The organism is Paenarthrobacter sp. NyZ202, assembly GCF_049860755.1.
In the GTDB taxonomy this organism is placed as follows: Bacteria; Actinomycetota; Actinomycetes; order Actinomycetales; family Micrococcaceae; genus Arthrobacter.
Genome location: NZ_CP187556.1, coordinates 1,193,663 through 1,249,950, shown reverse-complemented (window position 1 = coordinate 1,249,950; position 56,288 = coordinate 1,193,663). Strand labels below are relative to the sequence as shown.

The window sequence follows — 56,288 nt, the reverse complement described above, 5'->3', positions numbered from 1 at the left end:
CGGGCGAGACGCTGACCCATGCAATAAATTCGGATGAATGGGCGAGCCTTACCCATGAACAAATCCTTCTTGCCTTTCAACCCATCGTTGTTGCCATGGCCAACGTGCATCGCATCCGACCGCTCAAGGATCCCCACGGCGAAATCACGGGGCACAGGGACATTAAGCCCAGCAACACCTTCGTGCTTTTTCCTGAGGATCCAGGCTTTGGGCAGGCCTTTGATTCGCGTGCGGAACAGCTTCCCCGTGCAGAGGGCCTGCCGCTGCTCAGAGTTGGAGATCTGGGAAACCTGTACACCAAAAGTCTCGATCGGGAGGCTACATGGACAGCCCGCCCCATGAGAAGCCGCTATTGGACCGCCCCGGAAGTACTGCGCTATCAAAACGCTGCCGCAGACGTGGTGGCCCGCGATGTGTGGAGCCTTGGAGCCACATTGTTTTTCGCGCTCACGGGCAAACACCCCTGGTCGAGTGTGGAAACGTGGATGGGCAACAAGCAAGACATCGCTGACTTCGAGGTAGCCCTTGCGCTTGAAGTCCTACCGGACTCCGATGGTTTCGCGGACTTGGAAGCTACTGAGAGAGGAACTGCCATAGCGGTTTTGATCAGATCGTGCCTGACTACGGCGCCCGAGTCCCGACCGAGCATGCGGGATGTCATGCATGAAATTGATGAGATCACAGGAACCGCTTCTTCCGCGACCGAAGACCGGAAGCCCCTGCGCACAGCTGGCAGCGTCCCAGACAGTACCACCGGCAATGAACCTGCGAAGGAAGTCAGCGCTTCGATCATCCGGCCCCTGGCCCTTATTGGAATTGTCATCCTGTGCCTCGGCCTGGCTGGGTTGGCACTGACTACTTGGATGAAGTCGGGAACAAACGGCGGAAGCACCCCCGCAGCTTCGGTAACCGTAACGCCCAGTCAACCCGCCGGTCCAGAAACGCCAGCACCATTGGCGTCGCCCGAGATTGGCCGCGGTGGGTGGGGGCCGGGCCGAACAACGTATACGTCAGAAGTTCCGGCCGACCACGCTGTATTGAATTCCATCACAAACAGATACCCGCAGGACGCCACAATCGATGAGCGCTTGTTTTTATGGGTGGCAGGTGAAGACGGAAAAGACAGTTCATACAGCGTAGACGTGGCACCGGGCGATGAGATATCACTGGTTGGCTTTGTGGCCAACGATGCCGCAGACAACATCCGAGCATCAAAATCCCTGATTTCGAACCTTACTGCCGAACTCGGTCAGAAAGGGCGCGGCAGCCAATTGGGTCTATATGTCAGCCTCGAAGCCACTACACCCGGCGAGCCAAATGACCATTCTGAGGTTTGGGCCGGAGTCTCGGTGAGCAGCGCCACCCCCATTCAATTACAGTACGTACAGAATTCCTTTAGGGTGCAGAGTTCTTCGGGTACTTGGTCTGAAAACGGCGATGTTTTTGGTCGTGGAGAAAAGGTGAAGCTAGGGCTCAAAGGGCCAGATGGACTGCTGCCAGTCGGTTCAGGAGACGATGTTCTCTATTTGTACTTCAAGATGAAGGTCATACCCGATTCCGGACAGTGACACCGCTCTCAGGTTGGTGTCCGCACCATCAAGTGGAACCGCCATCACCTGCCGGCACCCAGGCGGGTCTGGAGGTCCAGCAAAAACTTAATGCCGACGTCCGAGAGCCGTTCACTGACCCGGTCCCAGCTTGGGCGCTCCCACAGTTCAATTCTGTGCAGGCCCCGGCTGACCTCGTGGTACAGGTGGCCTGCCCAACACGGAGGGGCGTCGCCCATGATTCTCAAGCCAGCATGGTGCAGCGCGGCTTCTATGACCTGGTCCATGAGTCCATATGGTGGCTCGTTGCCCGTCAATTCCCAGTGAACGATGAGTGGGAGGAGAACTGCGGCGGCGTCGTTGTCGGGAGTGGCTAGACGTGCCACCACGTAGTCCCATAGGCCAGCGGGGTCCCCCACAAGCTGACGGGCGGCAGGTGTCAGGAGAAGTTTGTCCTTGTACTTCCTGAGGAGCTTCCATTCTTGAAGCTGTTCACGCAGGTTTCGGATCGGCGCCGTACTGACCTCGACCCTGCCGGTTGAAACCCAGCCGTCATCCCAATTGAGCGCAGTCATGGCGTGCTTCACGAATGCAGGCTTGAGGTGGCCAGCGCTCGTCAAGGGCAGACCATCCGGCTCAGCTTCGCTTAAGAACCAGAGGATGGGCGCTAATGCGGTTACACGGTCTGCCTCGGTGACCTCGGACGGCCACAACCGTCGGGACAATCGCCGAAGGTCCTCGTTCACCGCGTGCAGGTCGAACGTCGTTGGGTCAAACGCGGACGCCCGTTCCTGGGTCACAAGTTCAAGCCAATCAAGTGCTTCCCTGTGCTCGGGATGCCGCTGATCCCCCACCACCCTGACCACGTTCGCGTACCCGAAGACGCCGCCGGAGTCCTCGATCGGACCACGCATAGCTCCATCAGTACACCTAACGGTCATTCCGTCGAGCTCAGCCGGTCCGACGACGTCGATCTCGTGCGTCCAGCTGTCGCCAAAGTCGTACTCGTACTCAAAAGGCGACCTGCCCGGAAGAGAAGGGTCGAACAGTTCAAGTAGCCCCACTTCAGCCGAAGACTCGGCACCGACCGGAGATTCGTCGTCGAGCACGGTGATGACCCGCCGCTTTCCATCAGGCCCCGTGCCATAGAAAACGTAAAGATGGGTGTTCTTCCAGCCGAAGGCCAGTTGGATCGCTTCATGCACCTCTGCAAGTGTGGCCGTCTGAGGAAGGACGAGTTGCCGCCAGATTTCCGGTTCGGCGTCTTGAAGGGAGATGCGCACCTCAAGGGCAGGGACTTCAACGGATGCAACCATATGGCACATTGTGCCAGTGCCCTCCAAGCCGGGACTATTCCTCACCACCTAGCCCCCGTCACACCACCACCTAGATCGGCCGCCACCACCACCTAGATTGACGCGCCATCGTCTGGGGAGGCCGTTGCCGCCACTTAGCCGGCGGTTGCACCGACGAAGATCCACCCATGGTGACCTTCTTCTATCCGCATGCCCTCCGGGTCCTCGGCTTAATCGTTATCGTGTGTTCGGCCGGGTCAGCGATCCTCCTTGCGGCAGCGGCACCACCCCGTGAACCATCAACCCTGGATATCCCCACGCTGAGGAACGTAGGTGTGGTTTTGCTCGGAGTCTTCGGCGTCGTGGGGCCGGTCAGCCTGCTGTTCCCGCGGCCCCGGGCGTTTCCTTTGATGAAAGCGGGGGCCTTTGCCTGCGCGGCATTCGCCAACGCCATGACTCTGAGTCCTTTGCTGGCAGTTCCCTTTCAGGACACGGCGTCGCTGGTGGCGGTTGGGTGCGGGCTCGCGCTGACCGTGGGCAGCCTCGTGGTGTACATGGAAGCGGTGCACAAGAAGCTCGCGGAGCGCCAGCGCTAACGCCGCCACCACCTAGGCCAAGCTCCGCCACCACTCAATTTCACCCCCACAACCACTCACATGGACCCGATCTGCCACCTAATTTCCCAAAGCCACCACCTAGACGCCGGATCCGGCGCATATTCTCACCCTGTGCCTTCGGGACGGGAACCCGTTGTCCGGCGGGATCCCCACCCGTCCCAGGCGTAGGAGGCACAGGCGCGGCTTCAGCCGATAACCCCCGGATGGGGCCGCGCCGCCTGCGCCGTTGATACCGCTTTGGATAAGCGTGCGTGTCCGCCCCTGTGCACCAGCACACCGTGGGTTAGCGTCTCTTCGGAACAACAGATTGGAAGAGTATGCACATCAGCGAAGAGCACCAGCCGATCCCTGAACTCGAAGGCCAGACGTCCATCAATGACTTCCTGGCGCCCACGCCGGCCATCACACCGGTCGAGCTGCGTGAACCGACCGACAGCGAGCTCGCCGCCTTCCTGTCAGCCAACACGGCATAGCGTCAGGAGCGCGTCCGCAGCCGCACCCAGCGGTACGCGATCCCCACGGCGAACATCGCCACACCCAGGCCCACGGACAACGGCGGCAGGGTGGCTACCAGCACTACACAGGCCACGGCACCGGCAAGCTGCAGCGCCTTCGGGTACCGGCGGTCCTCAGCGGGCTGGGTGAACGCCGCAATATTCGCCACCAGGTAATACAGCAGCACTCCAAATGACGAGAAGCCGATCGCGCCCCGCAGATCCGCCACAGCAATGATCAAACAGATCACCACACCGATGCTGACCTCAGCCCGGTGCGGAACCTTGTACTTGGGGTGAACGGCTGCGAGCGCATGCGGCAGGTCGTGCTCGCGGGCCATGGCCAGACTGGTCCGGCCCAGGCCGGCCACCAAGGCCAGAAGCGCGCCCAGCGACGCAACTGCCGCGCCGACCCGGACCACTGGCGCTGCCCATCCCAGCGAGCCATTCCCGACGGCGGCAGCCAACGGAGTCGGGTTGCCCGCCACACCGCCGGGGCCCAGGGCCGCGAGCAGCGTGACCGCAATGACGGCGTACAGAACCACGGTGATACCCAGCGCGATGGTGATGGCGCGAGGAATGGTCCTGCGAGGGTCCCGCACTTCTTCCCCCATGGTCGCGATCCGCGCATAGCCCGCAAACGCAAAGAACAGCAGCCCACCGGACTGAAGAACCCCGTACCAGCCCCCGGCCAGCAGACCTTCGCCCAGCACGTTGCCAAAGTCGGGACCGGAACCACCCCACACCGCCGCCAGCGAGACAACAAGGGCAGCCAGCACGGCGATCACCAGGATCCGGGTCAGGCCCGCGGTCCGTGTCACCCCGTGATAATTCACCGCTGTCAGAAGTACGACGGCGGCAATCGCCACCGGGCGCTCCCAGCCTTGGGGAGCTGCGTACGCGGCGAAGGTCATGGCCATGGCAGCGGCGCTGGCTGTCTTTCCGATGACGAATCCCCATCCGGCGAGGAACCCGGGCCAGGGCCCGAGGCGTTCGCGTCCGTACACGTAGGTTCCACCGGAGGTGGGATAGGCGGCCGCGAGCTGCGCCGATGAGGTCGCGTTGCAGAAGGCGACGAAAGCCGCAATCACCAGGCCAACCAAGAGTCCTGACCCTGCAGCCTGGGCTGCCGGTGTGAAGGCGGCGAACACCCCGGCCCCGATCATCGATCCCAGGCCGATGAGGGACGCGTCAAAAGTTCCTAGTCTTCTGGCCAACGCGGGTGACTGGTTCACAAGTGCCTTTCAGCATCAGGGGCCACGGCACTGCCGGGGAGTGCCGTGGCGGGGATGCTTCCAGCGTATCCAGTGTCACGTGGGCGGCAGTGAATTCCTGACGAGGATGAAGAGACTATTGCGCGACGTCGCTCCTGTTTTTCGCAAGGCGTTGGAAATGTGGTTTTCCACGGTCCTGGCACTGATGCCCAATTGTTCGGCGATTTCCACGTTGGAGCGGTATCCCGCCATCACGGCGATCTCGGTCTCCCGCTCTGTCAAGGGCACGGATTTCACCGTGCTGAAAGACAGCGGTTCGAACGCAGCGGGGAAGCTGGCCGCGAACTGGGACGATGCCTCCGCCAAGGCTTCCGCTGCCGTGGCGTCGCCTTCCAGGACGTGCCTTTTGAGGCCGCCCTGCAGCAACATGCCCACTTGGTACAGGTTGATGTCCGGTTCGTAGTGCTTCAGGAGAATGCCGAGTAGGTCATGGTCTCCTTCCACCACGGCGGTTGCGATGGCCAGGAATTGATCGTGGACGGTGATGTTGCTGTCCCTGAGGATCTTTTTCAGCAGGTCCAGCACCGGAAGACCCGGGCTGAGGCAGGTGCAGAGCAGCGAGGTCATCATGGCTTCAAGCACGTAGCCGCTTTTCAGCTGCCGTTTGATCAGCAGTCCTGCGCGGCGGTCGAAGCCCGCAGCGCGGGTGTTGCTTCCGGCGACCAGTACGTAAGCCCCCTTGCCCACGCCCGGCAACGGTCCGACGTCGGGCACTTCCGTTCGCGCTTGGGTGGCGATGGACAGCTCCGGCGCCGACGACGACGTGGCGTGCCGCAGGCCGGCGAGGCGAAGCATTGCGTCGTAGAGGATGTCCACCACAAAGCCGGGGCGGCCCATGGCGAAGACGCTGCTCATGAGGTACTCGGCTTCCTCGAAGTAGCCGCGGTAGAACAGTCCGTGGACCGCAATGTAGCTGCTGGTGACCACTCCGAACTGGTCCAGGTTCTTGCGGGCTTCGGCACGCCAGTCAAGTGCGAAAACCAGGGATTCGTCGATCCTGCCGGCGGCGAAGAGGGAGAATCCGTTGATGAAAGGGCGGAGGTGCGGGAAGGTCTCGTCGTCCTCGGCGTCCTTGATGGTGTCCAGGGCCGTCTCCGGGTTGAATCGGTAGAGGTGCATCAGGCCCTGGATCAAATGGCCGATTCCCGGGTTTTGGTCCACCCCGGTGTGGATGGGCGCCTCCGGCACGCGGCCGTGGGAGCCGCTGAGGAAGAGAATCGCAGCTTCTGCCCCCGCTTTCTGTCCCGGGTGCGCTTCACCGAAGTCCTTGAGGACCTCAACGGCGGCGTTCAGTCCCCGGCCGGCATTGATGGCGAGGAGGGCCTTCGTGATGGTGAGCAGCAGCAGGTCGGAGGGATCGGCGTCGTGCGTTGGCGTTTCTGTACAGACCCGCTGGGCGCGCTTTACATCGACGGGTGAGCCCCAATAGATGCGCAGCAGCGCCGCCGCGTTTGCAGCAGACTTGTTGGCCTCCCATCGCTCAAAGCGGGCACGTTCGCGGACCGCGCTGTGTTCGTGGAAGTGGCGGGCTGTGACGGCGTCGTCGCTGCTTCGTTCCCGGCGCAGCGCGGCAAGCACGCGGGAGAGGCTGTCCGATGTGGTGATGGTGTCCGTGGATTGGGGTGTGGAGTCCAGCACCCCGGCGATCCGGCTTCGCAGCAGGTGCCTGTCCCGCAAGGCTTTTTGGCCACGGAAGTAGTCCGCCATGACCGGTGGGCTGATGGCAGCAGTGGGTCCGTTATGGTGATCGTCCAGGACGGTGAGGAAACCCCTGCGTTCAAGGGTGTCCAGAACGTCCGGGGTGATGATCTTCTGGAGGATGTCCAGGCGCGCGGTGCCCAGGATGGCCATGATGTTCAGGCCTGTGAACTCCTCCGGGGTGAGTTCGGCCAGCAGGGCCTCTATGGTCCCGCGCAGATGATCGCTCCACAACGTGTCACTGGTCATCCGCCACAGCCCGCCGCGCTGGACCACCAGGTCGCTCAGGGATGCGGTCTCGGCAATCTTCACGATGAGCCGGGGGTTTCCGGCGGACTTGGTGAGGATCCGTGCTGTTGTGTCGGCGTCGGCTGGCCCGCCGAGTACTTGCGAGACGAGGGTGTGGACTTGCTCGTAGTGCAGGGGGTCCAGCTGGAGGACGGCTTCACGCCCGTGGTTGAGGACAGCAAGTTGGCCCCTGGAGAAGCTGAGCGTCTCGGGTGCCGTGGCAACCAAGGGGCTGCTGGAGCGGCTGCGGACAGCTTCCAGTACGGCCAGGGATTCGTTGTCGACAAAGTGGATGTCGTCCACCACCAGGACATGTTTGCCGATCATGGCGAGGTGGCTTGAAAGGACATCAGCCAAATCCAACACCCCGCTGCGGCCTGGCCGCAGGTCCAGTCCGAGGCTCTTGATGGCCGCGTAGGGGATGTTCCTGTGGGTACGGAGGCCGGCGATCGCGTGGACCACCGCCCCCGACTTCTCAAGGCTTGTGACAACGCTGCGCACTACCGTGCTTTTGCCGCTTCCGGGTACCCCAACAATGCGCACACCAATGCCTTGCGCAACATAGTCCAGGACGCGCTGGACCTCTGAATCGAACACCCGATCCAACCTTCTGCTTCTGTGCATGACCGTCATTCGGCTCACCTCGCAGGCTAGAACTTGGAGAGCGGACTAGGTGTTGAAAATGCCTTGCACAGGCCGGATTGCCCCAAACTAGGTGGTGATTTGGGCCAATCTAGGTGCTCCGAAAAATCGACTAGGTGGTGGCGGCGTGATGTGGGCTGGTTGTGGTGAGTGTTCGGGCAGATCATCAGTACCCCTTGCGTCATGGTCTCTTGCCATCAACGCTATGGGCTGCGGGAAGCGAATTACATGGGTGTAATTAGCTATGTGGATATGTGTTCTAGCTGCTAATGAAGCAGTAGTACTTATATTCGACTGGTACGACGAAAAGCAGGACCGGCCTCGCGGCCGATCCTGCTCGACGTCCACGGAGACCTTCTGGTTCTCCTCGAAGGAGCGGTAGCCCGGGGACTGGGGACCTGGGGCTCGAACAAGGGGTCCACCACACGCCTGTCTGAACCCTCATCCAGCGGTTGCTCCGGCACCTAAATCTAAAGATCGGGAGTAGGTGGTGAATATGCCTTGCACAGATGCTTTCGGGGTTAACTAGGTGGCGATTTCGGTAAAAATAGGTGCTGGCCAGCATCGTCTAGGTACTGCTGGCATTCGGAGATCGGTTAATAAGCGTTTCTGGTTTCACATTTCGGCTAAGCGAGCTGCCTTCCACACCTCAACTTGCCAAGTAGACTGATTTGACAAAGACAGTTATGGGGTTGAGAGTGTTCCTCAATCACGGAATCTGTGAACGGAAGATAATCCGGGCACAGTGAATGTGATCTATAGCGAGCAGCTAGTAGGTGCAATTCACCTTCAACCTGACGCCCTCTCGGACGTTGGGTATAAACCGGCCAAGAAGCCCGAGTCCTTCCTGCGATCATTTCCATTGGGGGAAAACGATCATGAAATATCGCTCCAGCATTGCAGTCGCTTTTCTTTCCGCGATCCTCGCCACAACGGCGATTCCCGCTCATGCCGCCGATGCGCCTGACAGTACACAGACTCTCAAGGACATCACCACACCGAAAACTGCATCGAGCACAGGTGCCCCGATGCAGTTGAGCCTGAAAAAAGGTGAGCCAACGTACTCAACTACGGCCGTCGGCTCTCGCCGCGCCAGCTTGTATTCCGGGAACTGGATGCTTTTCACGGAAGAGAACGTTGATTTCTACTACGACTGGAGGCAGGTAACGAGTAGCTACGGCTATCAACGCGTTGGTGCTTTCGTGTTCAACACAGTGCAGGCACTAGGAATCAATCGAAGTTACGCCAGCACCTGGCAGCACTCCTATCGGGCATTGACTGACGCAGGAGTAGGTACTCCAACCCCTTGGGGCAATGTCAATATCTACCACTCAACGGTGATCCAAAGTGCGAACGTTTACGGCGATGGTGCCTGGTACGCGTGGCAGGGCTAGCCGCACATCCCTAAACCCTTAGGGGCCAGTTGTCCGCAGCTGGCCCCTCATTGAAGAGGACTCATGCTACGCATCATCAATCTTTCCAAACGGTATGGGCGAAAGAAGATATTTTCCGACGCATCCTTGAGCATCCCTTCCACGGGCGTACACATAATGCGCGGAGAAAATGGATACGGTAAGACCACACTCTTCAAGTGCCTTGCCGGATTAGAGCAATATCAAGGAAGTATCCTTTGGCATAATGAATCGCTAAAGAATAATGTAACCGCCGTCTTTGATGATTCAACACTGCACGGTAGGCTCACAGGCTTTCAGAATCTGCGTGCCTTACTGGATGCCCCATCAAGTGTGGTTGAGGATGCTCCCGCGGTCAAGGAATTTCTAAACCGCGATCTGCTTGAGAAGCGTTCGGCAGGCTACTCTCTCGGCCAACGGAAGAAGATCAAGTTAGCAGCTGCTTTTGCATCCGGGAAACCTTGCATACTGCTGGATGAACCAGTATCCGGCCTGGATGTAGCCGGCCAAGACGGACTTCTGCGCCTGCTGGACCGCGCCTCGAATAAAGCATGCATCCTCATTTCTGCCCACGAAACCTCTTTCTACCGGGAAGTGACCTCGTCTGAGTTCACAATTCGGCACGGGAAGATCCGAATGGAACCAGATGAACCGCTTATCCAGGCGGATGATTTTGATGAATAGCCTGCTGCGTTCAATACGAACCGAACTGAGGTACCAGCACTGGGGCAGACTGGTTTTGCTTCCCATCGGCGGTCTCGCGTTGTCTCTCGTGTTTGCCTTCATTGGGAGCGTCAGCAACGTGGATGCGAGCATGGTTCGCCTTCAGACAACGGAGGCGCAAGCATCAGCCAATGGAGTGTCACTGACCCAGGCCCTGGCGCAGCCCATCAACCAGTCTCTCCTGGATGGTCAGACGCTGGTGGACAATCCACTTCGATATGACTACGAAAGGGCGTACTTCGCATTTCAAGCTTTCGAAGGAGCGAACGCAGTCGGTACCGGACTGGAGATGATCACCTTCTTAGTCATTCCGCTGCTCTTCTTCATATACGGGTGCGGAGTGGCGACCGACGACACTCGCCGTCGGATTCTGAAGGACCGGGTGGTGATGCAGGGCCCCAGGTCTTATATTGCGGCAAAAGTCGTTACCGTCGTAGCTGTTTCCTTGGCTGCAACCCTTATCGCTGCGACATTGAGCCTAACCGTGGCACCCATCCTTCGAGCTGCCTTCCTGGACTCAGTCCATCGCAACTTCCCCTACTCTGTAGCCGGCGCGGCCACTGGAAGCCCCGCGGCTCAAATCGCCTTCAGCACATCAGTTGCAATCCTGTTCGGGCTGCTTGGCCTGTTTGTCGGATTGGTGGTTAGAAGCATGCTGATACCGAGCTTGTCCGCCGGCGCACTTCTTATGGTGGCACCCTTCGCAGGGCCCTACGATCCGAGGAATGTACTTACTTCTGCCGGAGAGGGCATCTTCAACTACTGGGGTGGTTTCAGTCCCCGCCCGCCATATCCTGTCCACGTTGAGCTCGGTTTGGCCTTCATGGGTGGGGGCTTGGTCTTCGTTGCCCTGGTCTCCGTGCTCATCTGGTCACGAATGACAAAGTTTGTCTAATCGGGGTTGAGGTAGACAAAAGCAGGGCCGGTCAGCTCAGCTGACCGGCCCTGCTCTTGCGTCTATCCGAAGACTAGATAGCCTGGATGTTCACTGCCTGGGGACCCTTGGGGCCCTGCTCGACGTCGAAGGAAACCTTCTGGTTCTCTTCGAGGGAGCGGTAGCCCGAGGAGTTGATTGCGGAGTAGTGGGCGAAAACGTCCTGGCTGCCATCTTCCGGGGAGATGAAGCCGAAGCCCTTTTCAGCGTTAAACCACTTGACGGTACCTGTAGCCATAATTTCAGTCCTTACTGAAGGTGGAGATTGTTCCCGACTTTCGGGTCTCCGGTGTGGGGTGTTCTCCACCGTTACTTCAGAAGGTCGCGATCCGAAGTGGACCACGGGGACTGCCTGAACTACCAAATGCCAAACACAACAACACCGTCAAGTCTACAGACATCTGCGGGGATAGCTAGTGCCGGGGCGGATTTAATCCAGCGGATGTGGCAAAACTGTCGGGCCTCTGGCATAGCCTGTGAATCAGGCAACCACTTCCAAGCCGGTTGCAGCCCAGACGTCGAGGAACCCATGGACTACTACGCAATTGCTTCTCTGCGTGAGAACCACCCCGGGTGGTCGCTCCTCCGTGCTACGAACGCCCCGCTTGCGCTGCACTTTTTCATGACGGCGTTCACCGACGGCAACCAGCGCAATCTTCGAAGGCAGCAGCTCATCGATGCCCTGGATGACGTTCTCTTCGGGGTCCGGGAGACCTATGGCGAGGACAAATTTCCGCGCAACGCGTCGGAGTACTTGGACGAGTGGGCTGACCCGGAGCGCGCCTGGCTCCGGAAGTACTACGTTCAGGGGGAAGACGAACCCCATTATGATCTGATGCCCGCCACGGAAGACGTCATCCGGTGGGTTGAGGCCCTCAAAGGCCGCGACTTTGTGGCCACTCAGTCCCGGCTCACCAGCATCTTTGCCGTCCTCAAGGCCCTGGTCCAGCAGTCCGAAACGGATCCAGAGGTTCGTTTGGTCGAATTGCAGAGGCAGAGAGACCTGATTGACCGCGAGATGCAGCAAATCCGCGACGGCAACGTCAAAGTCATGAGCGGGCCGGAAGCCCTGGACCATTTCCAGCAGCTGACGTCCCTGGCCAGGGATCTCCTGTCCGATTTTCGCGAGGTAGAGCAGAACTTCCGTAAGCTGGACCGCCAGGTCCGCGAGCAGATCGCCACGTGGGACGGTAGCCAGGGCGAGCTCCTGGATTCCATCTTCGCCAACCAGCAGGACATCGGAAGTTCTTTGCAGGGCCGTACATTCCAAGGCTTCTGGGACTACCTCATGTCCCCCCACATGCGGAACGAGCTGGACGACCTTCTGCAGCGGGCCACCAGGATTGACGCCCTCGCACAGATGGACAACCTTCAGGCCATTACAAACCTCCATCAGGACTGGTTGCCCGCCGTTGAGCAAACGCAGAGCACAGTAAGGCAGCTGTCCCAGCAGATGCGCCGGCTCTTGGACGACAAGGTCTTCCTGGAGAACAAGCGCATCATGCAACTGCTCCGAAGCATCGAGGCGAGCGCCCTCGACTCCCGCGAGCAGCCGCCGTCGAACATTTTTATGGAGATTGACGCACCCACCGTGGCGGTGGCCCTGCCGTTCGAGCGGCCACTGTACGCGCCAGGCAGCCGGATTAGGGTGTTGGATGAGGTAACAGTGGCCGATGACGCAGCCGTGGATGCGAGCGCGCTGTTCAATCAGTTCCATGTTGACAAGGAACGGCTCAAAGCCAATGTCGAGGACGTTTTGGAGAGGACCGGCCAGGCAACGCTGGCTGACATCGCCGACTCCTACCCGCTGACCCTCGGACTTGCGGAGGTGGTGGCGTATTACCAGCTGGCCAGCGAGTCTGAATGGGCAACCATCAACCCTGATGTGACACAACGCCTGCAGTGGCAGACGGCAGACGGCGTCACTCGGGAAGCTACCGTAGACCAGCTCATTTTTGTGAGGCCAGCATGAACTTTGAGGCACCATCCACCCCCGAAGAACTGCCGTCGGTGGTCACCAAGCTGTTCAAAGGGGTGGTGTACGCGGAGTCGGACGAAAAGACGTGGCAGTCGCTTCTGGCGCTGACCTCGCACGTACGCGAGTACGTCGCTGTGCTCGGCTTGGACCTGATACTGGACGAGTCTGAGGGCTACGCGTTCCTCAGGTCACGGGAGGACCCTGAGAGCTCACTCCCCCGGCTCATTCAGCGGCGACAACTCACGTTCGACGTCAGTCTGCTCCTTGCGCTCTTCAGGAAGCGCCTCCTCGAATTCGATACGAACAGCAGCGAACTGCGCCTCATCATGACCGAGGAGGAGATTGCAGACATGGTTCTGTTGTTCCTGCCGGACTCCAGCAATGAGGTCCGGATCAAGGACCGGTTGGCTGCCAACATCAAGAAAGTGGTGGAGCTCGGTTTCCTCCGAAAGCTCAAGGGCGAAAGTACGGCGTACGAGGTCATGCGGATCCTGAAGGCCTATGTCGATGCGCAGTGGCTCGAAGAATTCGACGCTCGGCTCGCAGACTATCGTGACGAACTAACTGGAAGTAAATAGCCATGGACACAGAAGTTCAGGACAGTCTCTTCACGCTGGAGGAACCTCCCGTAGAAGCGAACGACGGCGGCCTGCCGCCCGGTTTTCGACTGCAGCGTTTGGAACTGCTCAACTGGGGCACCTTCCACGGCGGTGTACGGACCTTCCATCTGGAAGGCGCCAACAGCTTGCTCACCGGCGATATCGGTTCCGGGAAGTCCACAGTGGTGGACGCCATCACCACGTTGCTCCTCCCAGCCAACCGGATTGAGTACAACAAGGCAGCAGGGGCACAGAAGCGTGAGCGGAGCCTGATGTCCTACGTTCGGGGATACCACAAGAACACCCGGAGCACCGGCGGTGAATACTCCAAGCCCGTGGCATTGCGGGATCCAGGAACCCTCACCGTGGTGCTGGGCGTCTTCCACAACGCTGTGATGGGGAAGACAGTCACTCTGGGCATCACTCTATGGACCACACAGGAAGCCGGTCAGCCCACGCGTTTCTATTCCCTGGCGGAGCGGGAGCAAACCATCACCGAGGACTTTTCAAACTTCGGGCAAGAACCCGCCAAGTTGAAGAAGCGCCTCAAGGACGCCGGCGTTACAGTTCATGACTCTTTCGATCCCTACGCAGGAGCCTTCAAGCGCCACTTCGGAATCACCGGCAACCAAGCCATGGAGCTCTTTCACCGAACGGTCTCCATGAAACAGGTGGAGAACATTACGCACTTTGTCCGCACCAACATGTTGGAGGACGACGATGTGAACTCGCGGATCGCCAAGCTGATCAGCCACTTCGATGACCTCAAGAAGGCGCACGAAGCAGTGGTGAGGGCCAAGGACCAGATCGAATTGTTGAAGCCGATCCGTGCAGGTGCGGCCACCCACCGCAAGCTCAGCTCCGAGGAAGAGAGCGCCCGCGCCCAACGCGATCAGCTGCACGCCTGGTTCACCAGCCAGCAGCTCACCCTGAGTCTGGCCCACCAAGAAGAGCTGGAGCGGGCCGGCCAAAAACTCAGGGAAGACAGCACCCAGTTGGCTTCTGATCTCACCCGGCTCCGTCACGAGCTGTCCGTTATCCAGGAAGACATCCGCACCAGTGGCGGAGGCAGGCTTGCTGCCATCGACGCCGAAGCGTCCCAGCTCGAAGAAGCAGCCCAGCTGCAACGCAAGCGCTTCGAGCAATACTCAGCTGCCGCCGTCGAACTTCGACTGAACGTTCCCGAGGACAGGGTGCTGTTCGACGCGAACCGGAGTCGACTCGCCGAGATCGAAGAGAGCCTGGTGGCGCAGGCATCGGAGCTGCAGGATCGGCGCACGGCTTTCCATTCAGAGCTCAACGAGTTGGGCGTTCGGCGGGACTACTTGGACACCGAACTGAAAAGCCTCGGCTCCCGCACCACGTTGCTCGAAACGCCCCAGATAGACATGCGGCGTTCCATTTGTGCGGGTACAGGCATCGCCGAGTCCGCACTTCCCTACGCCGCAGAGTTGCTGCGGGTCCGCGAAGGCGAGTCCGTTTGGGAAGGCGCGGCCGAGCGCACACTGCGGGGCTTCGCATTGTCCCTCCTGGTGTCAGCAGAGCATTATGCCGCGGTGAGTTCGTGGGTGGACGCCAACGACCTCAAGGGCAAGCTGGTGTACCGGAAGGTGGGTGACTCGTACTCATCCCGCCCGGCCTCGCCAGGGACGCTGGGCGCCAAAATTTCCATCAAACAGGGAACACCCTTCCGCGATTTCCTGCTGGATGAGCTCAGCACGCGTTTCGATTACACGTGCTGCGACACCATGGACGACTTCCGCAGGTACCCCAAAGCTGTCACCGTCAACGGGCAGTTGAAGGGACCGCGGGGGCGGCATGAAAAGGACGACCGCAAAGGCCTCATGGACAGGCGCAACTTTGTGTTGGGTTGGGACAATCACGAGAAGATCGGTCGTATCCGCACAGAGCGTGATGACGTGGATGGCAAACACCGGAGCGTCCTGGCGGAGTTGGCCAAGGTGGACGCTGCCCTTGGATCTGCCCAGCGGCGGGGACAGCATCTGAACACCATCGGGTTCTTTACCGAGTTCCAGGAGATTAACTGGCAACTGTCTACGCGCAAGATCCAGGAACTGAAGGCAGAGAAGCTTGAGCTGCAAACCGCCAGCAGCGTGTTGCAACAACTGACAGCCAAAGAGTCGGAAGTCGAGGGGCGCATCGGCAAACTGCAGGACCGGTCCGATAAGGTCCGCGAACGGATCGGCGCGAATGGCAACGCGGCCCGAGACATCGCAGAGGCCATCGAGGCCTGCCGCCTCACCCTTGGTGAGCACCCGTTGACGGACGACGGCGACGTACTGGCTGCCGTCGCGAAGCTCACCGCCGAGGCTCTGGGCGAGCAAGCGTTGACGTACAAGAACACCGCGACGGCCGAGAGCAAGGTCCGATCTGGGCTGACCGCCACCATTGATGCCCTGACGAAGAGCATCGCGAGGGCCGAGACATCTACGGTCCGCCTCATGGCCGATTTCAGGCACGACTACCCGAACGAAACCACAGACATCGACGCCACGTTGGATGCCGCTGACGAGTTCAACAGGCTCCTTGAACAACTGGAACGCGATGACCTTCCGCGGTTTGAGGCGCGGTTCAAGGAGTCCTTGACGCAGAACACCATCCACGAGGTTGTGGCGTTCAACGCCTTCCTGGATGCGCGGCGGCAGAGCATCATAAGCAGGATCAGCGAGATCAATCGGTCTCTGGCGGAGATTGAGTACAACGCGGGCCGGCACATCCAGTTGGAGCACCAGAACTCCTCGGATCTGGACGTACGGCAGTTCGGCGTCGATCTGCGCGCCTGCTCCGAAGGAACCATCGGTGACGATGAGCAGTACTCCGAGCAAAAGTACCTGCAGGTGGAAAGGCTCATCGAACGATTCCGCGGCCGCGAAGGGTTCACGGCTTTGGATGAACGGTGGACTGCCAAGGTCACCGATGTGCGGAATTGGTTCACGTTCTCAGCGTCTGAGCGATGGACGGAAACCAGCGAGGAGTTCGAGCATTTCACTGACTCCGGAGGAAAGTCAGGCGGACAAAAGGAGAAGCTCGCCTACACGATCTTGGCCGCGGCGCTGGCATTCCAGTTTGGTTTAGCCGGCGTCAAGAGTACGCCGCGGGGCGTCGCGAAGGACCGGAGCTTCCGATTCGTGGTGATCGACGAGGCCTTCGGACGCGGGTCCGACGAGTCAGCCCGGTACGGCATGGAGCTGTTCCAACGCATGAAACTCCAACTTCTCATCGTGACACCCTTGCAGAAGATCAACGTCATCGAACCGTTTGTGGCACATGTGGGCTTCGTAGCCAATATCAACGGCAACGATTCGCAGCTCAGGAACATGACCATCACCGAGTACCGCGAGGAACGGGAACGGTATGCCGGCTAAGTCATCAGGTTGGACATCTCTTAGCGCCCTGCGGGCTTTGTCCGTTACTGCCTGGGACAGGGGCCAGCTGCTGCGGGAAACCCTTGAACCGTCTGGTGTCTACCCGCGGCGCCGGGTGTTGAAGCGACCTTCGGCTGCGGAGTTGCGGGACAACTACGCTGCTGCCAGGGATTGGGCGGCAGCATTGTTCTCCGCTGCAGGACCGTTCAGTTTGGAGACTGTAGACATCGGCCGCGCCACTATCGGTTCAAATCAGGTTCCCGCTGCAGCTGTGTTTGCTTCGGTTGAGGACGAGGTTGCTTTCGCAGGGAAGTCACGGGAGCTTCAGCGGTTCCTGTCCCTGGCCGATTCGTTGGCGGGATTGGATTCGTTGCTGCTTTCCTGGGCCGCGAAGCGACCAAAGCAGCTGCTGGATCTCGGTGACTCCGCGCTGGTTGCCGCCGGGGTGGCGCTGTGGCTCCAGAGCAATCCTTCGCCAGGGGTCTACGTCCGGCAGCTCAGCTTGCCGGGTGTGCACACCAAGTTCATCGAGGCGCACCGCAGGACCATCGACGAGATGTTGGAGGCGCTGGTGGGTTCGCAGGCGTCTGCAGAGGATCTGTCCCAACAGCCTTCCGACCTTGAGGTTTTGTTGGACGCGCGCCCGGCCCGAACCTCTGGCGCCCGTTTCGCTGAAAGGCATGGTTTCCTCCATCCGCCTGAGCAGGTTCGCTTCCGGGTTCTGGACCCATCGTTGGAAGTCCTGGGTGGCGCGCGGGACATCACGGTTACCGCTGAGGCGTTCGAGTCTCTCCGACTCCCAGTGACCAGGGTGATCATCACCGAGAACCTCGTCAACTTCCTTTCCCTCCCGGAACAGCCTGGAACATTGGCGATCTTTGGCAAGGGGTACGGCTTCTCTTCATTGCGCGACGCCTCATGGCTTCGGGACTGCGAAGTCCATTACTGGGGCGATCTTGATACGCACGGGTTCCGCATCCTCGACCAGCTCCGTTCAGTCCATCCCCACGTGGTGAGTGTGCTGATGGACGAAGAGACGCTGTTGGAACATCGCGAGTCCTGGAGCGAGGAGCCGGCACCATCGCGCGCCCTGCTTGGGCGCCTCACGCCTGACGAAGCACGAGTGTACGAGGGCTTGCAATCGGACTCGTACGGCAACCGCGTGCGGCTGGAACAGGAGCTGATCGGATGGGAGTGGGTGCAGGCTCGGCTGGGGAACGCAACCGTTCTACCGACGGCGAGTGATGGAATGTGTCAACTGTCCGTCCACTCCCTGCGCGGTCCAGTTTGAAGTCGAAGATGCCTCCAGACGAGTGGCGCTAACGGCGGCGACATGACGGACCGGCGTATCGGCCCCTACGCCGCATGGCCCCTATCTGACGTGCCACGCCCCGCCGTATGCTGCACCCATCCCCTACTCCCGGAGGAACATCGCATGCAGATGCCCAAGCCGTCAGAAGCCGACAAAGAGCGTTTCCGTTCCGTGGTTCCCGATCATCCTGACGTGGTGGTCAAACCAATGTTCGGCAACCTTGGAGCATTCGTGAACGGCAACATGTTCGCGGGGTTGTTTGGACCCACCATCGGCGTGAAGCTTTCCGAAAGCGACAAAGCCGAACTCGAAGCCAACCACCAGACGCAACACTTCGTTCCCGAGGAGCGCCCCATGGGCGGATACGTGGGCCTGCCGGAGGCCTGGAACGAAGATCCCGCCCAAGCGGAGCCTTGGGTGGCGAAAGCCTTTGCGTACGTTGCAACACTGCCGCCGAAGGCTGCCAAAGCTCCGAAATCCGCCAAGAAGCCGTAGCCTGTGGCCGTGTGAGTGCAATTTGGGGAGGTGCAGCGTCATTGCTCGGATGGGTCCTGCTGGGACACTTTGTCCAGGCTGACGTAGCAATCCGCACGACGGTCAGCGCCGGGGCTCCTCCGCTGACCGTCTTCGCTCTTCTCGCTCTCGTCCTGGCCGTGACGGTCCACATGGCCCATACGTTCCGAGCATTGCTTTGCGCCGTCGTCGCTCTGGTGGTCCGCACCAACGCGCCGTCAATGCGTGACGAGCCCCAACCGGGCTCACTGTCATTAGTCAGGTCTGTCCCCAAGGGCGGGACGGGACCACGCCCTCCTGGCTGGCTTCGCTGCCGCCCCAGGAGCCTCCGCGCAGCCCGGTGAAATCCGTCGCATAACCGCTGGAACACATCATCACGCTGCCTGTGCTGCTCCTCTTTGGGCGATCTCGTGACAGTTCTCTCGATGCCGCCACAAGGAGCTCCCCGCATGTCTCTCAATACCCTCTTGTCTTTGCTTCGCCCCCAACCCGGCCGATTCCGTTCGTGGCCGCTTCGTTTCCTGGTCCTGCGCTGGAGACTCACCCGCCGTTTCATTCTCCGAATTGCCACCCGAGCCGCACTGTTCGGCGGCTGGATCTGGTGTGCGGCCGCCTCCCTCGTTGGTTTGGAAACATTCGAGATCATCGTCGGCACGTTCGCCCTGGCCCCTGAGTTGCTCCCGCTTGTGATCCTGGGCCTCGCACTGGCGTGGTACTTCCGTGAACGAGTCAGGCGAGCTTCTAGGCGGGCCCGCGCACTTTGCCGCCTAAGGCGAATGAAGCAGGGTGCCAAGTCCACCGATTGAGCGACGCGAACGACGGCGGCACGGCAGCTTTGTCCGTCACGAACCTTGGGTGCGGCTCACGTAACTAGTCGGAGTACACGCAACGGGTTTGATGGGGGCGAAGACATATGGCTGGTGGGAAGTGCCTGAGGAGCATCTGGGAGCCGGATATCCTCCGCGACTTCGAGCTCCGTGTGATCCTGCAGATGTCTGGCTGTGAGGATGTCACCACGCGGCTTCTTGCCGGTGAACGCATGTCCTTGGCTGACAGGTCTCCTCTGGACCTGGCTAACTACATCGCGAGGCAGAAGGGGTTTATGCCGCTCTTCGTCCTTTCGGGTTCCGAGGTAGGCATCGCTGATGGTGGCGAGGAAGTGCTTCGCAGGTTCTTCAGATCCGAGGTGTGGGCGGGGCGGAATCCGAAGCAGACGCGACGAGCATGAGTATGCCGGTGGATGCTGCCCCTACGCCCTGTCCTGCATCCGCTCTGCGCCCAACCGTCTCTCCAACACCACCCATGCAACCGTGGCCGGGACCCCGACGAGCACCATAATCGATAGGCTCCAGAACCCATTGATCACGTGCGTGAGTTGAAGGACCAGAACCGTCAGCAAAACTACTTTGGCGGCTATGTTCAGAGCACGGAGCTTTGTCTTTGTAGTCATTTTCAAGATCGTCCCCCACGATATTTTCCAAGAAGCCTAGCGTCTCCCCTCACCGTGGCGCACCCTAAGGGAAACCGCAGAGCGCATTGGATCGTCGCAGACTTGTCCTTGGCATTGGACGAGGACTGGAGCGGCAAGAACCTGAACACGTTGGCCCAACAACTGGGCGGCACATACACGGAGGTCAACGGTTTCGACCCGTCGTTGGCATCGAGAGAAGTCGTGCCTCCCGGGATCAAGAGGTAGCCTGTCCCTCGCCAAACCGACAAAGAAGTGCTGTGATCGAGCTATGCCCTCCATGGTTGGACGAACAGCGCTGGTGACCGGCGCCGCGGGCGGCCTCGGCAAGGCCATTGCCACGGCATTGTCGCGAGAAGGAGCAACGGTAGTGGTGGTTGCCCGGTCGGAGGCCCGGGCCGGAGAGGTCATCCGGGATATTCGGGCTGTTGTCCCCCAAGCGTCGCTTGAGCCGCTCCCCTGCGATGTCTCGATCCAGGCCTCCGTTCGGGCCGCCGTCGAGATGTTCGAGTCGCGGCACCAGCAGCTCAACCTGTTGGTCAACGCGGCCGGCGTCTTCCGCAAGGAACGTACGGTGACCCCGGACGGGCTTGAGCTCACTTTCGCCACTAACGTGATGAGCTACTTTCTGCTCACCCGTTTGCTCGAGGATGCACTCAAACGCGGCAGCATCCAGCAGACCTCCAGGGTAGTGAACATCGCGTCCAAGTATTCCGGCGGTCCATCGGTCACCAAGATCGATTTCGACGATCTGCAGACCGCGAACGGCAAGTACAGCTACATCCGTGCCACCCCACCCACCATGCTCGCCCGGGTTCTCTTGACGCAGGAGTTCGCCGAGCGCCTCCGCGGGTCCAACGTGGTGGTGAACGCCGCGCACCCCGGCCTGGTGAAGAACACCCGGCTGCTGCTGGATATTGGCGGTCCCTTCCGCTTACTGACGAACGCCTTGGGTAAGCCCGCCGAGGAAGCTGCTGACACTCCCGTTTGGCTCGCCACCTCGCCCGAGACGGCGGGCGTCACCGGCAAACTGTGGGCCAAGCGTAAGCAGCTGCCCACTCCGGGCATGGGCTCAGACCCGGCCGCGCGGAAGCGGCTGTGGGAGGAATGTAGCCGGCTGGCAGCGCTCACTGCGGGCTGATTCTCGGCAACCTCAGAACCCATCCCCAAGTGAGGCCCCCGAGCGTACAATCCACGCCATGGGATCCGCCCCAGATACCGTGATCATCGGCGCCGGCCAAGCCGGTCTCGCCACCAGCTACTGGCTCACGCGGGCCGGCGTCGAACACCAACTCCTGGAACGGCGCGACTCCCTCGGCGGCGCCTACCAGGACCGCTGGGACGGATTCTACATGAACACCCCCAACTTCACGCTCGACCTCCCCGGCATGCCCTACACCGGCGACGAGCCCGAAGCCTTCCTCCCCCGCAACGCCATCGTGAACCTGCTCAGACGCTACGCCGAGGTCATCGACGCGCCTGTACATACCGGCGTCGACGTCACCCGACTGTCCGCCACAAAGGACGGCACCTTCAACCTGCAGACCTCGCTCGGCAGCATGCAAGCCAAGAAGGTCGTGCTCGCCACCGGCGCCTACCAGGTCCCCAAGCTCCCCGCCATGGCCGCCAGGCTGCCCAAGGAAATCACCCAGCTCCACACGCACGACTACCGCAACCCCCAGCAACTCCCCGATGGCGCCGTCCTCATCGTCGGCACGGGCCAGTCGGGCGGGCAGATCGCCGAGGAACTGCACGACGCCGGCCGCGAAGTCCACCTCGCCGTTTCCACCTGCCCCGAAGCGCCCCGCCGCTACCGCGGCTACGACATCCTCTACTGGCTTCTCGAAACCGGCAAACACGGCCCCGATGTCGGCATCAAAGCCCTCACCCGCGAGGCGCTCCCGTCCCCTGCCGCGCGCTTCGCGTGCAACCCGCTGCTCTCCGGCACCGACGGCGGCCACGACATCCACCTCCGCGAACTCGGCCGCCGCGGCATGCACCTGCACGGCCGCCTGGAAAACATCGACGACGGCGACATCACCTTCAGCGACGACCTCCCCGAACGCCTCACAACAGTCGAGCAAGGGTTCAACCAGCGCATGCGGAAGGCCATTGACGGCTACATCGCGGCGGCCGGGCTGGATCCTCCCGAGCAGGAGCCGGTTCCCGAGGACGACTGGCTTCCGTCGGAATCTGCTTCGTTGAACCTGGCCGATGCTGGGATCACTTCGGTGTTGTGGGCGACCGGATATGGGCTGGACTTCTCGTTCCTGGACATGCCTTTGCTGGATGAGTGGGGCTACCCGAAGCACACAGGGGGCGTCACCGAGCAGGCCGGGCTATATGCCGTGGGGCTTCCCTGGCTGACGCGCCACTACTCGTCCATCCTGGGCGGGGTGGGCTTGGATGCGGAATACGTGGCGGGAAAGATATCTAAAGAATAGGAATGGGCTCATGCCTCCTCCCGCCATCCCGTCGGTGATAGCGTCGGGTCATGGCAGAGGGGCCGTCATTCAGAACAACTTTGAGCCGCATCTACTGGACGAGACAGGCGCTGCGCTTGGCCCTCGTCACTGTGACAGCGTGGCTCCTGATCACCGGAATAGCGTCCTTGCAGAGTGCTGCTGCGAGCGTATTTTCTGGACTCAACTCGGCTGGGGGCCTCCTAGAATCGCTCGGCGGTGCCTTTCTGCAAGCTATCGCTGTGCCCGCCGGATGCATGATCGTCTTGGTCGCTGCGGCTTCCACAATCCAAGCCAGGGACATTCGTCGTCGCGATCCCATTCGACGCTTCAGTCGGCAACAGCGACGAACCGGCATGGCGCGTGCAAACGGACAATGCGAACTGGAGTCAGCCTTCGGCGGTCGCTGCTCCCGGCCTGCGGAACACGGAGACCACTACTACCCATGGTCCAAGGGAGGTGCGACTTCCCTGCGAAACTTCGCTGCAGCGTGCAGCCGTTGCAACCGCGCGAAAGGCGCGCGGCTCCCGACGCCGGGCCAGCAGGCGCGGCTTGAAAAACGCAGAAGAAGTTATGTGAACTCTGCGGAGATGGCGATGGTTGGGGAACGTCGAAGCCTGTAGCCCGGCTTCAGTCGCCACACGTTGTCCCATTACTCTCGCCCATCATGGGCGCAGCGTCCACGCTTACGCTTCCTTCAAGTCCAATTGAGGCGGCGGCCGACGGAATCCGCGCGTCAAGTACGCAAGGTAAGCCAGCCCAACAGCCGCCCACGCCAGACCGAAACCGAGCGACAGACCGCTCAGGCTCGTCCACAACCAGACCGTGAGCGCGAACCCAACAGCGGGCAGCACCAAGTTGTGAACGATGCCGCGGGCTCCGCGTTCCTTCTGGTCGAAGTAGTAGTGCTTGATCACCGCGAGGTTCACCACCGAGAAAGCAACGAGCGCGCCGAAGCTGATCAGCGACGAGATGGTCAACAGGTCCAAGACGAGCGCCAGCAACGAAACAGCTGAGGTCAGGAGAATCGGCAGAACAGGCGTGCCGAAGCGGGCATGCAGTTTGCCTAGCGCTGCTGGGAAGACGCCGCTGCGGCCCATCGAGTGGATGATGCGCGAGACCGAAGCCTGAGAGGTCAGGGCAGAGCCGAGGCTGCCTGCGATGTAGGCGGCGGTGAAGAAGGCGACAAGCAGCTCGCCGCCGGCCTTGCCGATGACCTCGATGGCGGCCGAGTCGACGTCGTTGAAGGTGCTGACCGGCAGAACCAGATGGCTGATGTAAGCCAGGCCGAGGAAGATGACGCCGGCCAGGACCGTGGTCAGCATGATGGCCTTGGGCAGGTTGCGCTTCGGGTCTTTGGTCTCCTCCGCGAAGGTCGAAACGGCGTCGAACCCGAGGTAGGAAAGGCACAGGATGGCCGAGCCCGCGAAGATCGGCGATAGCCCGTCCGCGCCCTCGGCTCCAGTGAAGGGAACCATGAGGTCGAGGTTGCCGACGCCGGTGACGGATGAGAGCCCTAATGCAACGAACAGGACGATGAAAAGCGCCTGCAGCCCCACCACCACGAAATTGGCCTTCGCGATCGCAGTAATGCCCAGGACGTTGAGCACCGTGACCGCGGCGATGGAAACGATCATGAACACCCACGCCGGGATAGCGGGGAACGCGGCCTCCATGTAAATGCCGATGAGCAGGTAGTTGATCATTGGCAACAAGAGATAGTCGAGCAGGAGCGACCAGCCCGCCATGAACCCCAGGCCCGCGCCGAATGAGCGCGTCGCGTACGTGTAGGCAGAGCCACCGAATGGGAACGCCTGCGACATCCGGCCATACGAGCGGGCGGTGAACAGCATGACCACAAGCGTCACGGCGTAGGCCGCGGAGAGGCGACCACCGGTCAGTTCCACCACGATGCCGTAGGTGCTGAAGATCGTCAGCGGCACCATGTAAACGAGGCCCAGCAGGACAAGCGAAGGAACGCCAAGGACGCGGCGCCAGTTTTGTTCAGTCGGCTTAGCGGAGGTTGGCCCCACGAGCTTCTCGCCTGCCGGAGATTGTGTTTCAGAGGTGGGGGTCATGGGTAGTCCTGGGTATTCAGGCAGTTGTTGACGAAGCAGCGGCGCTGATGCTTCTGGGCTGCGAGTGTGGGGTCTGTTTGGGTGGGTCAGGGCGTGGCCGGGTGGTGGTCGGCCTTCGCTCCCAACGCCGGAAATGAATTGCGTTCATTTATTGTGTCGGTGAGGCGGCTCACAGTCAATATGTGACGCAAGTGTTCTTCAACGTGCACCGGATGTGGCGCTGCCCCAAAACCCAGCCCACGTTTCCAATTGCCCCGAAGCGCCCCGGCAACGGCGCCTTTAAGACATCGACGACGGCGACATCACCTTCAGCGCCGACTCTCCAACCCTCTCGTATCGGTCGAGTGCGCTAACGACCGCATGCGTAAAGGGAAGTTCTTGGTTCTGGACGGGGCGAAGCTACATTATCGATGCACCCTCAGAGCCGTTCCACAACTGCTGAATCGCGAAGAACCCTCGTTGAGTATGCACTATTTCGCGACGGCTGCGGCAGTGGCGAACGTGTCCGCAGACATCGGGCGGTGGAGCCTCCACGTGATTGCTATGGGCCTTTCCCCGGAATGCTGCACGTAGTCGGCCTGCCCGAGGCATGTATATGGAACCGTCAGGCCGGTCTCGTCTTCAGCGGTGTCGCGGGTAAAGAGGAGCACATGTGACCCGTGTGCTCGCCGGTCCAGGTAGCGCTTGCCAGTGGGGCTCGATGGCGACGTGGCATTCTGCGACTCCCAATGAAACAGCTCCGGACTAATGGCGTAGTCCTTGTACATAGTCGTTGCGGAGTGCTTTCGGTCGTCCTTATTCAAGGTCACAAAGAAGGCATCCGTTGCAGATGCTGGGCACCAGGCAACTCCTTCACGGTGCTGCACGTTCTTCCCGAGTTCCAGAGAGCCATACTGCAGGGCCGCAAGAACTTCTTCACGTCGATAGGTTGCGTGCGTCAACAACGGAATGTGCTGAAGGCCGGCGCCCAGCCCCTTGGCAGCATGCTTGGATGACGCGACTCCCAGCCTCACAATTTGCTTGATCTCACTGCATACGAACCCGTAGGCACGAAGGTGGTCCAGTCCGTCGTCGTACGTCTTGAAACCGCCGCCGTCGTCCCAAAGAGTGTAGAAAAGCATTCTTGCGAACGTCTGCTCTCGAGTGCCCAGGTCCGCGTAGCGGGGCGCGTCTGCAGAGACGAGCATGGAATAGACCTCTGCCCGCTCCTGGTCGTCAACGTGGATGAGAGCAGCCATCCGCCCGAGCAGCTTCTTCTCCTCGGCACCCGATCGATCGTGATGCATGCCTTTGAGCACGGATTCCAGGGGGGAGAATCCTTCGATCAGTTGAGCCTGGCGAAGGTAGCCCGTCCACGAGTCTCGGGTCGAGCGATATATCGTCTTCAGCTCATTACCCGACTCCCGCAGGTACGAGGCCAGTTCGGTTTCGCCGTAAGAGGCCACGTCGTTGATCACCTGGTTCCGGTTGAAGCGGAGTTGGGCCTTGATGTTGTCCAGCACCACTTTCTGAGCGACACGATCCAACACAATTTGCGAGCCAGAAGGAAGATACGAAAATTCTTCCTCGACAGCCTTTTCAAGTTGTTTTCGTCCATAGCCAGTCAGCGCTCGGTAACGAAGATCGAATCGGAACTCACGACGCTGTTGGCCTATGAAGTCCAGGACAGTGAGGACAGCCTTGTCGTCCGCGCGGCGCAAGCCTCGGCCCAACTGCTGCAGGAAAACCGTGGCGCTCTGGGTCGGCCTCAACATGAGGATGGTGTCAACCTCTGGGATGTCCAGTCCCTCGTTGAAGACATCGACCGCGAAGATGCAATTTATTTCTCTGTTGCCCAGCCGGGCAATGGCGTCTGCGCGTGCGGCCTCGTCGGTTCCGCCGTCGATGGCGACCGAGGTGATGCCGGCGTCGTTGAAAACCCGGGCCATGTAGTGGGCGTGCTGGACCGAAACACAGAACCCAAGGGCCCGCATGTGTTCCGTGCCGACAACCTTGTCATGAAGCTCTCGAATGACCTTCGCCGCTCGGGCGTCGTTGCCCGTGTAGAGACGGTCGAGCTGAGCTGTATCGTAATTGCCGCGTTTCCACTCCAAACGACTGAGGTCCACATCATCGGAAACTCCGAAGTAATGGAACGGCACGAGGAGGTCGGCGTCCAATGCGTCCCAGAGCCGAAGCTCACTGGCTGTTCTTCCCTCGAAGAACTCTTTAGCGACGTTTCCACCATCGCCGCGCTCCGGAGTAGCCGTAAGACCGAGCAACTGTTGGGGCTGCAGGTAATCAAGCACTTGCCGATAGGTTGGCGCCAGGGCGTGGTGGAACTCATCGATGACTACGACATCGAATTGCTCGACGTCGAAGCTCTGGACGCCGAATGAAGCCAGTGACTGTACAGAGGCAAACAAGTGTTTCCAGTCCTGTGGCTTGTGGTCGCCGACATAGAGCTCACCAAAGGCTCCGTCCTGCAGAACATTGCGGTAGGTACGCAGTGACTGCTTGAGGATCTCTTGCCGGTGCGCAACGAACAGCAGAGACAATCGCCTTCCGGCCGCTTCACAGAGCCGCTTGTAATCGAGCGCGGCGATTACCGTCTTTCCAGTCCCTGTCGCTGCCACAAGGAGATTACGGTTGAACCGTTTGGACCTCTCAGCTTCCAGGTCTTCGAGCATCTCCTCCTGATGGAGGAAGGGGACGACTTCCAAACCTGTGACATCATTCGGAGCGGCAGTTCGCTTCCCACCGTTCCGTTCCAGGGCGGCGTCGAGCCTGTCGCCGTCGCGCTCGGGGTCGTAAGCCTGGAAAGCCTTCTGCTCCCAATAGCTGTCGAAGGTGACCTCGAACTTCTTAAGCAGGTCCGGAGTTGCGATGGCGCTGAGCCGGACATTCCATTCCAAGCCATCAAGCAGGGCAGCCTGGCTGAGGTTCGAGCTGCCGACATATGCGGTGTCAAAACCAGTATTGCGCCTGAAAAGCCAAGCCTTGGCATGAAGTCTCGTAGCCTGGGTTTCGTAGCTGATCTTTACCTCGGCGCCGTAACGTCGGACGAGCTCATCAATAGCTCGGCGTTCCGTGGCGCCCATGTAGGTGGTGGTGATGACCCTGAATTTCACGCCGCGCTCGTTCAACTGCTCAAGAGCCGGTTCGAGAAGCCGCAGGCCCGTCCACCTCACGAAGGCGCAGAGCAGATCGACGGTATTTGCCGACTCGATTTCCGTCCTCAGCTCAGCGGCGAGGTTTGGATCGTCCTTGCCATTTGTGAGAAGTGCCGACTCGCTCAGCTTTGTGGCTGGCCGTCTGAGCTGACGTCGCTTTAGAGCGTCAGGCTTATGGAGGGAGAGCAATTGACGCGGACCTGGCGTCACCTGGATTTCGGGTTGCAGCTGCGACAGGAATTTGTTGGCGAGTGCCACGCGTTCTTCCGGCTTCGTGGCGGACAGCGCATTCCTCACAGCCTCCGCGATGTGACGGGAAAGGACGTCGGGGCTATCGTCCGGGTCGACGTCGTCAACGACCGAGTCGAGCTCGGGCAGCAACGACAGCTTGGATTCAACGCCCGTTGTGTATAGAAGTTCGTAAAGTCCCTCCGGAAGCACTTCCCGGCCGAGTCCCCCATCAAATGTGTTCACTGCGCCAGGGTATTTGGCGGGTGTGACAAAAACAAAGATTTCAGATGCCTCTATTAGCATTGGGCGCATGACAATTTCTGTGGGGGATCTTTTTACCAGGAGCGGACTCGAGCCCGACGGCGTCGTACCATGGGGCACTTCGGTCCCCCTCAATGTTCCGGGGGTTTATGTGGTGGCATCGACGCCTTCCCTTGGTGACGCAGCGGGGCACGTCCCGACCTACAGCCCAGATCCGCTGGCATTCCGTGCACTGAGAATGCTGTGCCCCAATCCGACCATCGACGGCAGGGCGGCTTCAGATCACGAGTTGGCCAGCCGTATTGGTGCTTTTTGGATTCCAGAGACACCCATCCTTTACGCGGGCCTAGCCGGAACCTCGGTTCAAACGAGGGTCCGGCAGTACTACAGCACGGCCATCGGTCAGCGTTCACCACACGCGGGTGGTTGGTGGCTCAAGACCATGGCCGAGCTGGATGATCTCTACGTTCACTTCGCTGCAGCCTCTGACCCCGCCGGCGCGGAGTCCAATTTGCTCCGCACCTTCGCCGCATCCGTCCCCGCGCCGGCCATGAGGACACTTCACGACAAAGAACGCATAGCACCGTTCGCAAATGTGGAAGTCCGCAAAGGCGTGCACAAACGCCACGGATTAAAGGGCGTCAAAATGCCTCAAAAACCGTTCTCTGGAGCGACGGCATGAGCACCCCGGACACCACTAAACCTCACGTCTTTGTAGCAATGGCGGACATCCTCAACCTCCGATGTGATGCCTGGCTGCTCCCCACCGATTCGCACGTCCGCATCGAAAACCACTGGCTGGCGGCCGACAAAAACCTCCGAGAGTTCGCCGCCAAATCCGCTTCAAGCAAGTTCAGACAGGGAACGAGCCTGGCAGAGGTCATTCGCCCGTGGGATGAGTCAAAACCCCGGCCCGTCCTTACAGCAGTTCCACTCGACGGCCGGTGGGACGAGCTGGCTGTAACTCAGCGCATCGAAGCTTTTGTCGAGTGCTGCGTCCGGGAGGTTCCTCTACCGGCATACAGACCCTACAGACTTTTGGCCCTGCCCTTTTTCGGTACGGACGGCGGTGGCGCCGGACAGCATCTTGGGGCGGCACTCCGGGCCATCCTCACGACAAGCCAAAAGCTCTCCAGAAAGTACGAGGTGGACATTGTCCTGGTCCTGAGGGATCGCGCTGCATTCTCCTTGGCACAGAAGCTGCGGCGTGATGAGAGCGGGACATCCGCCTGGTCAGGACTGGACGCAAAGCTTCAGGAGAAGGCCCAATGGCTTGGGCACCAAGCACGGTCAGGGCACGTGGTTCCCTTCTTAGGCGCCGGCGTCAGTGTCAGCGCCGGGGCACCCACCTGGAAAGAATTGCTTCAGAAGCTAAAGGAAGGCGTCGAGCTTGACGATCAGGGCGATAAGGCCTTTGAGTGGCTGCCCTTGCTTGACCAAGCCGGCATCCTCTCGCAGCTGTATACGGAAAAGTACGGCACGCAAGAGGCCTTCGGCATTGCGGTGAGCGACGCCGTAAAACTTAAGAAGTACGGCTTGGCTCCCGCTCTGCTGGCAACCCTGCCGTCCAGCGGAGCTATCACTCTGAACTACGATCAGCTCTTCGAGGTGGCATGCCGGGATGCCCAGCGTCCGCGCACTGTTTTGCCTGAAGACGTGCCCGCCGTCGGGAACAACTGGCTACTCAAGCTGCATGGCTCCGTGAGCCGGCCGGAGAGCATCGTGCTCACCCGTGACGACTATCTGGGCTACAACACTAACCGCGACGCCCTCTCGGCGCTTGTGAAGGCACATCTGTTGACGCATCATCTGCTTTTTGTGGGCTTCGGACTGGCGGATGACCACTTCCACGAGATTGTGCACGACGTCCGGCGCGCCCTCCCCGCGAAGAGCACCACTGATCGTGAAATGGGCACTGTCCTGTCCCTCTTCCAAGAACCGATGCAAAACCTCGTGTGGAAGGGAAAGCTGGACATCGTTGCCATGACCGATACGGAGTTCCCCTCCGGCGACGAAACAGCGAAGCGCACTGCTTCAGCAAAGGCCGGTCGAGAACTGGAAGTGTTTTTGGACATGATGGCGGCCTATGCCACCGAGAGCCACTCGTACTTGCTTTCGCCCTTGTACTTTCAGGGAATGACTGAGGCGGAGGCCGATCTGCGTCGCCAACTCCTTGCCCTTGCAGGCTCAGACCGTTCAGCCGACACCGCCGAAGTCTGGGGCGTCATCGACGACGCAATGCGCCGGCTAGGTTGGGCACCCGACTATGGAATGGCCAAGCGAGGCGACGTTGGGCACGATTCCGCATTCCGAGTGGCGACCGAGACCACGCAAAGGCACGCACAGGTGACGGCAGCTGAATAGTTGGACGCACTGTTCACCTGCTGGACCTGTCATTTGCAATTTTCAAAAGCGTGATAGAACAACCAAACAAGCGAATAGGGGAAAACATTGATCGTTGAATTGAGCAATTTCTTCTACAGCCCGCACAGCCCTTTGATGACTCCATGGCTGTCCCGGTTTGGGGGCTGAAAGTGGTGCGATGTATTCCGGAAGCGCCGTTGTTCGCAGACGGCCAGAGTGCCGAGCGCATTGTGTGGGAGACTCTGAAACAAAGTCTTCCCGACGACGTCGTACTCGCTCACTCAGTTCAGGTGCGGGACGGCCGGGCTGAGCATGAGATCGACATCCTCGTTCTTTGGCCAGGCGTGGGCATGGCCGCCATCGAGGTCAAGGGTGGCCGGCTGTCAGTGCAGAACGGACAGTGGTTCCAGTCGGACAGAGACGGAAGCCGCAAAATCCAAAGCCCGGTAGTCCAGTCGCAGGGCTCAGCACACGGGTTCAAGAATTGGCTCGGGCGTCAGCTGGGAACTCCACTCACCAGCCGGTTCGCGTACATGGTCGCATTCCCGTACACCGCTGTCCCCGGGGCCTGGGAAATGGCAGGGTGCCCACGGGCACTGGTATTGGATGACTCGCAGTGTCAGGCTCCGGCTGAATTCATTCGTAAAGCAATCGAAAAAGAAGGAAGCGGCGCTACGCCGTTGGCGGCAGCATTCCTCGAACGCATCGTCCGGCAGCTCAGCGGAAATTGGGGGGCTGATTCGGACGAGGACCCCAACACCCAAGAAGACGAGGACACGCAGGACCACCTCACTGAGCGGCAAGCGATTCTGCTTCAAGCGACACGTTCACTGACCCGCGTGCGATTTACCGGAGGAGCCGGCAGCGGCAAGACCTGGTTGGCAGTGGAGAAAGCGAAGGCACTCAGCAAGCAGGGTAAGCGCGTAGGGCTGTTTTGCTACAACAAGGGACTGGGCCAATACCTCCAAGACCGCGTGTCCACTTGGCGACAGGCGAAGCCAGTTTTCACTGGCGAATTTCACGAATACGTTCGGGGGCTTGGAGTACCTGACGGCAAAGGGCAGGACTATTTCGACGTCGAAATGCCTCGACTTCTGAAAGCCCTGGCTGCCGACATGGATCCTCACGATCGGCTGGATGCAGTGATCGTCGACGAAGCTCAGGACTTCGCGCCGCTGTGGTGGGAGGCTCTGCTGGCTTGCACGGTAGATCCGGACAACAGCGAGGTCTATGCCTTCATGGACGACCGGCAAGACGTCTACCGTAGGTGGCGCGGAGCGACGGCGGGAGCGACGGCGGGAGCGACGGCGGGAGCGACGGCGGACCTCGCCTTTGGTCCCACTGCTGCCTTCGTTCCCATCCACGTGGACGAGAACCTACGCAACACTCGGAAGATCGCGGAAACTTTCAAACCCTTCGCTGGCGAACACTTCACGCCACGAGGCAGTACGGGCCTCCCAGTCCGTAGGGTTCAATGCACAAGCGACGCCGCACTGGATGTGGCAGGTGACTGCGTCGATGCCCTCATTGATGAAGGCTGGGCGAACAATCAGATCGCTCTCCTGACCACGAAGGAGCGGCATCCAGTTCATCTTGATTACTTCGAGCGCGGAGCCACCGAGGAGTACTGGCGAGAGTTTCACTCTGGCGAAGGCGAGTTCTACGGGCACGTCCTGGGGTTCAAGGGGCTGGAACGTTCGGTCATCGTACTTTGTGTCAACGGATTCAAGGACATGGACCGGGCCTCCGAGCAACTCTACGTCGGCCTATCCAGGGCGAGGAGCTTGCTGGTTGTAGTTGGCGATTCGGCGGTTCTCGAAGAAGGCGGCGGGCGGGAGCTAAAGCACGCGCTGGCACGGGCCCAGTCCTGGGATCCGATTTCTGTCGCAGTCCGCTAGCACGTTTCGGGCAAGGCAATACTTCACCAGACACTCACGAGAGGACATGCTTTGAGGCTTCCAGACATTCTCACGGCAGATCACACAGACGAGGCTGCTGCACTTGTCAAGAAGTACTACACGAAGCTCTACCGTCATAATCTCCCGCAAACAGGAAGCCGTTTCAACGACTGGGCAGACGGCGGTGACCGAGCCGACGTCGCAAATTCTCTCACTGCCGACGACGTTCTTGCTGTGTCATTCCTATCCGTTCAGGTGCCTGCACCGGCGGCCATCGGCCTACTTGAAACGTCCGCCGGAAAGGTGCAGGGGCTTCTGGAGCAGATTCCAACAGATCTCGATCTGGCGTCAGTTTCCTCCGTGGAGTACGAAGCTCTGCTTGGTCCGAACAGCCCAGCTAATGATCTTTGGTGCCTGTTGCGTGGGAGCGAAAGCTACCGTTGGGGCATCGGACCCACTACGGCCAGCAAGATCATGGCCAGAAAACGCCCTCGACTCATCCCGATATTCGATTCAGTCGTGGGGCCGCTCATGGGCCATCCAAAGGCCAAAGGCCAATGGAAGACATGGCATTCCGTCCTCACCGATGGTTCAGGTCTCCCCGCCCGGTTGCGTGCGATCAAGGCAGAGTCAGGAATCGATCAGGACATCAGCGACCTCCGAACCATGGACGTGGTCCTTTGGATGCATGGCAAGGAACTAGGCATGCAGGCTGTTGATGATTCCTTTTCCGATGATTAGCCCCATGAAATTTTCGACACAAACACGAAAACTTGGGTTGCCTTCAGTGTCAACCCTTTAGGCTCAACACAGCACACCTTCACTTGCACAATGGGGAATGGAAACAATTTGGATCTTCTTAGCGACGTGCGCCGTGAGTATTTTTATGTCCTTATCTGGGCTGCCACTGCCGTATTCATTGTGGCCGCAACAATCGCTCGACCCAAACGTTTTCACGCCACTGCTCTGGCTGGCTCGCTGATATTTGCAAGTCTCAGCGGAGGGGCCGGCGTCTACGTTCTGAATCATTACTCCGATCCCAGGTGGTCACCCCAAGCCACACAGTTGAGCGCCCCCTCTCTCTCCGAAACACCACTGGTTGGGCAGTTCTTGGGTCCTCTGGATTCAGCCCTCAGCTCCATGGTCAACGGCGTCAATGATTTTCTTGCTTTCAAGGATGCCCTCCCAGTGGCCCTGGACTTCTTTGGTAGCGCCGGATGGGCACTGCTGGTGTCTTTCCCACTGGGTATCTTGGCTGCCATTGTCAACTTTGTCTCGGTTAAGCGCAGAGCGGCAACCGTGGAAAGGTACCGCGCAACTGTGGACCAGCTGAAGGCCGACGTTGAGAAGCTCAAGCTTCAAGTTGAGGCCGGTATAAGCGCTGAGAGTGCTATTGCTCCCACAGAGCAAGAGTTCCAGCACATCTTGGTTTCGACACAAGAATCTTTGTCCCCACGATTGCCATAGGTTGAATTCATGAATCAGAACAAGATTGCTCGTGAGCAACAAATCGCTGTCTTTGGTGAGAGCGGCAGTGGAAAGACCGTGCTGTTGTCCTCCTTCTACGGATTAGCGCTGGAGCAGCAGCTCTCGGGCACAGAACGCTTTGACATCCTCGCCGCCGATAGCGCCCAGGGTCGCCGCTTACATCAGAATTACCTTGGGATGAAGAACTCTGCCTTACTCCCGATTAGCACGCACTTTTCGTCGACCTCATATGCCTTCACTGTCAAGCGCAAACCGGGCGCTGCCGCAAAGCCCAAAAAGGTCATTTCGGAAGAACTTCGCTTGGTCTGGCATGACTATCCCGGGGAGTGGTTCGAGGAGGAGCCCAGCGGACCAGAAGAGGAACAACGCCGAATCAGCACATTTCAGGCGCTGCTGGGCTCCGACGTGGCCATGGTCCTGGTGGACGGTCAAAAGCTTCTAGACCACGCAGGCGAAGAAGAGCGTTACCTCAAGTCGCTCCTGACCAACATCAGCACCCAGCTACTCAAACTGCGTGACGATGTTCTCCAGGATAACCAGCCGCTTGCCCGTTTTCCCCGGATCTGGCTCTTGGCTCTGTCCAAGGCAGATCTGCTGCCAGAGACCGACGTGGCGAGCTTCCGTGACCTCCTCGTCGAAAAGGCTGGACGAGAGCTGAACAAGCTTCAGGAGGTCGTGGGCACATTCGTCGAGGCCCCCGAGGCCTTGTCTGTCGGCGAGGATTTTGTTCTACTCTCCTCCGCGCAGTTTGAACCCAAGAAAATCGAAGTAACCAAGCGGGTGGGGTTGGACTTGATCCTTCCCATTGCTGCCATGCTGCCCCTGTCACGCTTCCTACCGTGGGCCCAAGCCATGTCAAAGGGCACGGGCGCGGCCAAGCATCTGATGAACGTGATTTCACCGCTGGTTGATGCGTTTGGCAGTGCCAGAGTGCAAGTACTTCTGTCCCGGCTGCCGGGTCCACTTGCCACCGCTGCAAGACTATTTGGTAGCTCCCTCTCAAAATCAGCGTTCGACCTCGCCGGCAGCAAGGTCGAAGACATCCACGTCCGAGCAAGGGAAAAACATGACTTCCTTACTGAAACCCTGACCGGATTCCAAATGGAACTGGACCGTGGCGACGAGGAGAAGGTCCTGCTCCGAGGTCGCGTATGAAATCTGGAAGCAGCAACCAAGCCACAGAGCTGGCCTTCATCTGGGCTACTCGCGGTAAAACATGGGGCTTTCGATTCCTACGCACTGCGGGTCAACCAAATCCGTTGGAACTGTATGAAAAAGCGTTCCAAGGCGAGCTAGATGCTCCAGAGACCTTCCAAACCAACGCCAATACTGTCGCGATCCGAGTCACGGATCCAGAGGGACGCCGTGACGCAGCCGGTCGCGTAATCCCCCACGAGTTCGTCTTGTTCAAGCCACTTCCTCGTGAAGTCACTTCGGCAGAAGAAGCTTTTCAACTGGTCTGGCCTGAGGTTAAGGAAGATTTTGCACGCGACTGGGACCAGCCAAAACCTAAGCGCTAATCGCTCGCGAACACGAGCGATGCGTCGCCATGACTCTCGCCGGAAAAGTGGTTTGGGTCGTCGAACGGGCCCAGCAACATATGTGTGGGCCGGTACCACGGCTGCCCAGCCTAAATTGTCCGTGCGATGACCTAGCATGCTGAACAACAAGGTCAACCTAAAACGAATAGGGACTTATGCCTGTCTATCTTGAAGAACTTGCTCTGAGCGTCGCCAAATGCGATGAAGTGGCTGCTGCAAACGATCCCCACTTCGGTGAAAAGCACCCCTGCCACAAGATCGTCAGGTCCCAGGACCGGCATCCTGGCCCCTTTCAGGTGCCCGAAGCCTGGGCAGGAAATTTGGCGCAGGCTCGAGTCGTTTTCCTGTCCTCAAACCCTGCCATCAGTGCAGGGGACCCTACAGCAAAATTACCTGCGAAGAGATTCGCAGAGAAATACCCCACCGCTGAATGGCCTGACGCCGAGATCGCCGACTTCATGATCAACCGCTTCAGCCCGGAGCACGTCTGGGTAAGCGACAGACGGCATCGCAAAGTAGACGAGGCGCAGTTGACCGGTGGACCGGTTTGGGGATCAAAGGAGCGCTACTGGGGCTGGATTGAAAAGCAAACCAATGCCCTCCTGGGTAGCGACCTTCCTTGGTTCGAGGGCGCGGTTATGACCGAGGTTGTGCATTGCAAATCAGGAAACGAGCAAGGCGTCCACGAAGCCGCTGCGCTCTGTTCCACCAAGCACATGGGACGGATCCTGGAAGCGACCCCGGCCAAGCTCGTTGTCGTCGTAGGCGGAAAGGCCGCAAGTTCGCTTCGTGCTGCCTATCCATCGGCCTTTGAGGACAAGCCGCTGTTCGGAAAGCATGGCGCGAATGGTCTTCCGGATCCTCAGCAGAACATCTTCGAACTCCACATCGGCGGGCAACGCAGGCTCGTGTGCTTCATCAAGCATCCAAGCGCTTTCGGCGGATCAGCCCATCTCACGAGTACCTACCCCACCGACTTTGACCGACTCCAGGCGGCAGCCGCTGCCCGGAGCTGATTGCTAGAGGGAATCCAGCGTTCAGGGCGACTCCGCAAAAAGGGGCCTGAGCCTCACGGAAGTCAAGTCACATCCGTCGACTTCGAAAGAGTAGGTGTACTGGAAGGTGCAGGTGCCCACAACGTTGATCTCGTAGTCCCAGGACTCGAGTTATACGGCCACATCGCGGCGAAGTTGCTAGCGGTCAACGGGTACAAGCGCATGCCCCAGGCCCAGCCCTCAACACCTAGGGCCCCGGGTCGCACCACCTATTTTTGGGGAAGTACGCCTCACCACGCATGTGAAAACCGCGGAATTCCGCCGATGGCCACCACCTAGGGTTCCGATTCTGCGGCTAAGCCTTGCCTCCTACGAAGAGAATGGGCTCAGCGACTTGCTCTTCCCCCATGAACTGAAACGGGACAACATGGAAGCTTTTCAATGGGTTCTGGCCGCCTTGGGAGCTTTGGCGGCTCTCTTTGTCGCTGGCTCCATCATCTGGGCAGTCATCGATGTCCTTCGACAGACCGCCCTGAACCAGACAACCAGGGCGGTGTGGCTATTCCTGCTCTTCACCGTTCCGCTCCTCGGCGTCTTCGCGTGGCTGTACTGGAGACCGAAGATCACGAGCAGCGATCCTCGAATCCAAAACACCCTTAAGCTCTGACCGCTTGTCATTTCGGAAATTTCCGACATATTATCATCCAGTGCATCCCGACATCTTCGGCGCCCTCGCGAACCCCTCGCGGCGCACCATCCTCGACAGCCTCCGCGCCGGTCCCCTGACCGCCGGGGAACTGACGGGACGCCTGGCACTTAGCCGTTCATCGGCGTCGGAACACCTGACAGTCCTGAAGGAAGCCGGGCTGATCCGCGAAGAGCGGCAGGGCCGGCACAGGATTTACCACCTTCAAGCCGAGGGTCTGCAGGAGGTCGGCGATTGGCTGAAGCACTACGAGCAATATTGGAACCGGCGACTCGATGCGCTGGGCGAACTACTGGATAAGGAAAACCCATGACCGAGAACGCCATCCGCTTGGAGCGCACCTTCGCCCACTCCCCCGAGGCCGTCTGGGCAGCGCTCACGACGCCGGATCTCCTCGCCAAGTGGTGGGCGCCGGGCGACATCGCACCCGTCGTCGGCCACCGGTTCACCATGGACATGGGTGGCTGGGGCCAGCAGCAGTGCGAGGTCACCGCCGTCGAACCCGGCAAGTCGATCACGTTCGTCTTCGCAGAAGGCGTCCTGGACACGACCATCACCTGGTCGCTGGAAGCCACCGACGGCGGCACGATCCTGCACTTCGAACACGCCGGATTCAATCTGGCCACCCCGATGGGTCGCCAGGCCCTCGAAGGCATGGGCAACGGCTGGCCTGGCTTGATCGCGCGCATCGATAAGGTGTTGGTCAGCGTCGGCTAAACACCGCGGACAATTGGGGGACATATGGAAGACGTTGAATCGCTGCTCAAGGGCCCACGCGGGCGCCGTTTGTGCCTGGAGCTGGCCATGGAAGCTGACCAGGAAGTCCGCCTGACCGTCTTCTATCTTGGCTACGATCTCGACCCGGGTAAAGGCACGTCTCGAGTGATGTTGTCCATGGCGTCCTCCGGTGAAGCGTCGCCCCCGCCGCCCGCTCCGACGGTGTCCGACCTGGCGAGGATGCTCAGCGAGCTGGACGTCAAGGACAGAATCCAAGGGCTCACCGGCACCGCTTTGATACGTGCCATCGACGCGGCTCGATACTGGCAGCCGCCCGACGGAGACGACGTACTTGCCGCCAACCCGGTCATCAACAGAGCCCTCGGCCACCTCGCCACAACCATCCTGGAAGCTCCATCTACAGACTGGTGGTCAAACAGGTTCCAAGCAAAGCAATGGACCATCGATTGGCGTTCCCCTAACGACCCCGCGCCGTTGTCCACGAATCCCAGCGACGTTCTCGCTGAATGGTCGCGCCACGAACGGACCATGGAACACCGGGCAGCAAGGGAACGACCGGCAGACATCAACGCCAATTACGGCGGAGAGTGGTGGTCCATCCCCTACCGCCTGACGCAAACTTTCAGCCGGATCCCCGAAGGACTTGGGCTCATCGAGGATTCGCTGGGTTGGGAAGAAGGCACGGTCATCCCGGTCTCGGGAAGCGGCCGCATCCTCGAATTAGAAACAGCAGAGGACTGGGCCACTCTGTGCCGGGACTTCCCGTTTGAGGTCACCGCGTCCCGCCGTCACGACTGGTACCGCACTACGGGTCGTGACGGACGATGGGTGATTCCGGACTGGGAACGCGTCGCCGGTCGATGGGATGCCGTACATCTCAGTGTGAGCGCATATCTTCGCCTGGCCGGCCGTGCCCTGGACGTAGACACAGCAGAGGGAACGGCCAGCGTCATCGCCGGCTGGAACCCGGACACTACCCTGTGGCTCACGGATGTCCTCCGCGAAACAGGAGAACCCCGCCAATTCTGGAACCGGGAGCACAACCAGGATCGTTGGGAACAACAGAGGACCCACTGACGTACCGGAGGCACCCGACCCAGCCACCCGCCGTCGTACGTTTCACGAACCGCAAGAAACGATGCCAGGTGACGTGACCCGGTAAGTTGGTGGAAAGAGTTTTTGACCCTCGGTGAGTAACACGCCCCGGCCTCACGAAAGCAGGATCACATGACCGTCTCCCCCCTTATTTGGGGTATCACCATCGTCGTTATTCTTGGGCTGCTGGCCTTCGACTACTTCTTCCACATCCGCAAGGCGCACGTTCCGTCGCTGAAGGAAGCCGCCATTTGGTCCTCCATCTACGTGGGGTTGGCCGTTGTGTTCGGCATCCTGGTGCTGGTGTTCGGCGGGGCCCAGATGGGCTCGGAGTACTTCGCCGGCTACATCACGGAGAAGGCCTTGTCCGTGGACAACCTCTTCGTGTTCCTGATCATCATGGCGAGCTTCCGGGTGCCGCGTGAAGACCAGCAGAAGGTGCTGCTGTTCGGCATCGTGTTCTCGCTGGTTGCCCGTACCGGGTTCATCTTCCTGGGCGCTGCGTTGATCAACTCGTTCGCGTGGGTGTTCTACATCTTCGGCCTGATCCTGCTGCTCACGGCAGGCAACCTGCTCAAGCCCGACGGGCACGGCGACGATCAAGCGAACAACTTCATGATCCGGCTCGCCAAAAGGCTCTTCCACACTACGGATAAGTACGACGGCGACAAGCTCTTCACCGTGGTCAACGGCAAGCGTGCCCTGACTCCCATGCTCCTGGTGATGGTGGCTATCGGTGGCACGGACATCCTGTTTGCGCTCGACTCCATCCCGGCGATCTTCGGCCTCACGCAGAACGTGTTCATCGTGTTCACTGCAACGGCGTTCTCGCTCATGGGCCTGCGCCAGCTGTACTTCCTGATCGACGGACTGCTGGACCGCCTGATCTACCTCTCCTACGGCCTGGCCGCGATCCTGGCGTTCATCGGCGTCAAGCTCATCCTCCACGCCCTGCACGAGAACAACCTGCCGTTCGTCAACGGCGGCGAGCACGTCAACGTCATCGAGATCTCCACCGGACTCTCACTCAGCGTGATCTGTGGAACCCTGATCATCACCGTGGTGCTGTCCCTGCTCAGCCCCGCCGGCAAGGCCCAGACCGCCATCAACAACGCCCGCCGGCACGCCGTCAACTACCTCGACCTGGACTACACGGCCGATGCCGCCGAACGCGAGCGCATCTACCGTGCCCTGACGGCCGAAGAAGCACAGATCGTCCAGATGCCTCTGAAGTACCGGAACAAGGCCAAGGACGTGGACCTGATTCGCGAGCAGGTAGCGGAGGCCCACCGCCAGCACGAGGAGTTCCTGCGGCGGTAGTCACCTCCCCGGAAAAGGCGGGCGGCGTCCTGTTCCCAGTGGACAGGGCGCCGCCCTTCTTTCTGAAAGTTCTCCATGGGCATGATGCCGGGCTAGGCTGACGATCGTGACTGCTGATGTGGGGGCTCAAATCAATCACCGCCGCGGCCGCTTCTGGCTGCCGCACCTCATAGCGCTCGTGATTATGGCGTTCTGCTTTGTCTTTGGAGCCCTGACCTTTGAGTCGCTCCCCGATACTGTCGCCACCCATTGGGGACCAAGCGGACGCCCTGATGCCTGGGCCCCGAAGTCCTTTGGGTCCGTGTTCTCTCCGCTGATGATGGGCGCGGGTCTTTGCGTCCTCCTGTCTATGGTCACGGCCTTGGTCCCAAAGATGGTGCAGGTGGACGACGACGCCAGCCTGTGGGAGCGGTATCGCCGAGAAGGAACGATCCGCGGCACTGTGGCGGTTCTGGGCGGCACCTGCGCTCTGATCGCCGCCATCATCGGATTTCTTTCCGTTGCCGGGTGGACGACTCCGGACCATGTTCCCTGGTGGCCGGCGGCTGTAGTCACCGCGTTGTTCCTTGTGGTGATTCCGGTTTCCTATGCGGCGGCTGCCCGTTGGGCACGGCGGACGGCCTCGGCTCAGGGAATTCATCCCACAGCGGCAGAGGAGCAGGAAGAAAAGCTGTGGATCGCGGGCGTCCTTTACAACGATCCAAACGACCCACATCTACTGGTCGCCAAACGCGCCGGGACCGGGGTTGGCTTGACCGTGAACGTGGGCAACACCAGAGGACGCGTAGCAGTCGCCGTTTTCCTGGGCCTTTTTGTGGTGCTTCCAGTCATTCTCGGCGTCGTCGCCGCGCTTTAGGGCCAGACCCAAAACCCCGCGTCACGATCCCCACCCTCACCCCACTCATCTGACAAGACCCAGGCAGATAGAGGGATGACTCATGACCGGAACACAAGAAACCGCGGACCCATCGGTGGGGTGGGTGCTGGCCAGTGACTGGACCAAGACCAAGGGCAGGAACGTAGAGGTTTACGATCACGGCGAGCTGATTGACCAAGGCACCGTGGAAAGCGTCGCCCCGGATGGGAACCTGCTGTGGCTCGGGTTCCACGGGAATACGCCGCGGCGAATCGTGGAGCGGCTCCGGGAGACGTGCGTGCGGATCCTGCCGGACTAGTACGTCTGCGCCCGGGAGCTATCCCAGCAGGCTGCCGTGGTGCCCTGGCAACGCGGCCACGCTCATCACGGTCTTCCCGCGGCCCTTTCCCCGGATCGCATCAACGCGCCGCACACAGCGTTCCACGGCGGCACGGCCTGCCGCGCTCCCGTCCAGGAGAATGTAGATCCGTGACTCGTGGAGGGTTGCTTTCCCCCGCACGGGTGTCAGCTCCGTTTTCAGGATCTGGCCAATGTCGGCGAGCACGTCCCAGCCGAGAGGGTACGAGTCCCACTCCAGGGCAAGCGTCGCCAACTCCGCGCCGCCCTGCTGGGTCAGCCCATACAGGGACAGGTCCAAGAGCAACTGTTCAAAGTGCGCCAGCGTGGGCAGGCCGGTCCTGGGGTCTACGCAGGCAATCGGCTGGATGCGTTCGCTTTCGAAGGTCCACCCTTCCACGAGGTCGCGCATGGTTTCTTCACAGACGGGCAGCTCGGCAGCGCTGAAGAAGGCGCTCATGTCCACCATGGTTTCCTTGACGCCAACGCCATGGTACGCCCGGGCCGCACCCAAAAGGCGTGCGGCTTCGGGGAGCGCGCGTGCCGCCTGACAGGCCCGGATCACGCCGTCAACTTCGGGGACAAGCCAGTCGCCGGGGTACCGCCAACCAGCTTGCTTGCTGTGTTCCTGCCACCGGTCGCGCAAGAGCACGGGATTACCGCTGCCGCCGCCGGAGATGTGAAGAGGGTTACTCATACCGATACAGTGCCTGACCTCAGGAATCGTGACGCGTTTTTCGAGGAAACTCCCAGCGAGGTTTCTACGCCTCCGCAGGCTTGCGCCAGAGAACGGACAAGACAATCACCAACGCACTCAAACCCAGCATAACCAGCACCATGAGACCCCAGTTGGCCTGGTTCACCCCGGGCCCATAGAACACCCCGATCAGCACGGTGGCCGTGATGGCTCCCAAGTACCGGCAGGTCTGGAAAATACCGGCGGCCACACCCCGTTCCTCGGGACGGGCGGAGACATACAAGCCCTGGTTCGACGCCGTGCTCACCGCCCCGTACGGAACACCCATGACTGCAGTGAGCACCAGCACCAGCGGAGGCCACAGCGAGAGTGTCAGCAACCCCAGCGCCGCCGAAGCACCAGCCAGCACCAGTACCCCGGTGATGAGGACGGACCGCACGCCGAACCGCTCAATCAGACGAACCGTCAGCGGCGTCACCAAAACCGACATGGATGCAAGGGGCAGCATGAGCAGGCCTACCAGACCGGCGTCGTAATTCCCTGCTTTCTGGAGCAACTGCGGAAGGCCGAAGAACGCAAAATAGTAGACGCCGCTGAACACCACAAACACCAGGTACACCAGCAGCAGCGGCCGGTTGCGGCCCAGCAGGCGGAGGTCCAGGAACGGCGGCTTGAAGCGAAGCTCCCGCCACGCGAAAAGAGCACCCACCACCAAGGCGCCGCCCAACAGGTACCAGCGATACCCCGGCAGCACGTTGAGCAGCGCCGTCATGGCGAGCATCAGGGACACCACAAAGGCGAGGATGCCGGGGATGTCCGAATCGCGGATGAGGGTGCCCAGTGAGCCGGTTTCCCGTCCGACGTCGGCGGGTGCGGTCCGCTGCACGATCAGCAGGGCGAGCAGCGCCAACGGCACGTTGATGACAAACAGCGCCTGCCAGTCGAACAAGCTCACCAGCAACCCGCCCACTACAGGGCCGACAGCGGCCGCAGAGGTGTTGGCCATCTGGATCCGGCCCAGCGGCCGCGTGGACGGAACCTTGGCGAGCCGGCTCAGTTCGGTAACCATGACGACGGCGGACGGGTACGCCGTCGCGGTTCCCACCGCCATCAGGGCCCGGGCCACGCAGACCAGCGCAAAGTTGTCCAGGAATGGCGCGACCGCACATGTCACCGCCACGAGCGCCATACCGAAAGTGAACAACCGGCGCGGGCCGAAGCGGTCGGCGAGCCTGCCCATCAACGGCTGCCCGGCGGCGGACGCAAGGTAGAAGGCCGTGATGACCCACGTAACCGTGGCGACGTCGAGCGAGAAGTCCTCCCGCAGCACCACCAAAGCCACGGCAATCATGGACGAATTGAGTGGATTCAGCGCGGTGCCGATGCTGAGCGCAGCGATGGCCAGACCGGGGCGGGATGTGTTGCTCACCCACCCAAGTCTGCTCCATGGTTGCCTTGGGTCACGAACGCGAGCCGGTGGGTGGACAGACCCCGTTACCCGGCAGAAGCACGCCTACTCCTCGAAGTGGGTGGTCACTTTCCCGGAGGACACGGCGGCAATGATCGATTGGGCCAGGTGGCGCAGCTTGATGTTGCGGTTGCTGGAGGCGGTCCGGAGGATGGTGAACGCTTCCTCCTGGCTGCAATGGTTCTGCGCCATGATGGCACCCACCGCCAGGTCAATGACCGTGCGGGACTGCATGGCAGCTGTGAGGTCGTTCTTGGCGTCGCTGAGCTGGGCGATCTTGAGGGCGAGGCGCAGGGACTTGGAAGCGTGCGAGGCAAAGACCTCTGCACGTTCCACGTCCGTGGGGCTGAACGCGTTGGGCCGCTCTGAGTAGAGGTTCAGCGCGGCACGGGTGTCACCCTCCACCATGAGGGGGACCGTGAGGACCGACCGCAGCCCCTGGTCGGCGGCTGCCTCCACGTACTCAGGCCAGCGGTCTTCGCGGAGGAGGTCCGGCACCATCATGGACGAGAGCTCGTCCATGGCGGTGAGGCACGGGCCATCGAGGGTGTTCTGGAGTTCATCCAGCACCCGGGCCCGATCGTCACTGCTGGCTGCCGTGGCCGACTTCTTCCGGCGCTGGACGGTGATGCCACAGTAGACGGGAGACTTGGGGTTGGAGAGGCTCTCTGCGGAGAACTGGGCGAGGTCGCTGAGAAAGGCCTCGACGTCTTCGCTGCCCAGGACGAGATCCAGAAAATATCCGTTCTGGAGAGCTTCCTGCTCAGGGCGGGGGTTGACCATGTGTGACGTTCCTACTGACTGAAAAGCGTCCCCAGCAGACAGCAAAGGAGCGAATTTGCCGCCCTCTGCAAAACGGTCTGAAAACACCTTATCGCCCAACGTTCACCGGTACAAAGTGCGGCACGACCTGCGGTTTCATGAACCTCACACGCTGCGATCTGTCAACTCACCGAGGGTGTCACTCCGGACAGAAAGTAAGTAGGCTTACTTTAGTAGGCGGGTCCGACACGCGGACCGGTTCTCGGAAAGGAGACATCTGATGGGCGTAGGAGACAGCATCCGCAATGCAGCCGAAAACGCAATGGAAGATCTGGCAGGAACCTCCGACCCGGTGAACAAGGGACGGGTGCCGGAACCGAACGAGAAAGAGGACGATATCCACGTCCACTCCTCCCTCAGCGAAGGGTCCAACGCCAACGACTCCGACACCCCGGAGGAACAGGCCCGGCGGACATCCGGCCACGCCGCATCGGCAGGACCTTCCACCGGCGGCACAGATACCGGAGACACCTTCGCGGGCGACGGCGGCGTGCACACCGACAGCGACGTGAACCAGGACCGAGAAGGGGATGCGAACGTGCCGGCAGCTTCCGGTGACGTCCCCGGCCCGGCAGGCCTTCCCGACGGCGACCCGGACGCCTTGCGCGCGGACCCGTCAGAGGGCGGCGAAGACCCGTCCACCAGCATGGGCCGCGGGTAGCACTCCCGGGCGGGGCTGCATCCCGGCTGAGCGGGGGCTGCGACGGACCTTAAGCGCGACGGACCTTAAGAAGGCACCGCCGCCGTGGACCCCCGCTCCACCAATTCCGTGCCAAGTTCGATCCGCTTCGGCAACTCTTCATCCCCCTCCAAGTGCCGGAGCAGCGCACGCATGGCCGTCTCAGCCATCTGGACCACGGGCTGGCGGATGGTGGTCAGTCCGGGCTCGATCCACTCCGCAGCGGGGATGTCGTCGAAGCCGATGATGGACAGATCCTCCGGGATCCGCAGGCCGGCCGAGCGCGCGGCCCGATAGGCACCCAGGGCCTGGGCGTCGTTGCCGGTGAAGATCGCGGTGGGCCTGTTCTTCAGCGCCAGGAGGGCGCGGGTCCCCTTCTCCCCCGACTCGATGGAGAAGTCACCGGGCACCATCAGGCTCGAATCCACATCCACCCGGGCTCGACGAAGCGCAGCCAAATACCCGTCCTCGCGGGCACCACTGCACTGCAGGTCCTCACGTCCGCCGATCATGCCGATGCGCGTGTGTCCCAGCTTCAGCAAATGCTCCGTGGCTGAAAACGCTCCATCCCAGTTGGCCGCCCCCACGGTCATCAACTCCGGACCGGGCTGGCCCACGGGATCGATCAGGATAACGGGAATGCCCAGCGACTTGATGCGCTGGATCTGCTTGGGGTCCAGTTCATAAACCGCCAACAGCACGCCGTCGGACTTCCGCTCTGCAAGGTTCGCCAACCAAGGCCGGATGCGGGAGCCATCCAGGGACAGGCTGCTCACCACGGTGCCGTAGCCGGCTTCCTGGGCAACGCGCTCCACGCCCTCGATGATCTCGCAGGCCCACTCGGACCCCATCCCCGGGAAAACCAGGTCGATCAGCCCGGCCCGTTTCCTGCGCTTGGCCGGCCGCCGGGCGTAGTCGCGCTTGGCAATAATGTCTTCCACCCTGGCACGCGTTGCTGCCGCTACATGGGCATGGCCGTTGAGGACCTTGGACACCGTGGGCACGGACACCCCGGCCTCGCGCGCAATCTCGCCGATGGTTGCCCGCCCCGCGTCCTGCTTGGTTGCCATGAAGCCCCTTTCAGCCGGGGAATCACCTCCCGGCAACAACAGTTTCGGAAAGTTCCCATGCCTGGATCCGACCGCACATGCCGTAAATTCTGCGGGTTTTCCGTTCGCCCATCGTAGTCCTCGCCTCCTGCATGTAGAAAGTTTCCTTTGCGTCCAGGGCTGCCAACTGCTCGGCAGTGGTGCCCGCCTGCCTCGACGCACCATCAGCCAGGTATCCGCGCCAAGCGTCCGTTCGCCCACGCACCAGCCGCCCGGCAGCGGCATGGAAGTCGGCGAGCGCCGCGACTCCGGCCTCCAGCACGGCGGCTTTGAGGTCGAAATACCCTTCCAACGCCAGATCACGACGACGGCGCGCGGCCGCCTCAGCGGTGACGTCACCGCCGTCGGCGTTCTGTGACGGAAGCTGCGCCGCGCGGGCGTAAGCGTCGGAGTCCATCAGATACTCAGGCGGAAACGTCATGACAGCGTCGCCGTTTTCGGGCAGGCCGGCGTTCTGCATGACCACCAGGACGCGCAGGTCACCGGAGTCGTTGATGGCGCGGTGAACCGTTCCGGGCGTAAACCACACCACTGTTCCGGGTTCCAACGGCGTGGTGGTGAACCCCCGTGAGTCCAGCGTCTCCAGGCGGCCGGTCCCCTGCTGCACCACGTAAGCCTCCGTTGATGCGGTGTGGAGGTGCGGCGAACCTCCCGCGGCACCGTCGGCTCCCGGCCAGTCATAGATGCTCACCTCGGAAACTGCGGTGGCGCCCGGAAAGGTGCTGCACACTAGGCCCACGACTCCAAAGCAACCCGTCCGGCTTCGGCGAGCGCCGCAGCCGAGTCGGCGTCCAGGCTGCCGTCCGCAATCACGACGGCGTACCTGTACCTGAGCGGCTCGCCCACCTTGAGCGGGACTTCTTCGCTGAAGAACGGCGCCGAGCCGAGGCAGGCGAACATGGACGAGCGTGCGAACCATTGGTTGGAGGCGCCGGGGTTGGCCTGGTCCTCGACGAAGAGGATGGAGGACTTCCGGCAGGTGTCGTCGTGCTGGCCTGTGAATGCGATCCACGGTGACCGGGTACCCATGAATTCGTCCGCTCCGGAGCCTGTCTCCGAGCGGAATTCGCCGCCCGTGAAGGAACGGGGACCGCGCCAGAACAGCCCGCCGTAACCTGCGTTGTCGCGGCCTTCCGTGGTGGGGCTGCCGATGGTGATTTCAGTCCCGGAAACATTCTCCATGGTGGTGTCGAAAAGCAGCACCCATTCCTCTCCTGAGGGCAGGAGCTGGATGGCGAAGCTCCGTTGTTCTGAAATGAGGGGCTTTCCGGGCGGAGCGGGTTCGAAGGATGTGCCGGGTTCCGCAGGCTGTGCCGTCCACACCAGGGATTCCGTGGCGGTGATCCCTTGCGGCCTTTCCTGGATGCGGGCGAACGCTTCGTGGTTCATGGCACCGTTATTGTCCAGGTTCGCGTAGCCGGTGCTGCGGGTGTAGGTGGCGCCGCCCCAGAAGTTGTGCTCGCCCACGTTGGGAAGTGCCCACGACAGGCCTTTGTGCCAAACGTGGTCCCACGGTCGGTAAATGGTGACTTCGTCTCCCCCCAGGGTGGTGAGCGGATGGAAGAAGGGCCGGGGGCTTTCGTACTGGTCGTCCGCGGGCCGATAGACATAGGTGGCGAGATGCCGTCCGTCGACACCGAAGGTCAACGAGCGTCCGTCATCGAAGTAGCCGATGGTAGTTGTCGGGTCGGTCTGGGCTGCAGTTGTCATGGGAAGGTTCTCCTGATGATGGATTAGGCGCGTGCTGTGGCGGCGAGGACGCTGGTGCCGAGTCCCTCGCCGTCCATGCCGCCATAGAAGGGATGTCCGGGAACGATGTCGCCGCGCCTGACGGGCTGGCCGGTGAAGGCTGAGGCGTAAATGGCGGCAGCGAACTCCAGTGTTTGCCGCGCTGAGGCTGCTCCGGCCGGGAGCGGCAATCCGGCGTCGAGCGCGTCATACATGGCCAGGAACTGGGCGGAGTGGCCGCTGCCCCGGTCGAGCGGTTGGGTGTTCCATGCCGTGGAAACGGGTTCCTCGTGGCCGGGCGCGGCGGTGATGGTCCAATTGTCGGGGCTGTAGCCATAGAGGTGGCTGAGTTCAACGGTGGCGAATTCGCAGTCAATGCGGATATCGGACGTCTCCCGCGGGGACAGCAGTGAGTTGATCACGGTGGCCACTGCTCCGTTCCCAAAGCGGACCAGGGCTGCCGAGACGTCTTCGGTGGATGTTGCCCGTGCCTGCCGGGACGCAAGGGCTGTCACCTCTTCCCATGGGCCCAGGAGATGCAGCAGGAGGTCGAACTGGTGGATGCCGTGGCCCATGGTGGGTCCGCCTCCTTCGGCTTTCCACGTTCCGCGCCAAGGAAGATCGAAGTACTCGTCCGGCCTGTACCAGAGCGTGTCGCAGCGGGCCACCAAGGGACGCCCGAAGTCAGCTCCGCCGATCAGCGTGCGGGCCGCGGCAGAAGCGTCGCCAAAGCGGTGCTGGAACACACAGGAGAACTGGGCGCCACCGCGCGCCTGGGCCGTGGTCAGGCGGTCGAAGTCGGCCAGGCTGAGGGCCGGTGGCTTTTCCGACAGGACATGGGCTCCGGCTTCGAGGCACTCAATGGCCTGGTCGATGTGCAGCATCGGTGGAGTGCAGAGGTGGACGATGTCCGGCCTGGCCTCAGCAAGCAGCTCGCCCAATTGTGTGTAGCGGCCGGGGATGCCGTGCTCGTCGGCAAAGGACTGGAGCCGGTGGTCGTCCACGTCGCACGCTGCAACCACATGGGCGCGCCCTTCGGCGCGGGCCAGGTTGGCGGCATGGACGGCAGCGATACCGCCCGTTCCGACGATGGCAACTCTGTAGGTGTTCATGGGAATCTTTCTGCTGAGAGGTCGGAAAGTTTCTGGTTTGGGGACGCGCCCGGAAAGCTCACGCGTACAACAGCGGTGACCCCAGGGGCGCGGAGGATCGCTGGCACGCCGGTTGATGCATCAGTAGCCAGTCAACACTTTTGGCTCTGGAAAGTAAACACAACTTTCTGATAGTTTCTAAAAACTTCCTCCCAACCCAAGGAGCACCCAGTGACCAGCGGCGCCGCCGAAAAGCAAGCACTAGCCCGCATCCCCGCCCAGGACGTGGTGGAACATCTCATCCGTGAAATGACGCTCGAAGAAAAGCTCGCCCAATTGGTCGGCGTCTGGGTCAATGCTTCAACGGACGGTGACTCTGTGGCCCCGCTGCAGAACCACATGGCCGGTGACTCAAGAACGTGGGACGAGGTGATCGCCAAGGGCCTGGGCCAGATCACCCGGATGTACGGCACTGTTCCTCTGGAACCCTCCGAGGGCGCGCGACGACTTGCCGCCGCCCAGGAGCAGATCGTTGCTGCGTCCCGTTTCGGCATTCCGGCACAGGTCCACGAGGAATGCCTTGCCGGCCTGGCGGCGTGGAAGGCGACAGCGTTCCCGGTGCCCCTTGCCTGGGGTGCCACATTCAACCCCGAACTGGTGCGTCTTATGGCGTCCCGGATTGGACGGTCCATGCGCTCCCTGGGTGTCCACCAAGGCCTGGCTCCAGTGCTGGATGTGGTCCGTGACCTCCGGTGGGGCCGCGTGGAGGAGACCATCGGCGAGGACCCCTACCTGGTAGGCACCGTGGCCACTGCCTATGTCCAGGGCCTTGAGTCCACGGGAATCGTAGCGACGCTCAAGCACTTTGTCGGCTACTCCGCTTCCCGGGCAGGCCGGAACCACGCGCCGGTCTCCATGGGACCGCGCGAACTCGCCGACGTGATGCTCCCGCCGTTCGAAATGGCCATCCGCCATGGCGCGCCCCGTTCGGTGATGCACGCTTATACCGACGTCGACGGCGTACCTGCCGCCGCGAACCGCGCACTTCTGACGGGGCTGCTTCGTGAGGAGTGGGGCTTCACCGGGACTGTCGTTGCCGACTACTTCGGGGTCGCCTTCCTGGACGTCACCCACGGCGTGGCCGGAGACTCCGGTGACGCTGCCGCGCTGGCCTTGACGGCCGGCGTCGACGTTGAACTTCCAACCGTGAACTGTTTCGGTGGGCCTCTGCTGGCCAAGGTGCGTGAGGGAGTTGTGGACCAAACCACCGTGGACGAAGCCCTGCGAAGGGTGCTGCGGCAGAAAGCCGAGCTGGGGCTTTTGTCCCCGGACTTCCGTGCAGAACCACCCGCCCTGTCCGGACCCGTTGACCTGGATCCTGCAGAAGACCGGGAGGTGGCGCGGGAGCTGGCGGCGCAGTCGTTGGTCCTGCTGAGCAACCGGTCCTTCAAGGGACAGCCAGCATTGCCGCTGGCTCCGTCCGGCCCTGTGGCCGTTGTTGGCCCCTTGGCTGATGACCCCTTCGCCATGCTCGGGTGCTACTCGTTCGATGCCCACGTGGGTGCATCGCACCCCGACGTACCCATGGGGATCTCCGTCCCCTCGGTGGCAGCCGTGGCCGCCGGCCGGTATGACTCTGTTGCGGTGTCGGTAACTGGAAACTGCGAGTCGGCCACCGGGGAACAGATCGCGGACGCCTGTGCCGCCGCGGCTTCTGCGGACACGTGTGTGATCGTGGTCGGCGACAACGCCGGCTTGTTCGGCCGTGGCACGTCAGGCGAAGGCAACGACGCCGCCGGCCTGCAGCTTCCCGGCGACCAGCACGAAATGCTGGACCGCATTCTGGCGGTGTGCGGCGAAACGGGAACCCGGTCAGTGATCGTGGTCCTCAGCGGCCGACCCTATGCCCTGGGCGACTTCGTGGATCGCGCCGACGCAATCGTTCAGGGCTTCTTTCCCGGCGAAGAAGGTGCCGCAGCCGTCTGGGACGTGCTGACCGGCGTCGTGAATCCGTCCGGCAAGCTGCCCGTCTCCGTGCCACGCTCCCCCGGCGGCCAGCCCGGCACTTACCTGCATTCGAAGTTGGCCGGCGCCACAGAAGTCAGTGCCTTGGATCCGTCCCCGCTGTTCGCTTTTGGTCACGGCCTCTCCTACACGACCTTCGACCTCTCGGACCATCGTTGCAGCGCCCCCACCATGTCCACGGAGGGAACGCTCACGCTGTCCTGCCGCGTGACCAACACGGGGTCCCTGCCGGGAGCGGAAATCGTGCAGCTCTACCTGGAAGATCCGGTCGGCGAGGTCGTCCGCCCGGTGCGGGAGTTGATCGGTTATGCCCGTGTCGAACTGGACGCCGGAGCCTCCGCTGTCGTCGAATTCGAGGTACACGCAGACCGCACGTCCTTCACGGGCCTGGATCTGGAGCGCGTGGTGACCCCGGGGTTGGTGAAGCTGCACGTCGGGACATCCAGCAGCCACTACGCCGCCACCCACGAGGTCATCCTGGACGGCGTGCGCCGGGTGGTTGGCTTTGACCGTCAGATGCTGACGCCGGCCAGGGTCCGGATGGACTGACTCCGGCTCAGGCCATCCGGGCGTCAGCTTCCGGGTCGCGGCGGGAACTGAGCATGCCGGCGATCTTCTCCTCCAGCGCTGCCACGGTCGCTTCCGGAAGGACGATCAATCCGTCGAGTTCCTTGCGGGCGCGTTTGTAGGCCGTCTGCCGCTCCGCAGGGGTAGCGGCAACATCCTCGGCGATCCGCAGCAGCTTCCTTGCCGTTGCCAGGCGTTGGCGTTCGGGCCCGGTGAAGTTGCCGTCCTTGATCCGCCGTGCTTCGCGCTCGGCTATGTCAAAGGCAATCTCGTAGCTGTGGACGGCCGCCCGGTATTCCGCCAGCCTGGCCGCCGTGGTGATGTCCGCGGCAGCGGAAGGCCGGACTCCGTCGGCTTCCTTCTTCGCCCGGAGGAACGCTACGGTCAGGGGTTCGCGGACATCCGTCATCAGCGGGAAATCGATGAGCTTTCCGACGTCGAGTTCGTAGTCCAGCCACTTGTGGTTGACGGCATCATGGGCGGCCATAAGCGCTGCGACTTCCGACTGGCTGGCCTGCTCCGCGATGGCCTGCTGGTTCTTGAGCTTGTACAACTCCACCTTGCGGCGGTGGCGCCGTTCGCTGGCCCTTGACCATGACTTGGCCCAGCCGCCGGCCACCCCGCCAAAGACGAACACGAGCCACCAGTAATTACCGACAAAGTCGAAGAAGGGTTCCACAGAGCCATCCTCCCACCGCCGCGGACCGGGCCTCAACGGTGGACCGGTGAAGGTTCGGCGTCCATGGGCTCCGAAGCTCGGCCCCAGCATGACGAATCCTTAGCCTCGACATATTTTGCCATTAGCGATCCTTTTGACTGGGTATGCTCGTCCGGACCGTTAGTGCTATCCGGAAGGACCTGCCGTGACCACCACGAATGACCACAACGACGTGGCCTCCACCCGCCCCCTGAACATCGTCGTCGCGGGATCCACCAGCGCCGCCGGCCAGGCCGTGGTGACCGCCCTGCTCAAGGCCGGTGCCAAGGTCGCCGCCGTGGATCTCGATGCTGCGAGGCTTGAGGTCCTGGCCGCGTCCCACCCCGGCGTTGCCACCTACACCTGCAACTTGGCGAACCCGGAATCAGTGGCGAAGCTTGCCGCCTCGGTACACAACGACCTCGGCCCCGTGGACGGACTGATTCACCTCGTGGGCGGCTGGAGGGGTGGCGAAGGCATCACGGGCCAGAAGGATGAGGACTGGGACGTCCTGCACACCAGCATCATGACCACCCTCCGGAACACCTCGCGCACCTTTTACCCCGACCTTGAAGCCTCACCGCGCGGCAGGTTGGCGATCGTATCGGCCACTACGGCCGCCAAACCCACGGCTTCCGGCGCCGGCTACTCGGCCATCAAGGCTGCATCCGAGGCATGGGTCCTCGGCGTGGCCGACGGCTTCAATGCCGCACAGTCCGGCCACAAAACCGAGCCCAGGGAGCAGACTTCGGCGGCAGTGGTGTTCGTGGTCAAGGCCCTGCTGGATGACGCTATGAAAGACGCTGCACCGCACCGCAAGTTCCCGGGCTACACGCACGTCAACGAACTCGCCGAACACATAGCTGCCCTCTTCACCGCCCCGGCCGCGGACCTGAACGGGACCCGGCAGCACCTGGGCTAGGTGCGCTGTCGCACCCTGTAGCTAGCATGGCTGTCATGGACCAGCGACTGCACTTCATCACCTTTGCCACGCCTGATCTGGACCGGGCCCGTGCCTTCTATAAGGACGGGCTCGGTTGGGATCCACTGATGGACGTCCCGGGCGAGATCATCTTCTTCCAGGTGGCCCCCGGACAAGTACTCGGGCTCTTCGATGCCGACAAGTTCAATCAAGACCTGGGCGGCTCGGCGGCAACCACCGGCGTCAGCGGCGTAACGCTTTCACACAACGTTGGCAGCGAGGCAGCTGTGGCCAGCACCATCGAGCAATTGAAAGCCGCTGGCGGCACCGTCCTCAAACCGGCCCAGCCGGGCGACTTCGGAGGCATCTTCCACGGCCACGTCAAGGACCCCAACGGCATCGTCTGGGAAATTGCGTTCAACCCGGGCTGGCGGATCGACGACGCCGGCACGGTGGTTTTCGGATAAGTGCTGCCTTGAGATAAGTCCGGCTTGTGGCATACCAAGAGCAATCTTAGGCTGGCTTAGTGGCTCTATCCTTGCGCAATACCCTGCTGCTAGGGCATTCTGGAATACCAAAAGTTGACGTCTGCCATGCGGCAGCGCGTCGGCATCCCCTTGCCCAGGAGTACAACGATGTGCCTTCACGACCACACCTCAGCACCTACGCCGAAGGGCGAACTGCCTCGCCGCGGAATCCTCGCCGGAGCCGCCGCGCTGGCCGGAATCTCGGTAGCAGGAATCGCCAGCCAACTCGCAACAGCCCCTGCAGCCAAGGCTGACAACCCCAATTCCGGCCCCAACTACCCCGGCCAGCCGCTCACTGTTCAGGCCGTCATCATCGAGGGCGGAACGGTTGTCGACCCCAAGACCGGCGACGCCGTGGCCGACGGTGTCGTGGTCCTCGACGGCGGTAAGGTGACCGCCGTCGGCAGCCGGGATGAGACGCGCAAGGCTGTTGCCGCCGTCGTGAACCGCGCCCGCGTGCTGAACGCCTCCGGCCGGTGGGTCCTGCCGGGGTTGGTGGATGCCCACGTCCATGCAAATGCGCTGGCAGACGCCCGCCTCCTCCTCCAAGGTGGTGCCACCAGCGTCCGCAGCGGTTCGAGCACGTTCTACCAGGACATTGCCCTGGCCGCCCTGCCGTCGTGGGCACCGGGCGTTTCACCCCGCATGACCCCCGCCGGCCTCTTCATTTCACCGGATCAAGGCGACTCGCTTCTGGCCGATCCGGACCTGGCTCCCCTGGCCACCATCAGCGGCGGCATCACCGAAACGCAGGATCTGGCCTACCTCACCCGGGTCAACATCAAGCGCGGGGCAAAGGTCATCAAGACCCGGGCCAATCCGCGCGCAGGCCTGCCCGAACAGGACCCCCGCGAGCTGGTCTATGACGTGGAGCAGATCGGCGCGATCGTGAAGGCCGCCAAGGGCGCGGGCGTCCTGTGCCATGCCTACAGTGCGGAGGGTATCGACGGCGCTGTCCGGGCCGGGGTGAAAAGCATCGAGCACGGCGTTTTCGTATCGGAGCAAACCATCCAGGAGATGGCCCGGCGGGGCACCTTCTTCACCCCGACCATGGATGCCATCACCAGCATGGCCGGGTCCAGCAACCCCGTCCTGGCTGCCCGCGGCAAGGAATACACCCCGATCCTCCAGGCCGCCGTGCGCGCTGCGAAAGATGCCGGCGTCACGATCGTTGCCGGTACCGACTCCTTTGGCACCGACGTCACCCCGATCGGCACAGAGGCGCGGCTCCTGGCCGAAGCAGGCCTGTCACCCCTTGAGGCACTGCAGGCGGCCACAACCAACGCGGCCCGCTTGCTTGGCCGCGGTGACGAGGTGGGCAGGCTGGTTCGCGGCTCAGTTGCCGACGTTGTAGTGGTGGACGCGGACCCGTTGACCAACGGCACCGCCCTGGAGAAGGTCAGCACTGTCATCGCGCAGGGAGCCGTGGTCAGGACGAACCTCTAACCGGCCGGTTGGGGCTCCCGTGCGGTGGTAAACCGGCGCTCAACGAGCCTGAGCAATGGGCGCGAGTTCAAGCACAGGAGATACACCACCAAGCCAACAACAAACAGCATCAGCCAGGCTGTGGTGGACAGCAGCACAAAACCGGTGACGAAGAGTATGCCTGCGTTCCCGAGGGACACGCGTTTGTGGGCACCGAGGCTGTAGGCGGCAAGCCGGTGGATGTCCACGGTCCGGAAGGTGAAACGGGACAGCAGCAGCAAGGCATGGGCTGCCGCAGTGCCCATCAGGATGCCGAGTCCCAGCAGGCCTGCCCGGGCAGCAACCGTTTCAGGGTTGCTGCCCGGCAGGCTGAGGAGGTTGGCACAGATGACAGCAAGGACGCCCAGGTAAGGCAACCCCACCACCAGCGCCTGTCCGAAATTGTTCCGGTAAGACCCCAGGAAGTCCCGGAACACCCCTGTGTCCTCTCCGGCAACAAGGCGGTTGAAGGCGTAGCAGGCAGCAACAACCGACGGCCCGGTCAGGAGCAGCGGCAGCAGGGCGACGGGCCCGATCACGCCGACGAGCAACGGCGACACAACCAGGAGGATGTTGGTGGCCACCAACAGGCCGCCGACGATCATCACGCCCTGGACGGTACCGGCGGCCTTGAACAGGGCACCGGTACCGAACTCTGCTTTCCTTGCTGTCATCAGCTGCTCCTGTCTGGAAACTACTTCTTGTCCGCGTAGGCCTTGTACGCCTTGTTGGCGAGATCTACGTATTTGGCCATGCCCTTGCTGTCCAGT

The 56,288-nt window shown here is 61.4% G+C and carries 54 protein-coding genes (2 of these 54 running past the window's edge); 38 read left to right on the top strand and 16 right to left on the bottom strand.

From position 1 onward, the window contains the following. Positions 1-1,568 carry the 3' portion of a protein kinase domain-containing protein gene (locus ACPFL9_RS05940; RefSeq protein ID WP_426006375.1) on the top strand. 409 nt of this gene lie to the left of the window's left edge, so the window shows 1,568 of its 1,977 coding nt (coding positions 410-1,977); its start codon lies beyond the left edge, outside the window; the stop codon is at positions 1,566-1,568. Positions 1,569-1,612: 44 nt separating this feature from the next. On the opposite strand, the gene ACPFL9_RS05935 is transcribed toward ACPFL9_RS05940, so the two are convergent. Then, entirely contained in the window at positions 1,613-2,863 is a 1,251-nt protein-coding gene (locus ACPFL9_RS05935) for a plasmid pRiA4b ORF-3 family protein (RefSeq protein WP_426006374.1), read from the bottom strand. 167 nt (positions 2,864-3,030) lie between these two features. On the opposite strand from ACPFL9_RS05935, the gene ACPFL9_RS05930 reads away from it, so the two are divergent. Then, positions 3,031-3,438 carry a hypothetical protein gene (locus tag ACPFL9_RS05930; protein WP_426006372.1) on the top strand — a complete coding sequence of 136 codons (408 nt, stop codon included), beginning with the start codon at positions 3,031-3,033 and terminating at the stop codon, positions 3,436-3,438. 338 nt (positions 3,439-3,776) lie between these two features. Then, positions 3,777-3,932 (top strand): hypothetical protein, encoded by a 156-nt coding sequence (locus tag ACPFL9_RS05925; RefSeq protein ID WP_426006371.1) that lies wholly within the window; start codon positions 3,777-3,779, stop codon positions 3,930-3,932. Between the two features lie 2 nt (positions 3,933-3,934). Here the strand turns inward: ACPFL9_RS05925 and ACPFL9_RS05920 are convergent, their stop codons facing one another. Both ACPFL9_RS05920 and ACPFL9_RS05915 read right to left on the bottom strand, forming a co-directional pair. After that, positions 3,935-5,188, bottom strand: a complete 1,254-nt coding sequence (locus tag ACPFL9_RS05920) for an APC family permease (RefSeq protein ID WP_426006370.1) — start codon at positions 5,186-5,188, stop codon at positions 3,935-3,937. 75 nt (positions 5,189-5,263) lie between these two features. Beyond that, a complete protein-coding gene (locus ACPFL9_RS05915) occupies positions 5,264-7,810 on the bottom strand; it encodes a LuxR C-terminal-related transcriptional regulator (protein WP_426006369.1) in 2,547 nt (848 codons plus the stop codon). 923 nt (positions 7,811-8,733) lie between these two features. Between ACPFL9_RS05915 and ACPFL9_RS05910 the strand changes: the two genes are divergently transcribed. From ACPFL9_RS05910 to ACPFL9_RS05900, 3 genes are all read left to right on the top strand, one after another. Beyond that, positions 8,734-9,249 carry a hypothetical protein gene (locus ACPFL9_RS05910; RefSeq protein WP_426006368.1) on the top strand — a complete coding sequence of 172 codons (516 nt, stop codon included), beginning with the start codon at positions 8,734-8,736 and terminating at the stop codon, positions 9,247-9,249. A gap of 63 nt (positions 9,250-9,312) precedes the next feature. Continuing rightward, a complete protein-coding gene (locus ACPFL9_RS05905; RefSeq protein ID WP_426006367.1) occupies positions 9,313-9,951 on the top strand; it encodes an ABC transporter ATP-binding protein in 639 nt (212 codons plus the stop codon). Continuing rightward, a complete protein-coding gene (locus ACPFL9_RS05900; protein WP_426006366.1) occupies positions 9,914-10,885 on the top strand; it encodes a hypothetical protein in 972 nt (323 codons plus the stop codon). Before ACPFL9_RS05905 ends, ACPFL9_RS05900 begins: the two co-directional genes overlap by 38 nt. Before the next feature lie 73 nt (positions 10,886-10,958). Here the strand turns inward: ACPFL9_RS05900 and cspE are convergent, their stop codons facing one another. Further along, positions 10,959-11,162, bottom strand: coding sequence for a transcription antiterminator/RNA stability regulator CspE (cspE, locus tag ACPFL9_RS05895; protein ID WP_021472668.1), 204 nt, complete (start codon positions 11,160-11,162; stop codon positions 10,959-10,961). Positions 11,163-11,453: 291 nt separating this feature from the next. Between cspE and ACPFL9_RS05890 the strand changes: the two genes are divergently transcribed. From ACPFL9_RS05890 to ACPFL9_RS05835, 12 genes are all read left to right on the top strand, one after another. Beyond that, positions 11,454-12,896: a DUF3375 domain-containing protein gene (locus ACPFL9_RS05890; RefSeq protein WP_426006365.1), complete on the top strand. Its 1,443-nt coding sequence runs from the start codon at positions 11,454-11,456 to the stop codon at positions 12,894-12,896. Beyond that, on the top strand, positions 12,893-13,480 hold the full coding sequence (locus ACPFL9_RS05885) for a DUF4194 domain-containing protein (RefSeq protein ID WP_426006364.1): 588 nt from the start codon (positions 12,893-12,895) through the stop codon (positions 13,478-13,480). The genes ACPFL9_RS05890 and ACPFL9_RS05885 overlap by 4 nt, the downstream gene beginning before the upstream one ends. Before the next feature lie 2 nt (positions 13,481-13,482). Further along, positions 13,483-16,887 (top strand): ATP-binding protein, encoded by a 3,405-nt coding sequence (locus tag ACPFL9_RS05880; protein ID WP_426006363.1) that lies wholly within the window; start codon positions 13,483-13,485, stop codon positions 16,885-16,887. Continuing rightward, a complete protein-coding gene (locus tag ACPFL9_RS05875; protein WP_426006362.1) occupies positions 16,877-18,178 on the top strand; it encodes a Wadjet anti-phage system protein JetD domain-containing protein in 1,302 nt (433 codons plus the stop codon). The genes ACPFL9_RS05880 and ACPFL9_RS05875 overlap by 11 nt, the downstream gene beginning before the upstream one ends. A 144-nt stretch (positions 18,179-18,322) precedes the next feature. Continuing rightward, positions 18,323-18,694 carry a TfoX/Sxy family protein gene (locus ACPFL9_RS05870; RefSeq protein ID WP_426006361.1) on the top strand — a complete coding sequence of 124 codons (372 nt, stop codon included), beginning with the start codon at positions 18,323-18,325 and terminating at the stop codon, positions 18,692-18,694. 11 nt (positions 18,695-18,705) lie between these two features. Next, positions 18,706-19,056: a hypothetical protein gene (locus tag ACPFL9_RS05865; protein WP_426006360.1), complete on the top strand. Its 351-nt coding sequence runs from the start codon at positions 18,706-18,708 to the stop codon at positions 19,054-19,056. A 105-nt stretch (positions 19,057-19,161) separates the two neighbouring features. Next, entirely contained in the window at positions 19,162-19,518 is a 357-nt protein-coding gene (locus ACPFL9_RS05860; RefSeq protein WP_426006359.1) for a hypothetical protein, read from the top strand. Positions 19,519-19,625: 107 nt separating this feature from the next. Continuing rightward, positions 19,626-19,940: a hypothetical protein gene (locus tag ACPFL9_RS05855; protein WP_426006358.1), complete on the top strand. Its 315-nt coding sequence runs from the start codon at positions 19,626-19,628 to the stop codon at positions 19,938-19,940. 324 nt (positions 19,941-20,264) lie between these two features. After that, positions 20,265-20,408: a hypothetical protein gene (locus ACPFL9_RS05850; RefSeq protein WP_426006357.1), complete on the top strand. Its 144-nt coding sequence runs from the start codon at positions 20,265-20,267 to the stop codon at positions 20,406-20,408. 43 nt (positions 20,409-20,451) lie between these two features. Then, positions 20,452-21,321, top strand: coding sequence for an SDR family NAD(P)-dependent oxidoreductase (locus tag ACPFL9_RS05845; protein WP_426006356.1), 870 nt, complete (start codon positions 20,452-20,454; stop codon positions 21,319-21,321). A 58-nt stretch (positions 21,322-21,379) separates the two neighbouring features. Beyond that, a complete protein-coding gene (locus ACPFL9_RS05840; RefSeq protein ID WP_426006355.1) occupies positions 21,380-22,624 on the top strand; it encodes a flavin-containing monooxygenase in 1,245 nt (414 codons plus the stop codon). A 50-nt stretch (positions 22,625-22,674) separates the two neighbouring features. Next, positions 22,675-23,265, top strand: coding sequence for an HNH endonuclease (locus ACPFL9_RS05835; protein WP_426006354.1), 591 nt, complete (start codon positions 22,675-22,677; stop codon positions 23,263-23,265). Between the two features lie 63 nt (positions 23,266-23,328). Here ACPFL9_RS05835 and ACPFL9_RS05830 read toward each other — a convergent pair whose 3' ends face one another. Together ACPFL9_RS05830 and ACPFL9_RS05825 are read right to left on the bottom strand one after the other, a co-directional pair. Continuing rightward, positions 23,329-24,720 (bottom strand): APC family permease, encoded by a 1,392-nt coding sequence (locus tag ACPFL9_RS05830; protein WP_426006353.1) that lies wholly within the window; start codon positions 24,718-24,720, stop codon positions 23,329-23,331. Between the two features lie 470 nt (positions 24,721-25,190). Further along, a complete protein-coding gene (locus tag ACPFL9_RS05825) occupies positions 25,191-28,406 on the bottom strand; it encodes a DUF3427 domain-containing protein (RefSeq protein ID WP_426006351.1) in 3,216 nt (1,071 codons plus the stop codon). On the opposite strand from ACPFL9_RS05825, the gene ACPFL9_RS05820 reads away from it, so the two are divergent. The 15 genes from ACPFL9_RS05820 to ACPFL9_RS05750 all read left to right on the top strand — a co-directional run bounded on the left by ACPFL9_RS05820 (position 28,369) and on the right by ACPFL9_RS05750 (position 41,684). Further along, positions 28,369-29,046, top strand: a complete 678-nt coding sequence (locus ACPFL9_RS05820) for a hypothetical protein (protein WP_426007641.1) — start codon at positions 28,369-28,371, stop codon at positions 29,044-29,046. The two genes, ACPFL9_RS05825 and ACPFL9_RS05820, sit on opposite strands and share 38 nt — an antisense overlap. A gap of 38 nt (positions 29,047-29,084) precedes the next feature. Further along, on the top strand, positions 29,085-30,728 hold the full coding sequence (locus tag ACPFL9_RS05815) for an SIR2 family NAD-dependent protein deacylase (RefSeq protein WP_426006350.1): 1,644 nt from the start codon (positions 29,085-29,087) through the stop codon (positions 30,726-30,728). Between the two features lie 143 nt (positions 30,729-30,871). After that, on the top strand, positions 30,872-32,626 hold the full coding sequence (locus ACPFL9_RS05810) for an NERD domain-containing protein (RefSeq protein WP_426006349.1): 1,755 nt from the start codon (positions 30,872-30,874) through the stop codon (positions 32,624-32,626). Positions 32,627-32,677: 51 nt separating this feature from the next. Then, a complete protein-coding gene (locus ACPFL9_RS05805; RefSeq protein WP_426006347.1) occupies positions 32,678-33,367 on the top strand; it encodes a DUF6308 family protein in 690 nt (229 codons plus the stop codon). A 90-nt stretch (positions 33,368-33,457) separates the two neighbouring features. Beyond that, a complete protein-coding gene (locus ACPFL9_RS05800; RefSeq protein WP_426006346.1) occupies positions 33,458-34,093 on the top strand; it encodes a hypothetical protein in 636 nt (211 codons plus the stop codon). 9 nt (positions 34,094-34,102) lie between these two features. Continuing rightward, positions 34,103-35,269 carry an ATP/GTP-binding protein gene (locus ACPFL9_RS05795; RefSeq protein WP_426006345.1) on the top strand — a complete coding sequence of 389 codons (1,167 nt, stop codon included), beginning with the start codon at positions 34,103-34,105 and terminating at the stop codon, positions 35,267-35,269. Beyond that, positions 35,266-35,634, top strand: a complete 369-nt coding sequence (locus tag ACPFL9_RS05790; protein WP_426006344.1) for a hypothetical protein — start codon at positions 35,266-35,268, stop codon at positions 35,632-35,634. The genes ACPFL9_RS05795 and ACPFL9_RS05790 overlap by 4 nt, the downstream gene beginning before the upstream one ends. Before the next feature lie 176 nt (positions 35,635-35,810). Next, positions 35,811-36,671 (top strand): hypothetical protein, encoded by an 861-nt coding sequence (locus ACPFL9_RS05785; RefSeq protein WP_426006343.1) that lies wholly within the window; start codon positions 35,811-35,813, stop codon positions 36,669-36,671. Between the two features lie 406 nt (positions 36,672-37,077). Beyond that, positions 37,078-37,317, top strand: coding sequence for a PLDc N-terminal domain-containing protein (locus ACPFL9_RS05780; protein ID WP_426006342.1), 240 nt, complete (start codon positions 37,078-37,080; stop codon positions 37,315-37,317). A 40-nt stretch (positions 37,318-37,357) separates the two neighbouring features. Next, positions 37,358-37,669, top strand: a complete 312-nt coding sequence (locus ACPFL9_RS05775; RefSeq protein WP_426006341.1) for an ArsR/SmtB family transcription factor — start codon at positions 37,358-37,360, stop codon at positions 37,667-37,669. Further along, entirely contained in the window at positions 37,666-38,073 is a 408-nt protein-coding gene (locus ACPFL9_RS05770; RefSeq protein WP_426006339.1) for an SRPBCC family protein, read from the top strand. Before ACPFL9_RS05775 ends, ACPFL9_RS05770 begins: the two co-directional genes overlap by 4 nt. A 24-nt stretch (positions 38,074-38,097) precedes the next feature. Continuing rightward, positions 38,098-39,171, top strand: coding sequence for a hypothetical protein (locus ACPFL9_RS05765; RefSeq protein WP_426006337.1), 1,074 nt, complete (start codon positions 38,098-38,100; stop codon positions 39,169-39,171). A 150-nt stretch (positions 39,172-39,321) separates the two neighbouring features. Next, the gene (locus ACPFL9_RS05760; RefSeq protein ID WP_426006335.1) at positions 39,322-40,509 is read left to right on the top strand and encodes a TerC family protein; all 1,188 of its coding nucleotides are present in this window, start codon (positions 39,322-39,324) and stop codon (positions 40,507-40,509) included. A 106-nt stretch (positions 40,510-40,615) separates the two neighbouring features. Continuing rightward, entirely contained in the window at positions 40,616-41,365 is a 750-nt protein-coding gene (locus ACPFL9_RS05755; protein ID WP_426006334.1) for a DUF1648 domain-containing protein, read from the top strand. Positions 41,366-41,447: 82 nt separating this feature from the next. Beyond that, complete coding sequence (locus ACPFL9_RS05750; RefSeq protein ID WP_426006333.1) at positions 41,448-41,684, top strand: hypothetical protein; 237 nt, start codon at positions 41,448-41,450, stop codon at positions 41,682-41,684. Between the two features lie 18 nt (positions 41,685-41,702). Here the strand turns inward: ACPFL9_RS05750 and ACPFL9_RS05745 are convergent, their stop codons facing one another. The 3 genes from ACPFL9_RS05745 to ACPFL9_RS05735 form a co-directional block, all read right to left on the bottom strand. After that, entirely contained in the window at positions 41,703-42,419 is a 717-nt protein-coding gene (locus ACPFL9_RS05745) for a hypothetical protein (protein ID WP_426006331.1), read from the bottom strand. A 64-nt stretch (positions 42,420-42,483) separates the two neighbouring features. Next, positions 42,484-43,848, bottom strand: a complete 1,365-nt coding sequence (locus ACPFL9_RS05740) for an MFS transporter (RefSeq protein ID WP_426006329.1) — start codon at positions 43,846-43,848, stop codon at positions 42,484-42,486. Positions 43,849-43,932: 84 nt separating this feature from the next. Then, positions 43,933-44,670 carry an ANTAR domain-containing protein gene (locus tag ACPFL9_RS05735; RefSeq protein WP_426006328.1) on the bottom strand — a complete coding sequence of 246 codons (738 nt, stop codon included), beginning with the start codon at positions 44,668-44,670 and terminating at the stop codon, positions 43,933-43,935. A 259-nt stretch (positions 44,671-44,929) separates the two neighbouring features. On the opposite strand from ACPFL9_RS05735, the gene ACPFL9_RS05730 reads away from it, so the two are divergent. Continuing rightward, positions 44,930-45,370 (top strand): hypothetical protein, encoded by a 441-nt coding sequence (locus tag ACPFL9_RS05730; protein WP_426006326.1) that lies wholly within the window; start codon positions 44,930-44,932, stop codon positions 45,368-45,370. Between the two features lie 65 nt (positions 45,371-45,435). On the opposite strand, the gene ACPFL9_RS05725 is transcribed toward ACPFL9_RS05730, so the two are convergent. The 4 genes from ACPFL9_RS05725 to ACPFL9_RS05710 are packed head-to-tail and all read right to left on the bottom strand — an operon-like array spanning position 45,436 to position 49,337. Continuing rightward, positions 45,436-46,458 carry a LacI family DNA-binding transcriptional regulator gene (locus ACPFL9_RS05725; RefSeq protein WP_426006324.1) on the bottom strand — a complete coding sequence of 341 codons (1,023 nt, stop codon included), beginning with the start codon at positions 46,456-46,458 and terminating at the stop codon, positions 45,436-45,438. A 22-nt stretch (positions 46,459-46,480) separates the two neighbouring features. Then, the gene (locus tag ACPFL9_RS05720; RefSeq protein WP_426006323.1) at positions 46,481-47,227 is read right to left on the bottom strand and encodes a cupin domain-containing protein; all 747 of its coding nucleotides are present in this window, start codon (positions 47,225-47,227) and stop codon (positions 46,481-46,483) included. Then, on the bottom strand, positions 47,227-48,207 hold the full coding sequence (locus tag ACPFL9_RS05715) for a PmoA family protein (protein WP_426006321.1): 981 nt from the start codon (positions 48,205-48,207) through the stop codon (positions 47,227-47,229). Before ACPFL9_RS05715 ends, ACPFL9_RS05720 begins: the two co-directional genes overlap by 1 nt. Positions 48,208-48,230: 23 nt before the next feature. Further along, positions 48,231-49,337 carry a Gfo/Idh/MocA family protein gene (locus tag ACPFL9_RS05710; RefSeq protein ID WP_426006320.1) on the bottom strand — a complete coding sequence of 369 codons (1,107 nt, stop codon included), beginning with the start codon at positions 49,335-49,337 and terminating at the stop codon, positions 48,231-48,233. Positions 49,338-49,547: 210 nt separating this feature from the next. Here ACPFL9_RS05710 and ACPFL9_RS05705 point away from each other — a divergent pair, with 210 nt between their 5' ends. Beyond that, entirely contained in the window at positions 49,548-51,890 is a 2,343-nt protein-coding gene (locus ACPFL9_RS05705; RefSeq protein ID WP_426006319.1) for a glycoside hydrolase family 3 N-terminal domain-containing protein, read from the top strand. Positions 51,891-51,897: 7 nt separating this feature from the next. Here ACPFL9_RS05705 and ACPFL9_RS05700 read toward each other — a convergent pair whose 3' ends face one another. Further along, positions 51,898-52,587 carry a hypothetical protein gene (locus tag ACPFL9_RS05700; RefSeq protein WP_426007497.1) on the bottom strand — a complete coding sequence of 230 codons (690 nt, stop codon included), beginning with the start codon at positions 52,585-52,587 and terminating at the stop codon, positions 51,898-51,900. A 184-nt stretch (positions 52,588-52,771) separates the two neighbouring features. Between ACPFL9_RS05700 and ACPFL9_RS05695 the strand changes: the two genes are divergently transcribed. The 3 genes from ACPFL9_RS05695 (at position 52,772) to ACPFL9_RS05685 (ending at position 55,500) form a co-directional block, all read left to right on the top strand. Next, positions 52,772-53,527, top strand: a complete 756-nt coding sequence (locus tag ACPFL9_RS05695) for an SDR family oxidoreductase (protein ID WP_426006317.1) — start codon at positions 52,772-52,774, stop codon at positions 53,525-53,527. A 35-nt stretch (positions 53,528-53,562) separates the two neighbouring features. Then, the gene (locus ACPFL9_RS05690; protein WP_426006315.1) at positions 53,563-53,994 is read left to right on the top strand and encodes a VOC family protein; all 432 of its coding nucleotides are present in this window, start codon (positions 53,563-53,565) and stop codon (positions 53,992-53,994) included. A gap of 168 nt (positions 53,995-54,162) precedes the next feature. After that, positions 54,163-55,500 (top strand): amidohydrolase family protein, encoded by a 1,338-nt coding sequence (locus ACPFL9_RS05685; RefSeq protein WP_426006314.1) that lies wholly within the window; start codon positions 54,163-54,165, stop codon positions 55,498-55,500. Here the strand turns inward: ACPFL9_RS05685 and ACPFL9_RS05680 are convergent. Then, complete coding sequence (locus tag ACPFL9_RS05680; protein WP_426006313.1) at positions 55,497-56,192, bottom strand: YesL family protein; 696 nt, start codon at positions 56,190-56,192, stop codon at positions 55,497-55,499. The two genes, ACPFL9_RS05685 and ACPFL9_RS05680, sit on opposite strands and share 4 nt — an antisense overlap. 20 nt (positions 56,193-56,212) lie before the next feature. Beyond that, positions 56,213-56,288, bottom strand: partial view of an extracellular solute-binding protein gene (locus tag ACPFL9_RS05675; RefSeq protein WP_426006312.1) — the final stretch only. 1,574 nt of this gene lie beyond the right edge of the window; only the last 76 of its 1,650 coding nucleotides appear in the window; its start codon lies off the right edge, out of view; it ends in the stop codon at positions 56,213-56,215.

What these genes read in the sequence shown, in the direction of transcription:
- ACPFL9_RS05890 (WP_426006365.1), top strand. Translation starts at nt 11,454, where the DNA reads ATGGACTACTACGCAATTGCTTCTCTGCGTGAGAACCACCCCGGGTGG.
- ACPFL9_RS05690 (WP_426006315.1), top strand. Translation starts at nt 53,563, where the DNA reads ATGGACCAGCGACTGCACTTCATCACCTTTGCCACGCCTGATCTGGAC.
- ACPFL9_RS05780 (WP_426006342.1), top strand. Translation starts at nt 37,078, where the DNA reads ATGGAAGCTTTTCAATGGGTTCTGGCCGCCTTGGGAGCTTTGGCGGCT.
- ACPFL9_RS05910 (WP_426006368.1), top strand. Translation starts at nt 8,734, where the DNA reads ATGAAATATCGCTCCAGCATTGCAGTCGCTTTTCTTTCCGCGATCCTC.
- ACPFL9_RS05875 (WP_426006362.1), top strand. Translation starts at nt 16,877, where the DNA reads ATGCCGGCTAAGTCATCAGGTTGGACATCTCTTAGCGCCCTGCGGGCT.
- ACPFL9_RS05730 (WP_426006326.1), top strand. Translation starts at nt 44,930, where the DNA reads ATGGGCGTAGGAGACAGCATCCGCAATGCAGCCGAAAACGCAATGGAA.
- ACPFL9_RS05725 (WP_426006324.1), bottom strand. Translation starts at nt 46,458, where the DNA reads ATGGCAACCAAGCAGGACGCGGGGCGGGCAACCATCGGCGAGATTGCG.
- ACPFL9_RS05785 (WP_426006343.1), top strand. Translation starts at nt 35,811, where the DNA reads ATGCCTGTCTATCTTGAAGAACTTGCTCTGAGCGTCGCCAAATGCGAT.
- ACPFL9_RS05935 (WP_426006374.1), bottom strand. Translation starts at nt 2,863, where the DNA reads ATGGTTGCATCCGTTGAAGTCCCTGCCCTTGAGGTGCGCATCTCCCTT.
- ACPFL9_RS05750 (WP_426006333.1), top strand. Translation starts at nt 41,448, where the DNA reads ATGACCGGAACACAAGAAACCGCGGACCCATCGGTGGGGTGGGTGCTG.
- ACPFL9_RS05685 (WP_426006314.1), top strand. Translation starts at nt 54,163, where the DNA reads ATGTGCCTTCACGACCACACCTCAGCACCTACGCCGAAGGGCGAACTG.
- ACPFL9_RS05930 (WP_426006372.1), top strand. Translation starts at nt 3,031, where the DNA reads ATGGTGACCTTCTTCTATCCGCATGCCCTCCGGGTCCTCGGCTTAATC.
- ACPFL9_RS05830 (WP_426006353.1), bottom strand. Translation starts at nt 24,720, where the DNA reads ATGACCCCCACCTCTGAAACACAATCTCCGGCAGGCGAGAAGCTCGTG.
- ACPFL9_RS05765 (WP_426006337.1), top strand. Translation starts at nt 38,098, where the DNA reads ATGGAAGACGTTGAATCGCTGCTCAAGGGCCCACGCGGGCGCCGTTTG.
- ACPFL9_RS05770 (WP_426006339.1), top strand. Translation starts at nt 37,666, where the DNA reads ATGACCGAGAACGCCATCCGCTTGGAGCGCACCTTCGCCCACTCCCCC.
- ACPFL9_RS05845 (WP_426006356.1), top strand. Translation starts at nt 20,452, where the DNA reads ATGCCCTCCATGGTTGGACGAACAGCGCTGGTGACCGGCGCCGCGGGC.
- ACPFL9_RS05860 (WP_426006359.1), top strand. Translation starts at nt 19,162, where the DNA reads ATGTCTCTCAATACCCTCTTGTCTTTGCTTCGCCCCCAACCCGGCCGA.
- ACPFL9_RS05715 (WP_426006321.1), bottom strand. Translation starts at nt 48,207, where the DNA reads ATGACAACTGCAGCCCAGACCGACCCGACAACTACCATCGGCTACTTC.
- ACPFL9_RS05790 (WP_426006344.1), top strand. Translation starts at nt 35,266, where the DNA reads ATGAAATCTGGAAGCAGCAACCAAGCCACAGAGCTGGCCTTCATCTGG.
- ACPFL9_RS05855 (WP_426006358.1), top strand. Translation starts at nt 19,626, where the DNA reads ATGGCTGGTGGGAAGTGCCTGAGGAGCATCTGGGAGCCGGATATCCTC.
- ACPFL9_RS05900 (WP_426006366.1), top strand. Translation starts at nt 9,914, where the DNA reads ATGAACCGCTTATCCAGGCGGATGATTTTGATGAATAGCCTGCTGCGT.
- ACPFL9_RS05925 (WP_426006371.1), top strand. Translation starts at nt 3,777, where the DNA reads ATGCACATCAGCGAAGAGCACCAGCCGATCCCTGAACTCGAAGGCCAG.
- ACPFL9_RS05905 (WP_426006367.1), top strand. Translation starts at nt 9,313, where the DNA reads ATGCTACGCATCATCAATCTTTCCAAACGGTATGGGCGAAAGAAGATA.
- ACPFL9_RS05710 (WP_426006320.1), bottom strand. Translation starts at nt 49,337, where the DNA reads ATGAACACCTACAGAGTTGCCATCGTCGGAACGGGCGGTATCGCTGCC.
- ACPFL9_RS05870 (WP_426006361.1), top strand. Translation starts at nt 18,323, where the DNA reads ATGCAGATGCCCAAGCCGTCAGAAGCCGACAAAGAGCGTTTCCGTTCC.
- ACPFL9_RS05825 (WP_426006351.1), bottom strand. Translation starts at nt 28,406, where the DNA reads ATGCTAATAGAGGCATCTGAAATCTTTGTTTTTGTCACACCCGCCAAA.
- ACPFL9_RS05795 (WP_426006345.1), top strand. Translation starts at nt 34,103, where the DNA reads ATGAATCAGAACAAGATTGCTCGTGAGCAACAAATCGCTGTCTTTGGT.
- ACPFL9_RS05840 (WP_426006355.1), top strand. Translation starts at nt 21,380, where the DNA reads ATGGGATCCGCCCCAGATACCGTGATCATCGGCGCCGGCCAAGCCGGT.
- ACPFL9_RS05885 (WP_426006364.1), top strand. Translation starts at nt 12,893, where the DNA reads ATGAACTTTGAGGCACCATCCACCCCCGAAGAACTGCCGTCGGTGGTC.
- ACPFL9_RS05760 (WP_426006335.1), top strand. Translation starts at nt 39,322, where the DNA reads ATGACCGTCTCCCCCCTTATTTGGGGTATCACCATCGTCGTTATTCTT.
- ACPFL9_RS05745 (WP_426006331.1), bottom strand. Translation starts at nt 42,419, where the DNA reads ATGAGTAACCCTCTTCACATCTCCGGCGGCGGCAGCGGTAATCCCGTG.
- ACPFL9_RS05810 (WP_426006349.1), top strand. Translation starts at nt 30,872, where the DNA reads ATGGCTGTCCCGGTTTGGGGGCTGAAAGTGGTGCGATGTATTCCGGAA.
- cspE (WP_021472668.1), bottom strand. Translation starts at nt 11,162, where the DNA reads ATGGCTACAGGTACCGTCAAGTGGTTTAACGCTGAAAAGGGCTTCGGC.
- ACPFL9_RS05815 (WP_426006350.1), top strand. Translation starts at nt 29,085, where the DNA reads ATGGCGGACATCCTCAACCTCCGATGTGATGCCTGGCTGCTCCCCACC.
- ACPFL9_RS05680 (WP_426006313.1), bottom strand. Translation starts at nt 56,192, where the DNA reads ATGACAGCAAGGAAAGCAGAGTTCGGTACCGGTGCCCTGTTCAAGGCC.
- ACPFL9_RS05835 (WP_426006354.1), top strand. Translation starts at nt 22,675, where the DNA reads ATGGCAGAGGGGCCGTCATTCAGAACAACTTTGAGCCGCATCTACTGG.
- ACPFL9_RS05880 (WP_426006363.1), top strand. Translation starts at nt 13,483, where the DNA reads ATGGACACAGAAGTTCAGGACAGTCTCTTCACGCTGGAGGAACCTCCC.
- ACPFL9_RS05800 (WP_426006346.1), top strand. Translation starts at nt 33,458, where the DNA reads ATGGGGAATGGAAACAATTTGGATCTTCTTAGCGACGTGCGCCGTGAG.
- ACPFL9_RS05735 (WP_426006328.1), bottom strand. Translation starts at nt 44,670, where the DNA reads ATGGTCAACCCCCGCCCTGAGCAGGAAGCTCTCCAGAACGGATATTTT.